Consider the following 56,325-nt stretch of genomic DNA (forward strand, 5'->3'; position numbering starts at 1 on the left):
GTACTCCGGGGATAACAGGCTGATACCGCCCAAGAGTTCATATCGACGGCGGTGTTTGGCACCTCGATGTCGGCTCATCACATCCTGGGGCTGAAGTCGGTCCCAAGGGTATGGCTGTTCGCCATTTAAAGTGGTACGCGAGCTGGGTTCAGAACGTCGTGAGACAGTTCGGTCCCTATCTGCCGTGGGCGTTGGATGATTGAAGGGAGTTGCTCCTAGTACGAGAGGACCGGAGTGAACGAACCTCTGGTGTTCGGGTTGTCACGCCAGTGGCACTGCCCGGTAGCTAAGTTCGGAATCGATAACCGCTGAAAGCATCTAAGCGGGAAGCGAGCCCTGAGATGAGTCATCCCTGACCCCTTGAGGGTCCTAAAGGGCCGTTGGAGACCACAACGTTGATAGGTGGGGTGTGTAAGCGTAGCGATACGTTGAGCTAACCCATACTAATTACCCGTGAGGCTTAACCATACAACACCCAAGAAGTGTTTCTGGCCTTGTAGCAAGTGCGAGACTACTTACCTAATTCAGTGATAGTGACAAGCCAAGTGCAACATCACTACTCACGTCAGCTTTCTGGATTAAGATTTTGCCTGGCGGCAATAGCGCAGTGGAACCACCTGACCCCATGCCGAACTCAGAAGTGAAACGCTGTAGCGCCGATGGTAGTGTGGCATTCGCCATGCGAGAGTAGGACACTGCCAGGCACCCAATTTTAGATTACGCATTGAGCGTGGTCTTTACCGGTTAGTGTGCTGATATGGCTCAGTCGGTAGAGCGCATCCTTGGTAAGGATGAGGTCCCCAGTTCGATTCTGGGTATCAGCACCATTAAATAAGAAAGCCTCCCAATCGGGAGGCTTTTTTGTGTCTGCCTTTCAGCCATCCATCGCAAATTGCAGTCCTGCAATGTCGCACCTTCTTGTTGCTGAGATATCTTCCCTTTCTATCCCGTATGCTTTCCGGGCGGCGCTTCTCTATTAAAGGGATCCGGGCTAAGTTGTGGATTGGCAAAGACAACTACGCTTTCGAAGGGGAAAGAACATGCTGATTAGGAATGTGCGTCTGGCGGGCAGGGAAGGGATGTGGCAAATCCTCTGTCAGGGAGGCGTGATCCGGGCCATTGAGCCCATGAGCACTCAGCTGCTCTCTGTCCGCGAGCTTGATGGTGAGCAAGGCCTTGTCATCCCCCCCTTTATCGAACCGCACATTCACCTCGATACCACCCAGACGGCTGGCGAGCCGAGTTGGAACTTCTCCGGTACCCTGTTCGAGGGGATCGAGCGTTGGGCCGAGCGCAAGGCGCTGCTGACCCATGAGGATGTGAAACAACGCGCCATCCAGACACTGAAATGGCAGATTGCCAACGGCATCCAGTTCGTGCGGACTCACGTGGATGTTTCCGACCCCAATCTGGTCGCCTTGAAGGCGATGCTGGAGGTGCGGGAGGAGATGAAGGAGTGGGTGGAGCTGCAGATCGTCGCTTTTCCGCAGGAGGGGATCCTCTCCTACCCCAACGGCAAGGCATTGCTGGAAGAGGCTCTCAAGCTGGGGGCCGACGTGATCGGTGCCATCCCCCATTTCGAGTTTACCCGGGAGTACGGGGTCGAAAGTCTGCACTACGTCTTCGATCTTGCGGAGAAGTATCAGGTTCTGGTGGATGTGCATTGCGACGAAATCGATGACGAACAGTCCCGTTTTATCGAGACGCTGGCAACCCTGGCCTACGAGCGCGGTATTGGCCATAGGGTGACCGCCAGCCACACCACCGCCATGCACTCCTACAACGGAGCCTATGCCTCGCGGCTGTTCCGGCTGCTCAGGATGGCGGACATCAACTTCGTGGCCAATCCGCTGGTGAACATTCACCTGCAGGGGCGCTTCGACAGCTATCCCAAGCGTCGTGGGATCACCCGGGTGAAGGAGATGCTGGAGGCGAACATCAACGTCTGCTTCGGCCACGACGACGTGTTCGATCCCTGGTATCCCATGGGCACGGCCAACATGTTGCAGGTGCTGCATATGGGGCTCCATGTCTGCCAGATCATGGGCTACGAGCAGATCAACGACAGCCTCAAGCTGATCGGCAGCCACAGCGCCCGCACCCTGAACGTGCAGGATCGCTACGGCATCGAGGTGGGCAAGCCCGCCAACCTGCTGATCCTTCCTGCAGAGAATGGTTTCGATGCGGTGCGCCGCCAAGTGCCGGTGCGTTATTCCATCCGCCATGGCAGAGTCATCGCCGATACTCGCCCGGCCGAGACGACCCTCCATCTTGTGAATGCAGAATCGGTAGACTTTCGCCGCTAGGGTCTAGCAGGGTCGATTAATTGCCCGGCTGTCCCCTGCTGCCGACATTTTGCATAATGCCAACCTGACAATCTTGGAGACTGCTTGATGCAAACCTGGTTATTTGTCGCTGCCGGAGGCGCCTTCGGTGCCTGCCTGCGTTTTGGCATCGCCGAGCTGATGGCCTGGCTGCTGGGACGCCACTTTCCCTATGGCACCCTGGTGGTCAACGTGGTGGGTTCCTTCATCATGGGGATTGCCTATGCCCTGATCAGCCATGGTCACGTGGTGGAGCACCCGATGAAGCCATTGCTGATGGTGGGTATCCTCGGCGCCTTGACCACCTTCTCCTCCTTTGCCCTCGATACGGTCGTGCTGGCCCAGCAAGGGGCCTATCTGAAGGCGCTGCTCAATATCGGTCTCAATCTGTTCCTCTGTCTGGCCATGGTCGTGCTGGGGATGCAGTTGGTCGCAAGCCGGGTTTGAGGTGTCCGCACGCCATCGGCTCTGGTAAACTGGCGGCCATTCTTTGCTCTATGGGTATTTGAGGGATGTCGGAACAGACTACTACTACGCATTTTGGCTATAAAACCGTGGCAGCGACCGAGAAGGAAACCCTGGTCGCCGGTGTCTTTCATTCGGTAGCGGCCAAGTATGATCTGATGAACGATCTGATGTCGTTCGGCATCCATCGCCTCTGGAAGCGCTTTACCATCGACTGCTCCGGTGTCCGCAAAGGACAGAAGGTGCTGGATCTGGCTGGCGGCACAGGGGATCTGACCGCCAAGTTCTCCCGCATCGTGGGTGAGACCGGCCAGGTGGTCCTGGCGGACATCAACGACTCCATGCTGAAAGTGGGCCGCGACAAACTGCGCAACCTGGGGGTGGCCAACAACGTCTCCTACGTGCAGGCCAACGCCGAGGCGCTCCCCTTCCCGGACAACCACTTCGATGTCATCACCATCGGCTTCGGCCTGCGCAACGTCACCGACAAGGACAAGGCGCTTGCCTCCATGTTCCGGGTGCTCAAGCCGGGTGGCCGCCTGCTGGTGCTGGAGTTCTCCAAGCCGGTGAGCGAAGTGATCGCCAAACTTTATGATCTCTACTCCTTCAAATTGCTGCCAAAAATGGGCGAAATCGTCGCGAACGACAGCGAAAGTTACAAATACCTGGCGGAATCCATCCGCATGCACCCGGATCAGCAGACCCTGGCAGGCATGATGGAGAATGTCGGTTTCGAACAGGTGGAGTTTTACAACCTGACCCAGGGCGTGGTTGCCCTGCACCGCGGTTACAAGTTTTAAGGTCGCCTATGCCGATGGATGCCATGGTCACCGCAGTGATCGAAACCAGCCTCAACCAGTTGCTGTCCCTGGACAAACAGAGCCCGGAGCGGCTGCGCAAGCTGACGGGCAAGGTACTCAAACTGGAGCTGCGCGAGCTCAAGCCGCTCTGGTTTGTCTTCTCGGAGCGCCGTCTGGATGTGCTGGCCAGGTTTGAAGGGGAGGCGGATGCGGTGCTGAGCCTCTCCCTGACCGCCCTCGGTCTGCTCAAGGAGCCTTCCGCCCTGACCCGCTACATCCGCGAGGAGAAGCTGGACCTGAGCGGTGACCCCCAGCTGGTGCAGGCATTCAGCGCCCTGCTTGGCGAGCTCGATATCGACTGGGAAGAGGAGCTGTCCCGCTACACCGGCGATGTGGTGGCCCACACCCTGTGCAGTGGTGCTCGTCAGGCTCGCCGTTTTGTGGGGCGAGAGTTGTGCCGTTCCCAGCGTCAAGTGGCCGAGTATCTGACCGAGGAGGCGAGGCTTGCCCCGGGTCCGCTGGAAGTGGCGAGCTTCAATGACGATGTCGAAGAGCTTGCCCAACAGATGAAGGCGATCGAGTTGCGGCTTGCCCGCCTCGAACAGCAGGTGAGCTGATGACCCCGAAGGAGTTCAAACGCCTCTATCGCATCGTCAGCATCCTGCTGGAACAGGGCATCGACGAGCTGGTGCCCGCCTGTTATCAGCCCTGGCCTGGCCGTCTGGCCCGTCGCAGTCTGTTCTGGCTCAAGAACAAGCAACAAGGCATGAGCCGTGGCGCCCGCATTCGCCTCGCCTTCGAGGCCCTGGGCCCCATCTTCATCAAGTTCGGCCAGATGCTCTCGACCCGGCGCGATCTGCTGCCCCCTGACATTGCCGAAGAGCTGGCCCTGCTGCAGGACAGGGTGCCTCCCTTCTGTGGTCAGGCCGCCCGTCGCCAGATAGAAGAGAGCCTGGGTTGCCCCGTCGAGACCCTGTTCGATGACTTCGACGAGACGCCGCTGGCATCCGCCTCCATCGCCCAGGTGCACACCGCCCGGTTGAAGGAGAACGGCCGCGAGATCGTCATCAAGGTGATCCGTCCCGATATCGAGCCGGTCATCGAGGCCGACCTGCGCCTGATGCGGGCGCTGGCCCGTCTGGTAGCGCGCTTTGTGCCCCAGAGTGCGCGACTGCGCCCCGTCGAGGTGGTGGAGGAGTATCGCAAGACCATACTCGACGAGCTCAACCTGATGCGCGAAGCGGCCAACGCCATCCAGCTGCGCCGCAACTTCACCGGTTCCGAGGCGCTCTATGTGCCCGAGGTGTTCACGGACCATTGCCGTGAGCAGGTGCTGGTGATGGAGCGCATCTACGGCATTCCGGTCTCCGACATTGCCGCGCTGGAAGCCAACGGCACCAACATGAAGCTGCTGGCCGAGCGCGGAGTGGAAGTGTTCTTCACCCAGGTGTTCCGCGACAGCTTCTTCCACGCCGACATGCACCCGGGCAACATCTTCGTCTCTTTCGAACACCCCGAGAATCCGCTCTGGATCGGCATCGACTGCGGCATCGTCGGCACCCTCAACCGGGAAGACAAGCGCTACCTGGCGGAGAACTTCCTCGCCTTCTTCAACCGCGACTACCGCCGGGTGGCCGAGCTGCACGTAGAGTCAGGCTGGGTGCCGCCCGATACCAAGGTGGACGAGTTCGAGTTCGCCATCCGCACCGTGCTGGAGCCCATCTTCGAGAAACCGCTCTCCGAGATCTCCTTCGGCCACGTGCTGCTCAATCTGTTCAACACCGCCCGTCGCTTCAACATGCAGGTGCAGCCGCAGCTGGTGCTGCTGCAAAAGACCCTGCTCTATGTAGAAGGGCTGGGTCGCCAGCTCTATCCCCAGCTGGATTTGTGGCAGACCGCCAAGCCCTATCTGGAGAACTGGATGCATGAGCAGGTCGGCCCCAAGGCGGTGTGGAATGCCATCAAGGAGAAGGCGCCGTTCTGGGCGGAGAAACTGCCGGAGCTGCCGGAGCTGGTCTATGAGACCCTGCGTCAGGCCCGCCATCAGCAGCACCACTTCGACCAGATGTTTGCCGATTTCCGTCGCCACAGTCGCCGTCAGGGGCAGGCCCGCTACCTCTTAGGGGTTGGTGCCAGCCTGCTGCTCGCGGGTGTATTCTTGCTGACCCAAAAACAATACATTGAGTGGGGACAAATCAGCCTCGCCGGCGCCGGGTTATGCTGGCTGCTGGGTTGGTTGCGAACCCGTTCCCATTAAATAACCTGCGCCATCGGGCGCCTATCCGGAGAGAAAGTCATGGGTGGTATCAGTATTTGGCAGTTGTTGATCATCGCAGTCATCGTCGTGCTGTTGTTTGGCACCAAGAAATTGCGCGGTATCGGTGGCGATCTGGGCGCGGCGGTCAAGGGATTCAAGAAGGCGCTCTCCGATGAGCCGGCCGACACCAAACCCGAGCAGAAAGATGCCGAGTTCCCGACCAAGCAGTTGAACGAGACGGCCAGCAACGCCGAAGCCGCCAAGCAGAAAGACAAAGATCAGGCCTAAGCCATGTTCGACATCGGTTTTTGGGAACTGGTCGTCATCGGCGTCGTCGCCCTGGTGGTGCTGGGTCCCGAGCGGTTGCCGGTCGCGATCCGCACCGCCAGCCACTGGATAAGGCTGATCCGCAGCACCGCCAACTCGGTCAAGGCCGAGCTGGAACAGGAGCTCAAGTTGCAGGATCTGCACAACGATCTGAAGAAGGCCGAACGGTTGCAGATGAACAACCTGAGCCCCGAGCTGCAGGAATCCATCGAGCAGTTGAAAGCGGCCGCCCAGTCGGTAAATCGTCCCTATCAGGGGGAGAACGAGATCCGCCCGCCTCGGGAGCCCGCCCGGGCTGAGCCAGCCACTCCGGTGGCGGCCTCGGTGCCCGCGACCCCAGAGGTGCCACCGGTCAACAGTCAGCGAGAGAGCGAGCCTGTGCCCGCCAGCGAGCCCGCAGCCAAGGGGGAGGTGAAGCCATGAGTCAGGCAGAACAACCCCTCATCAGCCATCTGGTGGAGCTGAGAACGCGCCTGCTGCGTTCCATCACCGCCATCCTGCTGGTGTTCATCGCGCTCATCTACTTCTCCAACAACATCTACGACTTCGTGGCCCAGCCGCTGCTCAGCCAGTTGCCGGCAGGCACCAGCATGATAGCGACGGATGTGGCGACACCCTTCATCACGCCCATCAAGCTGACCCTGGTGGTCTCCTTCTTCGTGGCGATCCCCTATCTGCTCTATCAGGCCTGGGCTTTCATCGCACCCGGTCTGTACCAGCACGAACGGCGGCTGATCCTGCCCCTGGTGGCCTCCAGCGCCGTGCTGTTCTATGCGGGGATGGCGTTCGCCTACTACGTGGTGTTCCCCCTGGTGTTCGGCTTCTTCACCAGTACCGCCCCCGCCGGGGTGACGGTGGCGACCGACATCGCCAGCTACCTGGACTTCGTGCTGACCCTGTTCTTCGCGTTCGGGGTGGCGTTCGAGATCCCGGTGGCCACCATACTGCTCTGCTGGACCGGGGTGACCACCCCCAGGAGCCTGAAGGAGAAGCGCCCCTACGTCATCGTCGGGGTCTTCGTGGTCGGTATGTTGCTGACGCCGCCCGATGTCTTCTCCCAGACCCTGCTCGCGATCCCCATGTGGGGCCTGTGGGAGATAGGTCTGTTCTTCGCCCGCTTCTATGTGAAGAAAGAGGACGAAGAGCAGCAACAAACGGAAGAGGGGAGCTGAGGCTCCCTTCCTCTTTTCATGCATCCGTTCGAGGCGTATGGTAAGGCCCCATCGAGTAGATGGTTTTCAAATGCCTGATATGCACCTCGTTTGTCCGGAACCCCTGACTCCATGATCGACATCGGTTTGAACCTGACCAGCAGCCAGTTCGCAGGCGAACAAGCCGACCTGGTGGAACGCGCGCGCGCCGCCGGGGTGGAAGCCCTGATCCTGACCGGCACCGATCTGGCCGGCAGCCGCGAAAGTGCCGCATTGGCCGCCCGCTGGCCCGGTTACTGCTTCTCCACCGCCGGGGTACATCCCCATGATGCCAAAAGCGTCGATGAGGCGACCCTGCCCGCCCTGCGGGAACTGGCGGCCCTGCCCCAGGTGGTGGCTATCGGCGAGTGCGGTCTCGACTACAACCGGGACTTCTCCCCCCGCCCGGTGCAGGATGCGGTGTTTGACGCCCAGCTGGCGCTCGCCGCCGAGCTCGGGATGCCGGTGTTTCTGCACTGCCGCGATGCCCATGACAAATTCGTCGAGATCCTGCGCCCCTGGTTGCCCCGCCTGCCGGGGGCCGTGCTGCACTGCTTCACCGGCTCCGACGCCGAGCTGGACGAGTGCCTGGCGCTGGGGCTGCATATCGGGGTGACCGGCTGGCTCTGTGACGAGCGCCGTGGCCAGCTGCTGCGCGAGCAGGTGGCCCGCATTCCGGCGGGTCGCTTGATGATAGAGACGGACGCCCCCTACCTGGTGCCGCGGGATCTAAAACCCAGACCCAAACGCAGCGAACCCGCTTTTTTGCCGCACATCGCCCAGGTGGTGGCGGCCTGCCGTGGTGAAGCGCCCGAGGCCTTGCTGGCCCATACCCGGGCCACCTCCGCCGCATTCTTCCAACTTCCGCTTTTGGAGTGATTCATGGCCACAACTCTTCCGGGGGCCTTCCCGGGCCGTCGCCTGCGCCGGGTGCGCAAACATGACTTCAGCCGCCGCCTGGTGCGCGAAAACGTACTGACCGTCGACGATCTCATCTATCCCGTGTTCGTGCTGGAGGGGGAGGGTCAGCGAGAGGCCGTTGCCTCCATGCCGGGGGTGGACAGACTCTCCATCGATCTGCTGCTCGAAGAGGCCGCCGAACTGGTGGCCCTGGGTGTGCCGGCGGTGGCCCTGTTCCCGGTGACGCCGCTGGAGAGAAAGAGTCTGATGGCGGAAGAGGCCTACAACCCGGATGCCCTGGCCCAGCGGGCGACCCGTGCCCTCAAGGCGCGCTTCCCGGAGCTCGGGGTCATCACCGATGTGGCGCTCGACCCCTTCACCACCCATGGTCAGGACGGCATCATCGATGACGAAGGCTATGTGCAGAACGACATCACCACCGAGATCCTGGTGAAGCAGGCGCTCTCCCATGCGGCCGCCGGGGCCGACATGGTTGCCCCGTCCGACATGATGGACGGCCGCATCGGTGCCATCCGCGCGGCGCTGGAGGAGAACGGCTTCGTCAACGTGCAGATCATGGCCTACTCCGCCAAGTACGCCTCCCACTACTACGGCCCGTTCCGCGATGCGGTGGGCTCCGCCGCCAACCTCGGCAAGAGCAACAAGGCCACCTACCAGATGGACCCGGCCAACGGCAACGAAGCCCTGCACGAGGTGGCCCTCGACATCGCCGAAGGGGCGGACAGCGTCATGGTCAAGCCGGGCATGCCCTACCTGGACATCATCCGCCGGGTGAAGGATCAGTTCGGCGTGCCGACCTTCGCCTATCAGGTGAGCGGCGAGTACGCCATGCACATGGCGGCGATCCAGAATGGCTGGCTCAAGGAGAAGGAGTGCGTGATGGAATCCCTGCTCTGCTTCAAGCGGGCCGGGGCCGATGGCATCCTCACCTACTTCGCCAAGCGGGTCGCCCAGTGGTTGAAAGAGGACGCCCGACGCTGAGGCGGGGAGTGTCCATGCCCTCACAATGCCGGCCCTCGGGCCGGCATTGTCGTCTCTGGCAGATGAAGTGCTGGTTTTATGAACAAAATGCCTGAAAAAGTGGGCAACAAGCCCGTCTCTTGGCGGCAAAGGCTTGATAAATGGGGTTTCTGCCTACATCTTAGATGGTCCAAGCAGGCTTCTGGACGGCAGGGGCTGCAGAGCATTTAGAGGTACCGCAGATGACTAACCCTTTGCTGACAATGGACTCGCTGCCTCCCTTCAGCCAGATCCAGCCCGATCAGGTGCAACCTGCCGTGACGCAGGCCATCGCCGATTGCAAACAGAAGATTGAGGATGTGCTGGCCCAGAAGGAGCCTCACACCTGGGACAGCCTGATCGCCCCGCTGGAAGAGGTCAACGACCGCCTCTCCCGGATCTGGTCCCCCATCAGCCACCTCAATGCCGTGCAGAACAGCGAGGCGCTGCGAGCGGCTCACGATGCCTGCCTGCCGCTGCTGTCCGAATTCCAGACCTATGTCGGTCAGCATGAAGGGCTCTATCAAGCCTATCTGGCCCTCTCCGAGAGCGATGACTTCCCCCGGCTGGATGATGCCCAGCGCAAGGAGATCCTGAACACCCTGCGCGATTTTCGCCTCTCCGGCATCGGTCTGCCTGCCGAGGCGCAGCAGCGCTACGGCGAGATCCAGGCCCGCCTCTCGGAGCTCGCCTCCCGTTTCAGCAACAACGTGCTGGACGCGACCCAGGGCTGGCACAAGCTGGTGACCGACGAGGCCGAGCTGGCCGGTCTGCCCGCGAGCGCCCAGGCTGCCGCGCGCCAGATGGCCGAACTCAAGGGCAAGGAGGGGTGGCTGTTCACCCTGGACATCCCCTCCTACCTGCCGGTGATGATGTACGCCGACAGCCGCGCCCTGCGTGCCGAGCTGTATGAGGCCTTCACCACCCGCGCCTCCGACCAGGGCCCCAACGCCGGCAAGTGGGACAACTCCGCCATCATGACCGAGTTGCTCACCCTGCGCCGGGAGCTGGCCCGACTGCTGGGCTTTGCCAACTATGCCGAGCTCTCCCTCGCGACCAAGATGGCGGACAAGCCGGAGCAGGTGGTGGACTTCCTCACCGACCTGGCGGCCAAGTCCCTGCCCCAAGGCAAGGCGGAGCTGGAGGAGATCCGCGCCTTTGCCGCCGAGCAGCACGGTCAGGACGAACTGGCGGCCTGGGATCTTGCCTATTACGCAGAAAAGCTCAAACAGCACAAGTTTTCGGTCTCTGATGAGCAGTTACGTCCTTATTTCCCCGCCGGTCGGGTCGTGAAGGGGCTGTTCGAGGTGGTCAAGCGGGTGTTCGGCATGAAGGTGCGCGAGCGTCTCGGCATCGACACCTGGCACCCGGATGTGCGCTTCTACGACATCTTTGACGCCGATGACGAGCTGCGCGGCAGCTTCTACCTGGATCTCTACGCCCGCGAGCACAAGCAGGGCGGCGCCTGGATGGATGTCTGCCTGGGTCGCCGCTACCGTCAGGACGGCTCCCTGCAAAAGCCGGTGGCCTACCTGACCTGCAATTTCAACGGCCCGGTGGACGGCAAGCCGGCCCTGTTCACCCACAACGAAGTGGTCACCCTGTTCCACGAGTTCGGCCACGGCATTCACCACATGCTGACCCGCATCGATGTGGCCGGCGTGGCCGGCATCAACGGCGTGGCCTGGGATGCGGTGGAGCTGCCGAGCCAGTTCCTCGAGAACTGGTGCTGGGAATCCGAGGCGCTGGCCTTCATCTCCGGCCATTACGAGACCGGGGAGCCGCTGCCCGCCGATCTGCTGGAGAAGATGCTGACCGCCCGCAACTTCCAGGCGGCGATGCAGATGCTGCGCCAGCTGGAGTTCGCCCTGTTCGACTTCCGTCTGCACCAGACCTTTGACCCGGCCAGAGCGGATCAGATCCCTGCGCTGCTGGCTGAGGTGCGCAGCCAGGTCGCCGTGATGACGCCTCCGGCGTTCAACCGCTTCCAGCACAGCTTCTCCCACATCTTCGCGGGCGGCTACGCGGCGGGCTACTACAGCTACAAGTGGGCCGAGGTACTCTCTGCCGACGCCTTCTCCCGCTTCGAGGAGGAGGGGATCTTCAACCCGGCCACGGGCCACTCCTTCCTGAAGAACATTCTGGAAAAGGGCGGCTCCAGGGAGCCGATGGAGCTGTTCCGTGCCTTCCGTGGCCGGGAGCCCCAGGTGGATGCGCTGCTGCGTCACAGTGGTATCGCCGCGTGAGGTCCCGCCGCAACAGTGAGCCTCGATTGGATGAGCTGCCGCGCCACTGCGGGAGCTTCAAGCAGGTACACATTTGCGGCATAGTGGGATCGAAACGTGATTTTTGATAGAAAAAGGGACCTTTTGGTCCCTTTTCCCAAGCCTTTTTAATATCTTGCGGAGTGCATGTTTGCACTGTCCCCGCCTCTTCAGTAGAGTCGGGTTCTACCTTCCAGGGAGAGAAAGAACCTTGCCATGAGGCGAGCACTCGAGTCTGTCTATCAAATCATCTCCAGCCTGTCTCATTCGAGTGGTCAGGGATATTTTGATGCCTTTGTGAGTGAAATCGCCAACGCGGTGGGGGCTGACTTCGTCCTGGTGTCCGGCAAGGATCAGGCGGGTCTGTTCTTTACCGTGCATGCCGCCTATCCCGCCTCCCTCGACATCAACGCCTACAGCTTCCCCCTCGCCGACACTCCGGGGGAGATCGCCATGCAACAGGGTGAAGCTTGGTTCAGTGATCGCACCCGCCAGCTGTTCCCCCACGCCGCCGTGCTGGAGCGCTGCGAGGTGAGAGCCTATGCCGGCGTCGCGCTCAAGAACGCCGAGGGAGAGACCATCGGCCTGTGCAGCGTCATGTTCAAGCGGGCCATGCCGAGAATGGAGAAGATAGTGGGCCTGCTGCGTCTGCTGGCCCCGCTCGCCGGTCGTGAACTGGCGCTGATGTATCAGCAGCGCCAGAGCCAGGAGCAGCCGGCGCAACCGGAACATCACCACTTCCTGGACACCATGATGTCCCATGCGCCCGTGGGCATCGGCAAGGTGGATCTGGGCGGCAAGATCCTCTGGGCGAACCCGGCCATCGAGAAGATGCTCGGCTACAGCCAGGAGGAGCTGCAACAGCTCACCGTCGCCGAAATCAACCATCCGGACGACTGGCAGACCAGCATTGCGCTCTACGACGCCCTCAAGCGGGGAGAGCGTCCCGCGTTTACCCAGGAGAAGCGTTATCTCCACCGGGATGGGACCGTCCTGTGGGGACGGGTGACGGTGACCCTGATCCGCAACGAGCAGATGCACCCCGACTATCTCATGGTGGTGCTGGAGAACATCGATCCCATCAGGCGCCATGCGGAGCAGCTCAAGCTCTCCCACCGGGTCTATGACAACCTCTCCGAAGCCATTCTGGTGTGCGATGCCGACAGTCGCATCATCTCGGTCAATCCGGCCTTCGAGAAGATCACCGGTTACAGCGAGGAGGAAGCGTGTGGCCAGCGGCCCAGCATGCTCAAGTCCGGACTGCACGATCAGACCTTCTACGCGGACATGTACCACGCCCTGGAGCGGGTGGGGATCTGGCGTGGGGAGGTGTGGAACAAGCGCAAGAACGGCAAGCTCTATCCCCAGCAGCTGATGATCAGCGCCGTGCGGGAAGGGGGCAAGATCAGTCAGTACATCGCCATCTTCAGCGATCTTTCCCAGACCAAGCTGGCGGAGCAGAAGATCGCCGCCCAGGCCAACTACGACAACCTCACCGGCCTGCCCAACCGCTGGCTGTTCGGTCGCTGTCTGGCCCGCTTCTGCGAACGGGGGGAGCGCTTCGCCCTCATGGTGCTCGACCTCAACAACTTCAAGGCGGTCAACAACAGCATGGATCACCATGTGGGCGACGCCCTGCTGCGGGAGGTATCGGATCGGCTGGTGAGCCGGGTGCGCACCGAGGATCTGGTGGCCCGCATCGGCGGCGACGAGTTTGCCTTCCTGGTGCCCGGCATCGTCAACCGCCGTCAGGCCGAGGTGTTTGCCAAGCAGGTGATCGGCGGCTTTGCCCGCCCCTTCATGCTGGCCAACCAGCACCTCTATGTGACCGCCACCCTGGGGATCACCCTCTGTCCCAATGACGGCGGCGACAGCGACGAGCTCTTGCGCAATGCCGAGCAGGCCCTGTTCGTCGCCAAGCGCCAGGGACGTCCCCTCGGCACCTACAACGCCTCCATGCGGGAAGAGGTGAGCCAGCGCCACCAGATGCAGCACGATCTGGCGGAGGCCATCAAGCTGGGCCAGCTGACCATGGCCTACCAGCCCATCTGGGACAACCGCAGCGGCCGGGTCGCCAAGCTGGAGGCCCTGGTGCGCTGGTATCACCCCCACTGGGGTCAGGTCTCACCGGCGGATTTCATCCCGCTGGCGGAAGAGGCGGGGCTCATCCAGGGGCTGGGTGCCCTGGTGCTGTGGCAGTCTTGCCGGGATCTGGCCAGATTGCAGCAGTCCGGCTTCCCGGATCTGCAGATGTCCATCAACCGCTCCACCCTGGAGTTCCAGACCATAGACCCGGAGGCCAACGAGTGGCTCAGGGTGATCCGCCACTTCGAGCTGGATCCGGCGGACATCATCATCGAGATCACCGAATCCCTGCTGATGGAGACCAGCGATCAGCACAGGGTGCGGATCGATGCCCTGCGCGAGGCGGGCTGCAAGCTGGCCATCGACGACTTCGGCACCGGCTACTCGGCACTGAACTACCTGCGTACCTTCCCGGTGGATCTGGTGAAGATCGATCGCTCCTTCGTGCGCCATATTCCCTTCAACGAGCAGGACCGCCTGCTGCTCGACGGCATCATCAACATCGTGCACAACCTCGGCATGCAGGTGGTGATCGAAGGGGTGGAGACCCGGGAGCAGCTCAACTTCCTCTGCCAGAAGGGGTGCGCCTTCACCCAGGGGTATCTGCTCAGCCGCCCGCTGCCCTTCGACGATCTGACCGAATACCTGAGTCTCAACCGTCAGGGAATGAACCTGGCGAATCTGACCACGGTGAGCTGACCCCCCGCTTCTGCTATCATGCCGGCTTCTGCGCCGTGATGAGTCCATGTTATGCCCCATATTCAGGTTTTCAGTGAAGTGCCCGCCCGCGATGGCGAGCTCGACGCCCTGCGCCAGCGCCTTGCCGACGTGGCGTTTCCCGCTCCCTTCGCCCTGGTGCTGACCGCATCGCGGTTGGAGCTGCGCAAACTGGACGAACCCAAGCTGGGGGCCGTTTATGTGGACTTCGTGGAAGGGGCGGTGGCCCATAGGCGCAAGTTCGGTGGCGGGCGCGGCCAGTCCATCGCCAAGGCGGTGGGATTGAAGTCGGGAGCCATGCCGACCGTGGTGGATGCCACCGCCGGGCTCGGGCGCGATGCCTTCGTGCTCGCCTCCCTCGGCTGCAAGGTGACCCTGATCGAACGCAGCCCCGTGGTGGCGGCCCTGCTCCAGGACGGTCTGACCCGGGCGGGGCAGGATCCCGAGATAGGCCCCTGGGTGCGCGAGCGGATGCAACTGCTGCAAGGCCCGGCGGTGGAGACCCTGCTGGCGCTGACCGAGCGGCCGGAGGTCATCTACCTGGATCCCATGTTCCCCCACAAGCAGAAGTCGGCGCTGGTGAAAAAAGAGATGCGGGTGTTCCAGTCCCTGGTGGGAGCGGATCTCGACGCGGATGCCCTGCTGCCGGCGGCGCTCAGGATGGCTGACAAGCGGGTGGTGGTGAAGCGGCCCGACTATGCGGGCTGGCTCAACGAGCACAAGCCCAGCATGGCCATCGAGACCAAGAGCAACCGCTTCGACGTCTATGTGATGGCGGCGCTGGCAAGTTGAGTGGCGACTGGCAGGGAGTCTGAGCGTCAAACGAAGAGGGCCAACCTGATCAGGTTGGCCCTCTTGCTATTCATTGGCTGCGGGGTGGGGCGAAGTGGATCCGTTTTTCTTCCCCTTGCCAGACGAGTTCCAGGGTCGCCAGGTCCGCCAGGCTGAGGCGCTCAGCGCGCTCCAGCAGCAGATACTCCACCCCGCCGCTGGCTTCTATGGTGCGGATCCTGTCCGTCCAGGTTCGTCCATCCCGGTCGGTGATCGTGACGGGCAGCTGCCAGCCGGCGGCGATCTCCAGCCAGTCGTACAGGTCACAGCTGACGGGTTGGTAATCGGCCATGGGGTGTGCGGCTCAGGCTTCCAGCAGCCGGGTGGACCAGCCCATCTTCTGCTGGCGCTCCACCTCGAGGCGGAGCTCGCTGGCGCGCAGGTAGTGCTCGTCCAGCCACCCCTTGGGCAGGGTCAGGGTCAGGGCATCTTCATCGGCTTGCAGCATGAACCTGGGCACAGTGCCCTGGGTTCGGCGCATGCAGAGGATGAGGGAGATGCGCAGGATACGGGCCAGCCGGATCGCCTGGCGACCGGTGACGGCGCCCTGTTTCTCCAGCGGCTCCAGCTTGAATTCATCCCGCTGGTTGAACAGCAGGGCCGACAGCAGCTTCTTCTGCGCGGGGGTGAAGCCAGGCATGTCGATGTTGTCGATGATGTAGGCGGCGTGCTGCGGCGCCTTCTTGTACTCGATGCACAGACCGATTTCGTGCAGCAGGGCCGCGTAGCGCAGGATCGGGCGACCGTAGCGCTTGGAGAGGCGCCAGGCCGGCTGCAACTGGGTGAACGCCTCGATGGCGGTGTCGCGGACCCGCTCGGCGTGCTCCTTGTCGAGCTGGTAGCGGCTGATCAGGCTGTCGGCGGTGCGATCCCGGGCATCACAGTCGTGATTGTTGCCGAGCAGGCCGTATATGAGTCCTTCACGCAGGGCACCGCCCGCCAGGGTCATGCTCTCGATGTCGAGGGTCTCGAAGATGGCGATCAGGATGGCGAGACCGGAGGGGAACACGGTCAGCCGTTCGGCCGCCAGCCCTTCGAGCTGCAACTGATCGAGTCTGCCGCAGGCGATGGCCTGACCCATCAGCTCTTGCAGCTTGGGCAGGGTGACCCGCTCGCTCTTGCCCTGGGCCAGCATGATTTCCTGCAGCGCCTGGACGGTGCCGGAGGCGCCGACGCAGGTGCGCCAGCCGAGGACACGGTAGTCCGCAGCCACTTTCTCCAGTACCGCCTTGGCGGCGGCAATGGCCTGGTTGAAGCGCGTCTCGGAGAGCTCGCCATCACCGAAGTGGTTGTTGAGCCAGGTGACGCAGCCCATGTGCAGGCTGTTGAGCAGCTTGGCTTCGCTCTGCTCGCCGATCACCAGCTCGGTGCTGGCGCCGCCGATGTCGATTACCAGCCGGTTGCCTTCCCCTGCCGACGTCCAGGAGACACCTTCATAGATGGTCTTGGCTTCTTCCTCGCCCGAGATGATCTCGATGCTGTGGTTGAGCACCCGTTCCGCTTCGCTGATGAATTCGTCGACGTTGGTGGCCAGGCGCAGGGTGGCGGTGCCCACTACCCGGATATTGTCGGACGGGATGTCCTGCAACTGCTCGGAGAAGAGGCGCAGACAGTCCCAGCCCCGCTCCATGGCGGCACGGTTGAGGCGAAAATCGGCATCGAGGCCGGCGGCGAGGCGTACCTTGCGCTTGACCTTGGTGACGGTGCGCAGGGCACCGGCGACCTCGCGCACCACCAGCATGTGAAAGCTGTTGGAGCCGAGGTCGATGGCGGCATAGAGAGGCGAGTTGTGCAACTTGGCCGATCCCTCAGTTCTTGCGGGGGGGGCGACGACGGTTGTTGCTGTTGCCACCGCCCTGGCGATCCCGCATGTTGCGGTTCACCGGCTGGCGGTTGCGGAACACCCGTTTCGGCGCGGTGACGTCATCCAGCAGCGCCTCGCGGTCATACTTGCTGACCGGGATGGGGTGGTGGATGTACTCCTCGATGGCCGGCAGGTTGAAGGCATAGTCTTCACAGGCCAGGCTGATGGAGTGACCGCTTCTGCCGGCGCGGCCGGTACGACCGATGCGGTGGACATAGTCTTCGGCATCATCGGGCAGGTCGTAGTTGAAGACGTGGGTCACGTCGGGGATGTGCAGACCACGGGCGGCCACGTCGGTGGCGACCAGGATATCCAGGGTGCCCTTGGTGAACTCTTCCAGGATCTTCATCCGCTTCTTCTGCGGCACGTCGCCGGTCAGCAGACCGACGCGGTGGCCGTCATTCTCCAGCCAGGCGTGAACGTCTTCACAGACGTGCTTGGTGTTGGCGAAGACGATGGCTTTCTCGGGCCACTCCTCTTCCATCAGGGAGAGCAGCAGCAACATCTTGTCTTCGTTGGAGGGGTAGAAGAGCTCCTCCTTGATCCGCACGCCGGTCATCTGTTCCGGTTCGACCTGCACATGTTCCGGGTGGTTCATGTGTTCATAGGCTAGCTCCTGCACCCGCAGGGAGAGGGTGGCGGAGAACAGCATGCTCAGACGCTCGGTGGCGGGGGGCATGCGGCGGAACAGGAAACGGATGTCCTTGATGAAGCCCAGATCGAACATGCGATCCGCTTCGTCCAGTACCACGACCTGGATGTTGCCGAGATCGATGACCTTGGACTTGAAGTAGTCGATGATACGACCCGTGGTGCCGATCAGGATGTCGACGCCCTGTTCCAGCACGGCCAGCTGTTTGTCGTAGCCTTCGCCACCATAGGCGAGACCGAGCTTGAGCCCGGTGGAGGCTGACATGCTCTCTGCATCGTTATAGATCTGGACGGCCAGCTCCCGGGTCGGGGCCATGATGATGGCGCGGGGCTGGTTGATGAGGCGCGGCCTGGTCAGCGGATGGGTCAGCAAATAGTTGAATGTAGCCGCCAGGAAAGCCAGGGTTTTGCCGGTCCCCGTCTGGGCCTGACCGGCGAGGTCATGACCTTCAACCAGCAGGGGCAGGGACAGTGCCTGGATGGGCGTACAATAGTGAAATCCCTTTGATTCCAGACCAGCCAGAACTTCGGGTTCGAGGCCCATTTGGGCGAATTTTTCGGTCGTTAGATGTGTTTTGCTCATGGCGGTAGGTTATCAGGTTAGGCTTGCAATAATAAACAGGATCATTTCAAATAGGGCAACTATTGCCTTTGTTGAACCATCAATAAAGCCTTAATTACTGACTGGAGTTGGAGATGAGTGACAAGATTGTTCAGCTGAGCGATGCCAGCTTCGAGGCCGATGTAATCAACGCCGACAGCCCTGTTCTGGTCGATTTCTGGGCCGAATGGTGTGGACCGTGCAAGATGATTGCCCCGATCCTGAACGAAGTTGCTCAGGAATATGAAGGTCGCGTGACCGTGGCGAAATTGAACATCGATCATAACGCCGACACTCCGCCCAAGTACGGCATTCGTGGTATCCCGACCCTGCTGCTGTTCAAGAATGGTGAAGTGGCAGCGACCAAGGTCGGCGCCCTGTCCAAGACCCAACTGAAAGAGTTCCTGGACGGCAACCTGTAATAATCAAGAAGGAGCGCATTGCAATAATGCGCTCCTTGTGTTTTATCACCTAGACGCTCACCCTGATTGGTGCTAGTTTATCGCTCGTTTGCTAACCTTTTTGCCTGACTCTTTGCTTAACTACCAGCCTGGCAAGTCAAATCCGATCAGCATCAATCCAGCAGACTGTCTCCTCATTTCAATCCTTGCTTACAGACTTTCACCACTATGAATCTGACTGAACTTAAGAACACTCCTGTGTCCGAGCTGGTCCAGCTTGGCGAATCCATGGGGTTGGAAAATCTGGCTCGGGCGCACAAGAAAGACATTATCTTTGCAATCCTCAAGGCGCACGCCAAGGGCGGCGAGGATATCTTTGGCGACGGTGTGCTGGAAATCCTGACCGACGGTTTCGGTTTCCTGCGCAGTGCAGACGGCTCTTATCTCGCTGGTCCGGATGACATCTATGTCTCCCCGAGCCAGATCCGCCGCTTCAACCTGCGTACCGGCGATACCATTTCCGGCAAGATCCGGCCGCCGAAAGAGGGCGAGCGCTATTTCGCCCTGCTCAAGGTCAACGACGTCAACTACGACCGTCCGGAAAACTCCCGCAACAAGATCCTGTTTGAAAACCTCACTCCCCTGCACGCCAACGAGCGTCTGCGCATGGAGCGTGGCAACGGTTCCACCGAAGACATCACCGCCCGTGTACTGGATCTGGCATCCCCGATCGGCAAGGGCCAGCGCGGTCTCATCGTTGCACCGCCCAAGGCCGGTAAGACCATGCTGCTGCAGAACATCGCCCAGAGCATCGCCTACAACCACCCGGATTGTGAGCTGATCGTGCTGCTGATTGACGAGCGTCCGGAAGAAGTGACCGAGATGCAGCGGATGGTGAAGGGCGAAGTCATCGCCTCCACCTTCGACGAGCCGGCCTCCCGTCACGTCCAGGTCGCCGAAATGGTGATCGAGAAGGCCAAGCGTCTGGTCGAGCACAAGAAGGACGTGGTGATCCTGCTGGACTCCATCACCCGTCTGGCCCGCGCCTACAACACCGTCATCCCGTCTTCCGGCAAGGTGCTGACCGGTGGTGTGGACGCCAACGCCCTGCACCGTCCGAAGCGTTTCTTCGGTGCGGCGCGCAACGTCGAAGAGGGCGGCAGCCTGACCATCATCGCCACCGCGCTGATCGATACCGGCTCCAAGATGGATGAAGTCATCTACGAAGAGTTCAAGGGTACCGGCAACATGGAACTGCACCTCTCGCGCAAGATTGCCGAGAAGCGCGTCTACCCGGCCATCGACATCACCCGTTCCGGCACCCGCAAGGAAGAGCTGCTGACCGCCCCGGACGAGCTGCAGAAGATGTGGATCCTGCGCAAGATCATTCACCCCATGGGCGAGATCGACAGCATCGAGTTCCTCATCGACAAGCTGGCTGCGACCAAGACCAACGACGAGTTCTTCGACTCCATGAAGCGTCAACAGAAGTAACAGCCTCTTCAATGACAAAACCGCGGCCCAGGTCGCGGTTTTTGTTTATCTATTTCACGGCTGGCTTAGTAGTATGAAGCCTCGATGTCACAAGGAAAGGGACGTCATGAAGCTGGTGTTGTTCATATGGATGGGTTGGTTGTGGCTGGCGGCCCCGGTGCATGCCGACTCCCCGCCGCAATTGCAGGCTCCCCTGGTGGCGGACGAGGGACTGGAGGGGCATCGGGCGTACCTGGACGGCCGCATGGCGCTCGGGCAGTTTGATGCCATGGACTCGTTGCTCGAGACCCTGTCGGTGGGGCAGCGGGAGTTCCTGTTGTTCCAGTTGCTGGGTGAGCTCAAGTCATCGGGCGCACCGAGCCCGGCGCTGCTGGCCTGGGTGCGGGCACAAGCGGCCAAGGCGCCACAATGGCTGGTGGAAGGGAAGGTGGACGGTTTCCTGGTGCAGCTACCCGCCTATGACTTCCCCGCCGAGGCCCGGCTGGTGCTGAGCCACTGGCAGCAGCTGGCCTGGCAGGACAACTATCGCCAGTTGCTGGAGCAGGATCGCTTCGACTTCAAGCAGGTCTACTACAGCCGCAATCCCGAGCTGGCACAGCAGCAGCAGGCCCTGCTGGCGGTGCTCGATCGGCAGCCGGTATCCGTGCTGCGCCGGGAGGCGCAGCGGCTTGCCGCCCTCAATCTCTTCCTGCCGGACAACCAGTTGCTGCTGCACTTCATCGAACAGACCGGGGAGACGGCACTCTACCTCAAGCTGTGGCGTCAGCCAGTGGATCACGATAGCCTGACTGCGCTACACACCATTTCCCGCTTTTATTCAGGTCAGGAGGCGAGCGATCTGCTGATCGCCGCCAGCCAGAACAGCCGCCTGATGGTCCCCGCCCTGCACCAGCTCAGCCGCCTCTCCCCCTTGCCGGACGGGGCCCAGCAGTTCCTCCTGGCCGAACTCGGCAAGCACCAGTATGGCGGGCTGGTGGCCGGCCTGTTGTTGCAGATGGACGAGCCCAGGCTCCTGGGTCAATTGGCAAACCGGTTGACGCTTCAGGAGCGGCGACACGCCTCGTCCGTCATGAGGTCCGATACGGGTACACCGGATACGCCGCCAGGGTTATAATGCGGGACCACCTGATCCCGCTGGGGTACTTGCATGAAATACAAGGACTTGCGTGATTTTATCGCGCAGTTGGAACAAAACGGACAGCTCAGGCGCATCAGTCGCGAGATAGACCCCTATCTGGAGATGACCGAGATCAGCGACCGTACCCTGCGTGCGGGGGGCCCGGCTCTGCTGTTTGAGAATCCCAAGGGCTACACCATGCCGGTGTTGACCAACCTGTTCGGCACGCCGGACCGGGTTGCCATGGGCATGGGCCAGCCCAACGTCAGCGCCCTGCGCCAGGTGGGGACCTGGCTCTCCTATCTGAAAGAGCCGGAGCCGCCTCGCGGGCTCAAGGAGCTGATGGAGAAGCTGCCCATCTTCAAGCAGGTGCTCAACATGCCGACCAAGCGGCTCTCTTCGGCCCCCTGTCAGCAGGTGGTGCTGGAAGGGGACGCGGTGGATCTGGATCAGATCCCCATCCAGCACTGCTGGCCCGGGGATGTGGCGCCCCTGGTCACCTGGGGTCTGACCATCACCCGCGGTCCCTACAAGAAGCGGCAGAACCTCGGCATCTATCGCCAGCAGAAAATCGGCAAGAACAAGCTGATCATGCGCTGGCTGGATCACCGGGGCGGCGCCATCGATTTTCGCGAGTGGCAGGAGGCCCACCCGGGCGAACGCTTCCCGGTGGCGGTGGCGCTGGGCGCCGATCCGGCGACCATCCTGGGCGCGGTGACGCCGGTCCCGGACAGCCTCTCCGAATACGCCTTTGCCGGTCTGCTGCGGGGCAGCCGTACCGAGGTGGTGAAGGCGCTGAGCTGCGATCTGGAAGTGCCCGCCAGCGCCGAGATCGTGCTGGAAGGCTATCTGGAGCCGGGGGAGATGGCCCCCGAAGGGCCTTACGGCGATCACACCGGCTACTACAACGAAGTGGACGAGTTCCCGGTCTTCACCATCACCCACATGACCATGCGCCGGGATGCCATCTACCACAGCACCTACACCGGCCGTCCGCCCGATGAGCCGGCGGTGCTCGGGGTGGCGCTCAACGAGGTGTTCGTGCCGCTGTTGCAGAAGCAGTTCCCCGAGATAGTGGACTTCTACCTGCCGCCGGAGGGGTGCTCCTACCGGATGGCGGTGGTGACCATCAAGAAGCGTTACCCTGGCCACGCCAAGCGGGTGATGCTGGGAGTCTGGTCCTTCCTGCGCCAGTTCATGTACACCAAGTTCGTGATCGTCTGCGATGACGACATCAACGCCCGCGACTGGAAGGACGTGATCTGGGCCATCACCACCCGGATGGACCCGGCTCGCGACACCACCCTGATCGAGCACACCCCCATCGACTACCTGGACTTCGCCTCTCCGGTCTCCGGGCTCGGCTCCAAAATGGGGCTGGATGCCACCAACAAGTGGCCGGGGGAGAGCAATCGGGAGTGGGGTCAGCCCATCGTTCAGGACGAGGCGGTAAAGCAGAAGATCGATGCCATCTGGGATGAGCTGAAGATCCTCGACTGAGGGATCCCCGATGGGGAGCGGCCATTGTGACGCAAAAGTGCGGTATTGCCGTGCCGAATTGGGTATGCTCGACGGACCTGACCACCAACTGGTCGCCATAAAAACAGTGAAACCATGAGCGAAGCGGGCCGGGCAGGCCCCTCACAAGGACAAGAATGCAACGTATCAAGTGCCGCGTAGAGGAACTGCGCGAATATGTCGACACCATCTGGCACGTGGCGCTGGCGCCGCAGCAGGAGGTGAGCTTCAAGCCGGGCCAGTATCTGCTGGTGGTGATGAGCGATTCGGACAAGCGCCCCTTCTCCATCGCCAACTCGCCGACCCGCTCCGGCGTGCTGGAGCTGCAGATCGGTGCCACTCCCGAGAATGCCTATGCCGGTCAGGTGCTGGCCCGCATGCGCGAGCAGGGAGAGATCGAGGTCGAGCTGGCCGCCGGCAAGGCGTTCCTGCGCGACGAATCCCCCCGACCGCTGATCCTGATGGCGGGAGGCACCGGCTTCTCCTATGCCCGCGCCATCCTGGAATACCTGATCGGCAGCGGCAGCAAGCGTCCGGTGTTCCTCTACTGGGGGGTACGCCAGGCGCACTGGCTCTACGAGCTGGAGCAGATGCAGCAGTGGGAGCGCGACTATGCGCCGCTGACCTTCATTCCCGTGGTGCAGGAGCCCGAGAGCGACTGGACCGGCAGGACCGGGCTGGTGCACAAGGCCATCATGGATGACTTCGTCAGCCTGCATGACTACGACATCTATGTGGCGGGCCGCTTCGAGATGGCCGGTGCCGCGCGGGAAGAGTTCAAGGTGCTGGGCGCCGAGCCCGAGCGCATCTTCGGCGATGCCTACGAGTTTATCTGACCACGGCCAACCGCAGAGCGTCGATCTGCCCCCTTATCGTCTTGCGAGAGAAGGGGGATGAGAAACTCGTTGTCCCCATAAAAACGACAAACCCCAGCCTGGCTGGGGTTTGTGCTATCTACGGCGGGTCACGCCGGATCATTCGCCCTTGGCAGCGAGCTGCTGCTCGAGCTGGGCCAGCTTGGCCTCGAGGGCGGTCAGCTTCTCCCGGGTGCGCAGCAGCACCTTGGTCTGCACGTCGAACTCCTCGCGGCTCACCAGATCCAGCTTGTTGAGCTGGGCCTGCAAGACCTGACGGGTCTTTTTCTCCACCTCTTCACCCATGCTGCGAATGCCGGGGGGTAGGGCGTTGTGTATCTGTTTGGCGATCTCTTCCAGTTTTTTCGGGTCGATCATGGGGGTCTCCTTAAGCAATGGCGCCATTCTACCGACAAATCGTCCCCTTTGCCGAGATCGGAGCGGCTTTTTGCGCCATGGATCCAGCCGGGCTCTGGTCGGGTCTGGTTGATGCACCCTTGCTGCTACCCTGTGACACCGGGAATCAATTCCAATTCCTTGATGGTGTACACAAAAAAATCAGATCAGATGACTGACCAGAGGCTTATTAATTGTTGCGTTGCTGTTAATATGATTCGGTCGGGTTTGAACCCTACCCCGTCAGGCTCATCATGGATAACAACATAAAAGAGATAAGGATATGAAGAAAAAGCTAATTTACGCGGCCGTCGTCAGTGCGCTGCTGAGCGGTTGTGGTGGCAGTGACGACAACACAGGCGATACCTCAAGCTATCTCGATTATCTGCTGAGCGGCTCCAATGCGGTCCGACCCAGCGCCCTGGCAGCCCGTGCGACCGACGGTACCCTGAAATTCTCCACGGAAACGGCGGATCTCTCCAACCCGGTGTCCGCCCTCTCCACCCTGGATGGCTGGTCGACTACCCAGGCGATCCAGATAGTGCCGGTGACGGCCTCCGGCATCCAGGTCAAGGCGCCGGCCGCTGCTGAATTCGCAGCCTCCGTGGCCCCCCTCTACCTGATGGAGCTGGAGTTTGACAGTGCGGCCCTGCGTCCGAGCGGCGTGAAAAAGGTGCTGACCTACGGGGTGGACTTCGTGGTGGCCGAGACGACCGGGAAGCTGAATCTGGTGCCGCTCAAGCCGCTCAACCCCTCTTCCTACTACATGATAGTGGCGACCGATACCCTCAAAGACAGCACGGGTGCCCCCCTGCGACCGGGTAGCGACTACAGCAACTACAAGACCAGCACCGGCAGCAACGCCCAGGAGCAGACCATCAGCGGCCTGATTGCGCTGCAGGAAGGGCTGTTCAAGGCTGCCACCGGCATCACTAGCGACCACGTGATCTTCTCCGACTGGTTCGGTACCCAGTCCGGCGCCGACGTGCTGGTGGCGGTGAAAGGGGCGGCCGCATCCGTGCTCAAGAGCCCGACCCTGGACGCTGCCGCCCTGTGGAAGCAGGACGCCTTGGGCAATACCAGCCTGCCTGGCACCTATACCCTGTCGGTGAGCGGCGGCAGCCCCTTCCTGACCCAGCTGGACGCCGAGAACTTCCTGCCCCAGGAGCAGAAGGATGCGATTGCCGCCGCTTTTGGTGACGGCACTCCACTCCACAATCTGGCCTTGGGTACCACCGTCTACAGCGGCACCGTCAAGCTGCCCTACTTCCTCTCCTCCCCGACCACCGCCGGCTCCTGGGACAAGGCGAAGACCCAGTCCTGGCACGGTGCCATCCCCAGCCTCTACGCCATCGCGAACGCCCTGAAGGCCCAGGATGCCGAAGTGATCGGCGGCCTGGTGGGGGCGGGTGTGGATCCGGCCCTGCTGGGCGAACTCATCGCCGATCCGAGCCGTCAGGCCGAGCTGCTGGCGGAGGCGAGCAAGTTGATCGGGGTGACCCTCACCTCCGGCGGCAAGGCGCTGGATCCCGAGATGAATATCGGGCGCTTCAACCCGCTGCCGGCATTGGAAGAGGTGCAGTCCGTCCCGATGCGGATCTTTGCCGCCGCACCGCTGGCGAACATCACCGACGTGATCATCTATCAGCACGGCGTCACCTCGGTGAAGGAGAACGCCTACGCCCTGGCCCTTGGCCAGATTGGTGCCGGTGCCCAGGCGAGCAAGAACGTGGCCGTGGTGGTGATCGATCATCCGTTGCACGGTGAACGCGGCTTCGCCCTGACCGGCAGCATGGACTCGGTGACCACCTCCGACAACCCGACCCCCTACCTGAACCTGAGCTACCTGACCGTGGCCCGCGACAACCTGAAACAGAGCGTGGCGGATCTGCTTGGCCTGCGTCTGGCGGTGGGGCTGGCCAATGCCAAGGGGGCTATCGGCACCGCTGGCAGCCTCAAGGTACACTTCCTGGGTCACTCTCTGGGTGCCATCGCGGGGGCCAACCTGCTGGCGGTGGCCAACCAGTCTGTTGGCAACCCGACGGCAGACGCCCTGTTCAAGTTCGACACTGGCGGCCTGGCCATGCCGGGTGGCGGCATAGCGCCGCTGTTGCTGAACTCGCCGACCTTCGGCCCGACCATCCAGATGAGCGTGCTGACCGCTGGCAGTGCGGCCCTGAAGGCAGCCTTCACCGCCTACGCCCCGAACTGCAAGACGGCGGTGCCGACCTGCTTCGTCAACGAGTTCCTGCCGAGCCAGGATGCGGCCACCCAGGCCACGGCGGCCAGCACCCTGCAGAGCTACAGCTTCGCGGCGCAGTCGGTGCTGGATTCGGCAGACCCCATCAACTTGGGGAGCGGCATCGCGGCGGACTTCCCGCTGTTTGCCACTGAAATCGTCGGCGACGGCGCCCTGAGCCTGTCGGATCGAGTGATCCCGAACAGCATCGCCACCGCCCCGCTGGGTGGCACCGAGCCGCTGTTCAAGGTCCTGGCCCTGCAACCGCTGACCGCCACCGGCGCCGCCAACCACAGAGCGGCCCGCTTTGTGGCCGGGGGGCACAGCTCGCTGCTGGCACCTGACGAGAACTTCGATCCGACCGGCGCCGTCACCACCGAGATGCAGACCCAGTTCGGCAGCTTCTTCGCAAGCGGCGGTACCGCGGTCAAGGTGACCGACGGCAGCCTGCTCAAGCAGTAAGCCGGCCGACCAATAAAAACGCCGCCCCTTGGGGCGGCGTTTTTTTATGGCAAATCGGCTCAGGCTGGCCTGTGGTGCCTGTCCAGCCAGCCTTGGGCAAGGCCGACCAGCAGACCCGCCAGGTGAGCCATGTTGGTGGTCGCTTTGGTTGCCGAGCCGTTGCCGGCAACCAGGCCTCACCCCGGCCTGTGGTGCCTGTCCAGCCAGCCCTGGGCAAGGCCGACCAGCAGGCCGACCAAATGGGCCATGTTGGCGGTGGGGGTGCCGAGCATGTCCAGGAAGCCGAGTACCAGCCAGACCAGCATGAAGCCCATCAGGGCTGGCGGCATGGCGAGGCCGCAATCCGGTTGCAGCCTGGTTCGCAGCCAGCTGTAGCCGAGCAGGGCATAGACCACCCCGGAGAGGCCGCCAAAGCGCGGGCCGCTGACAAAGAACTCGGCGATATTGGGCAGGGCAGCCCCGACGATGAGCAGGATGAACAGCTTGCCGCTGCCGAGGCGCTGCTCTATCTGGCCACCGAGATACCACCACCACAACAGGTTGAACACCAGGTGCAGCACCGAGAAGTGGATGAAGGCCGGGGTGACGTAGCGCCAGGCCTGCCAGTCGGTGAACTGGGCCAGGGTGGGGTGGAAGGCGAGCTCGTCGAAGATGGGCAGGCCGATGGCATCCAGAGCGTAGATGGCCAGGCAGGCGATGATGACCACCAGGGTCAGGGGGCCCGCCTGGTGGAGGAAATCGGTGACCGGATCCGTCATCCCCTTGCTGTAGTCGATCCGGGCATCGGCATGGCCGGATTGCCAGGAGGCCTCCATGTAGCGGGGGTGATTGGGTTCGCTCAGGAAGCGCTTGACCTCCTGCTGGGCCTGGGCGAGGCGCCGTTCGTCTGCCAGCCAGACCGAGACGCCAAGCTCTGACTGGGTCAGCTCGCACGGAATGCCCAGGGTAGCGAGATAATCCACCAGCGCCTGGGCCATGCGGGCGTCACCCAGCACCAGCAGTTGGATCATGCCGGTTGAGGAGGAGCGACCCGCCTCTGTCATGCGTCCCCCGCCTGGATGGGGAACTCCCTGCGCCAGGCCTCGAAACCGCCATCCAGGCTATAGACCTCGTCATAGCCTTGTTGCAGCAGGTACTGGGCCGCCCCCTGGCTGCTGTTGCCGTGATAGCACATCACGATGACAGGGGTATCGAAGTCCACCTCGTTCATAAAGCGAACCAGGGTGCCGTTGGTAAGGTGGAAGGCGCCGACTGCGTGGGCCGTCTCGAAGGATTGGGGATCGCGAATGTCCACGAGACGGGCTTCGCCTGCGCTCAGCTTCTGGTGGGCATCATGGGCGCTGATATGGGCAAACTGGTCCATTGAGATGTCCTGAAAATGGAAGGTTGAAGGGCAGTTTACCGCAAGCGGCGGTTTGCGCTAAGTGTGCAATGGAGGCGGCATCCAGGGGATCGCAATTTTCTTCAATATCGGGCCGCCCGGGCCGGGTAGGCTCGGGCTTCCCTCAATTGAATGAGCATCATCCATGGAATTCAGTCTGCTGTTATCCATGGCCGGGTTTGCCCTGGCCATGTCCATCTCCCCGGGGCCGGTGAATCTGGTCGCCCTTGGCACCGGCGCCCGGTACGGTTTCACGGCCAGCCTGCGCCACGTGGTGGGGGCCACCCTCGGCTTCATCCTGCTGCTCCTGCTGATGGGGCTGGGTCTTGGCGGCGCCCTGTCCCGCTGGCCTGTGGCGCTGGGGGCCATTCACTGGGGCGGCGTGCTCTTTCTCGGCTGGATGGCCTGGCAGTTGCTGGTGGACAGCGGCGAGGTGAAGGAAGTAGAGGGTGTGCCCCCCGCTTTCTGGTACGGGGCCTTGATGCAGTGGCTCAATCCCAAGGCCTGGCTCGCCGCCAGCATGGGGATGGGAGCCTATGGGATCGCGGGCGGCATGAGCCAGATCGCCCTCTTTACCGGCATCTATCTGGTGATCTGCCTCGGATCCATCGCCTGCTGGGCCTATGCGGGCAGCCGATTGCAGGGGTGGCTGGTCTCTCCTCGCCGATTGCGCTGGTTCAATCGGGCCATGGCGCTCTTGCTGCTGCTCAGCGCCGCCTATCTGGTGCGCTCGTCCTGAGGGACGAGCTGCGCTTTGTACTGGCCCGGGGTGGCGGCCACCCGGCGTTTGAACTGGCGCTGGAAGTGGGCCTGATCGGCAAAACCGCTGGCAAGGGCCACTTCCGCCAGGGGCTGCCCCTGGCGCAGCAGGGTGCGGGCGTGGCGAATGCGCTGATCGAGCAGGTAGGCGTGGGGCGTCATGCCGTAGTGGCGGCTGAAGGCGCGCACGAAGTGGGAAGGGGTAAGCCCGGCCACCGCACTCAGCTGTGCCAGGGTGAGGGCGCAGGCACTCTCGTCCTGCATCAGCTCGGCGGCTCGCTGCAGGTGCCGGGGAGGGCGGTCATCCCACTTGGCCGGGGTGAGCCTGGCCAGAAGCTGGCGGCTGAAGAGGTGGCAGGCCACTTCGCGAGCCAGGGGATCCGGCTCCTCCACCAGTTGCCGATGAAGCCGGCAGAGCCCCTGGTAGAGCAGGGGATCCCGGCTTGCGGTCATGTCGAAGGGGCGAAACGCGTTGCCGAGCCCGGCCTCCTCCTGCTGGCGCTGCAACCAGAGGTTGTCGATGTAGAACATCAGATAGGACCAGGGCTGGTCCGCGACGGGATTGCAGGCGTGCACCTCTTCCGGGTTCATCAACACCAGGCTGCCGCGGCCGACCTCTTGCAGGCTGCGCTGGTTGAGGTAGTGGCTGTGGCCGCCGGTGATGGCGCCGATGGAGAAGTGGGGGTGGCTGTGCTTGTCGTAGCAGACGCGCCGGCCATCCTGCACCGCCCGCGCCTCGATGAAGGGCAGGGCGGGATCGTGCCAGAAGTGGTGCTGATCCTGCGTCGCCCGCGCACGGCTCACGATGTGCTCCTCGGCGGGGGGCTGTTCCCCTGCCTGGCTCGGGGAGCGCGGCAGGGGAAGGGTGACGATGGTTGCTGCATCCTCAGCCGCCGAGATAGGCCTGGCGGACGGCGGGGTTGGCCAGCAGGGCCTCTCCCGTGTCTTGCAGCACCACCCGGCCGTTCTCCAGCACATAGCCGCGATCCGCCAGCTTGAGCGCCTGGTTCGCGTTCTGCTCCACCAGGAAGATGGTCATCCCCTTCTGGCGCAGTTGCTCTATGGTGTCGAAGATCTGCTGGATGACGATGGGCGCCAATCCGAGGGAGGGTTCATCAAGCAGCAGCAGGCGCGGCTTGCTCATCAGGGCGCGGCCGATGGCCAGCATCTGCTGCTCGCCGCCGGACATGGTGCCTGCCCGCTGCTCCAGCCGCTCCTGCAGGCGGGGGAACAAGGTAAATATCTGATCCAGCAGGCCGCGCTGCTCCGCCTTGTCGACGAAGAAGGCCCCCATCAGCAGGTTCTCCTCCACCGTGAGGCGGGCGAAGATGCGGCGCCCCTCCGGCACCACGGCGATGTCCTTGCGCATGATGCGGGCGGTGGTGAGAGAGTCTATCTGCTCCCCCTCGAACCAGATGGAACCGCTGCTGGGCTTGGGCTCGCCACACAGGGTCATCAGCAGAGTGGTCTTGCCGGCGCCGTTGGCGCCGATCAGGGTGACGATTTCCCCCTCTTTCACCTCGACGCTGACGTCGTGCAGCGCCTGAATTTTGCCGTAGTGGGTCGATACGTTGCGAAGTTCTAACATCTTTTTGTCCTTACGACTCGCCCAGATAGGCCTTGATCACCGCCGGATTGCTGCGGATTTCGTCCGGTTTGCCGTGGGCCAGCGGGGTGCCCTGGTTGACCACGAAGATGCGGTTGGAGATCTCCATCACCAGCTTCATGTCGTGCTCGATCAGCAGCACCGAGACCCCGAACTCGTCCCTCAGGTTGGAGATGAGCTCGTTGAGCTCGTCGGTCTCCTTGGGGTTGAGGCCTGCGGCCGGTTCATCCAGCATCAGCAGTTCGGGCCGGGTCGCCATGCAGCGGGCGATCTCGAGGCGGCGCTGCTGGCCGTAAGCCAGGTTGCCCGCGGCGCGGTTGGCGAGATCCTTGAGGCCCACCTTTTCCAGCCAGAAGGCGGACTGCTCCAACCCCTCTTTCTCGGCACGGCGGAAGGAGGGGGTCTTGAACAGGCCGGCGATGAAGCCGGTATTGAGATGCCTGTGCTGGGCCACCAGCAGGTTTTCCACCGCCGTCATCTCCTTGAACAGGCGCACGTGCTGGAAAGTCCGCACTATGCCCTTGCGGGCGATGAGGTGGCCGGGCAACCCCTGGATCTCCTCACCCTTGTAGCGAATGACACCGCCACTCGGGCGATAGAAGCCGGTCAGGCAGTTGAAGATGGTGGTCTTGCCCGCCCCGTTGGGGCCGATGATGGAGATCACCTCCCCCTTTTCCACATCCAGCTTGACGCCGTTGACCGCGAGCAGGCCGCCAAAGCGCATCGACAGATCTGAGACATCCAACAATGGTTGATTGTTGCTCATTTACGCAGCTCCATATGGGGTCGACTCATGGGCAGCAGTCCCTGCGGCCGCCAGATCATCATGAATACCATCAAGAGACCGAACATCAGCATGCGATATTCGTTGAACTCGCGGGCGAGCTCCGGCAGCACCGTCATCACGATGGCCGCCAGCACCACCCCGATCTGGGATCCCATGCCTCCCAGCACCACAATCGCAAGAACGATGGCCGACTCGATGAAGACGAAGGATTCCGGGCTGATGAAGCCCTGGCGCGAGGCGAAGAAGCTGCCGGCAAAGCCCGCGAAGCAGGCGCCTATGGTGAAGGCGGTCAGCTTGATGATGGTGGGGTTGAGCCCCAGGGACTTGCAGGCGATCTCGTCTTCCCGCAGCGCCTCCCAGGCACGGCCGAGCGGCATGCGCAGCAGGCGGTTGATGACGAACAGGGTCGCCACTACCAGCACCAGGGCCATCAGGTAGAGGAAGATCACCTTGTGGTTGGCGTTGTAGGCGATGCCGAAGAAGTCGTGGAAGGTGCCAAAGCCCCCATCCTTGACGGTGCGGTTGAACTCCAGGCCCCCCAGGGTCGGTTTCGGAATGCCGGAGATCCCGTTCGGACCGCCGGTCAGGGTGGTCATGTTGTTGAGCAGGATGCGGATGATCTCGCCAAAGCCCAGGGTGACGATGGCCAGGTAGTCCCCCCGCAGCCGCAGCACCGGGAACCCGAGCAGGAAGCCGAAGGTGGCCGCCAGCAGACCTGCGATGGGCAGACACTCCCAGAAGCTCAGACCGAAGTAGGTGTTGAGCAGGGCGTAGCTGTAGGCGCCGACCGCATAGAAGCCGACATAGCCGAGGTCGAGCAGACCGGCGAGGCCCACCACCACGTTCAGTCCCAGCCCCAGCATGATGTAAATCAGGGTGAGGGTGGCCAGATCGATGGCGCCGCGAGAGGCCATGAAGGGCCAGCTCACCGCAAACAGCAGCACCAGCACGGCGGTGAGGTTATAGAGCTTGGGGGCCTCTTCGGGGCTTGGCAGCACCAGCTTGGTGAAACCGACGGAGAAGCCGCTGATGGAGGCCTGGAACAGCCGGCTTATCTGGCCGCGCAGCATCTGGAACCAGAAGACGATGGTGGCGCCCCCCAGCAGCCAGGCCAGCGATACATCGAGGCGGCTCACCACCAGCAGGCGGGAGCCATCGGTCTCCAGCTTGAAGCCGAGCAGCCAGAAGGAGAGCACCAGCAGCACCAGGCTGGCGATGCAGGCATGGATAAATTGACGTTTCATCAGACTTTCTCCACTTCCGGACGGCCGAGAATGCCAGTGATGGTCATGAACAGCAGCACGAGGGCATGCATAGATTGTTTTTTCATACCTTCTCGACCTCCGGACGACCCAGGATGCCGGTGGGCATGAAGAGCAACACGAAGATGAGCAGGGCGAACGCCATCACATCCTTGTACTCGGTGCTGAGATAGCCCGCGGTGAGCGCTTCCACCACGCCGAGCAGCAGGCCGCCCAGTACGGCACCGGGAATGCTGCCGATGCCGCCCAATACCGCGGCGGTGAAGGCCTTCAAGCCCGCCATGAAGCCGAGATAGGGGTTGATGACACCGTAGTACATGCCGAGCAGCACCCCCGCGACGGCGGCCAGGGCGGCCCCCAGCACGAAGGTGATGGAGATGACCACGTGGGTGTCTATCCCTAACAGGTTGGCCATCTTGATGTCTTCGGAACAGGCTCGGCAGGCACGCCCCATGCGGGAGCGGCCGATGAACTGGGTCAACGCCAGCATGGTGACGAAGGTCACCACGAAGATGATGAGCTGCATGTAGGAGAGGCTGGCCTGGAAGCCATCCTCGCCGCCGAGGGTCCAGCCCCCGGAGATCAGAGTGGGCATGGCGATGTCACGCGAGCCCTGGGCCATCCGCATCATGTTCTGCAGGAAGATCGACATGCCGATGGCGGAGATGAGGGGGATCAGGCGGTTGCCGCCCCGCAGCGGACGATAAGCCACCCGCTCTATGGACCAGCCATAGCTGCCGGTGATGATGATGCTGACCAGGAAGGCTCCCCCCAGCAGCAGCACGGTGCTGTCGATGCCCATCATCATGAGCCCGGCCATCACCATGAAGGCGACATAGGAGCCGATCATGTAGACCTCGCCGTGGGCGAAGTTGATCATGCCGATGATGCCGTAGACCATGGTGTAGCCGATGGCGATCAACGCATAGGTGCTGCCTATGGTCAATCCGTTCAGCAACTGCTGAACCAGATAAAGAAGGTGTTCGGACATACCGCGTTCCCTGTGTACTTGCCCGCAAAGAAAGGAGGGGTGACTCACGTCACCCCGACCGGCAGATTATTTGAGTTGAGTGGAGGTACCGTCGGCGTGCCACTGGAACACACCGAATTCGAAGCCTTTCAGGTCACCGTTCGGCGCCCAGGTCAGGGGGCCCATCACGGTGTCGATCGGTGCGGCCTTGATGGCGGCAGCGACGGCAGCCGGATCATCCTCGCCCGCCTTGGCGATACCGGCCGCCAGGGCCTGCATGGCGGCATAGGTGGTCCAGACGAACGGACCGGAGGAGTCCTGACCCTTGGCCTTGAACGCTTCTACGATGGGGGCGTTGGCCGGCACCAGGTCATATTTGTTCGGCAGGGTCACCAGCAGGCCTTCGGAAGCCGGGCCGCCGATGGCGGAGATGTCCTTGTTGCCCACGCCTTCCGGACCCATGAACTTGGCCTTCAGACCCTTCTCGCCAGCCTGGCGCAGGATCAGACCCAGCTCCGGGTGGTAGCCGCCGTAGTAGACGAAGTCGACGTTCTCTTTTTGCAGCTTGGCGATCAGGGCGGAGAAGTCCTTGTCGCCGGCGGTGATGCCCTCATAGGCAACGACCTTGACGCCTGCCTTGTCCAGCGCGGCTTTCACGCTGGAGGCGATGCCTTCGCCGTACTGTTTCTTGTCGTGGATGACGGCCACGCGCTGGGGTTTGACCTGCTCGATGATGTACTTGGCGGCGGTCGGGCCCTGGTCGCTGTCCAGACCGATGGTACGCAGGGTCAGCTGGTAACCGCGCTCGGTGATCTTGGGGTTGGTGGAGGCGGGGGTGACCATCAGGACCCCTTCATCTTCATAGATGTCGGAGGCGGGCAGGGTGTTGTCGGAGCAGAGGTGGCCGACCACGAACTTGACGCCGTCGTTGATCACCTTGTTGGCGATGGCCACGGCCTGCTTGGGATCGCAGGCATCGTCATAGATGACGGCTTCGATCTGCTTGCCCTTGATGCCGCCCGCCTTGTTGATCTGCTCGACCGCCATCTTGCCGCCGGTGAACTGCATGTCACCGTACTGGGCGACCGGGCCGGTCAGGGGGCCGGCGATGCCGATCTTGATGGTGTCGGCCGCATTGGCCATGGAAACTGATCCAAACAGAGCCAAAGAAACCGCTGCTCTGACTGCCATTTTGCTGAAGTTATGCATTGATTCGTCCCTTAATCAGTGAATTGTTTCATTTTATGCACGTCATTCCGAGCCTGTGTCCCGCCAGCCCGGCGATAGATAAGGTTCTATCATTCCTCGCCGGGCAATAACAAGATGTTAAAGATACTAACCGGAGCAGGTGTGAGAGGGGTTTTGTGAAACTAACACGCAGTTTATTGCTGTTTACTGGAGTTTAATGTCGTCAAGGTGGTGCAACATACAGATAACAAATTGTCATGGTGACAATTTCCAGAGTAAAAAACTGACGATATTTCATTCTGCGTCCGCTCTCATTTTGACCAAAATCCGTTTGCGCAAAAAGAAATGACCGCATAGATTAGCCAGCATTGATAATTCACTGGCAGCGCCCGTTAAAACCAAGCCTTTATTCGGGAAATCTGCTACTGTTCCGCCTTTGTTATTCAGGAGACAGAGATGGCAACTATCAAGGATGTCGCCTCGCGCGCAGGCGTATCCATCTCCACCGTCTCACATGTACTCAATCACACCCGTCGGGTCAGCGAAGACGCAACCCAGAAAGTGCTTGAGGCGGTGGCAGAGCTGAACTACGCGCCCAACTCGGTGGCGCGCAGTCTCAAGATCAATTCGACCAAGACCATCGGCATGCTGGTGACCACCAGTGCCAACCCCTTCTTCGCGGAAGTGGTACAGGGGGTGGAAGCCTACTGCTTCGAGCAGGGTTACAGCCTGATCCTGTGCAACACCGAGAACCAGCCGCCACGCCAGCAGCACTATCTGCGCATGCTGATGGAGAAGCGGGTGGACGGTCTGCTGGTGCTGGGGACCGATATCGACACCCAGTTCAGGGACATGCTGCGTATCCACAAGAAGGTGCCGCAGGTGGTGCTGGACTGGGGCAACGAGTGCGATTTCGCCAACGTGATCAACGACAACGCCCGCATCGGCGCGCGTCTGGCGGTGCGCCATCTGCTGGAGCAGGGCCACACCAACATCGTCTGCATCACCGGCCATCTCGCCAAGCCGACTACCCAGCAACGGCTGGACGGGGTGCGCGATGCCCTGGCTGAACAGGGGATGACCCTGAAAGAAGAGCAGATCTTCGAAGGGGACTACGAGAGCCAGAGCGGCTTCGATGCCATGCAGCGCATCCTGGCCCTCACCCCTCGCCCGACCGCGGTCTTTGCCTTCGACGATCCCATGGCCATCGGTGCCATCTGCGCCGCCTGGGAGGCCGGGGTCAAGGTGCCGGACGATATCTCCATGATCGGTTATGACGACGTGGAGATGGCGCGCTTCTCCAGCCCGCCGCTCACCACCATCCGCCACCCCAAGGCCGAGCTCGGTCTGCTGGCGGTGCAGCAACTGGTGAGCCGGATCCGCAACAAGGAGCTGGAAGTGGAGTCCATGACGGTGCAGCCCGAGCTCATCGTCCGCCGCTCGGTCAAGTCCCTGCGCTGACGGCGCCACGGGTGCCATGAACACGAAACCCCCTCGCCAGCGAGGGGGTTTCTGTTTTTGGGCCCCTCTCGTGGGCGTCAGGCCTTGAGGCCGAGCCGTCTGGCGAGGCGGTGCAGGTTGCCGCCGTCCAGATCCAGCGTCCGGGCGGTGGCGGCCCAGTTGCCGTCATGGGCGGTCAGGGTCTGCTCGATGAGCTGGCGCTGGAACAGATCGGTGGCGGCGCGAAGGCCCAGGCCGGCAATGGCCGGGGAGGCGGGCTGGCTGACGGTGTCGGCGGGCAGGGATGAGCCCGTCGGCCCCAGGTTGAAGTGGTGGGGTTCCAGGGTCGGCGAGGGGCTGCCCTGTTCGGCCCGCGCCAGCACGGCGGCGCGGTGGATGGCGTGCTCCAGCTCCCGCACGTTGCCGGGCCAGTCGTGGCGCTCGAGCAGTTGCAGCACCTGTGACTGGATACGCAGCTGCTCCAGCCCCAGGCCGAGCCGGCAGCGCTCGCAAAAGTAACCGGCCAGCAGGGGAATGTCGCCTGGGCGCTCCCGCAGTGCAGGGGCGTGGATCGGGAACACGCTCAGCCGGTGGTAGAGGTCGGCCCGAAACTGCCCCTCGACCACCGCCTGTTTCAGATCCCGGTTAGTGGCCGCCAGGATGCGCACATTCACCTTGAGCGGGGTGTCGTCACCGATCCGCTGCAGATCGCCGTATTGCAGCACCCGCAGCAGCTTGGCCTGCAGCGCCAGGGAGAGCTCCCCTATCTCGTCGAGAAACAGGGTGCCCTTGTCCGCGAGCTCGAACTTGCCCGCCCGATTGTGGATGGCGCCGGTGAAGGCCCCCTTCACGTGGCCGAACAGCTCGCTCTCGGCCACGGATTCGGGCAGGGCGGCGCAGTTGAGGTAGACCAGGGGGGCATGGGCGCGGGGCGAGCCGCCATGCACCGCCTTGGCGATCAGCTCCTTGCCGACCCCGGTCTCCCCCAAAATCAGCACGTTCAGCTCGGAGCTTGCCACCACGTCTATCTCGTGGCGCAACCGGGCCATGGCGGGGGAGTGCCCTATCATCTCCGGCTGCTCGGGGCCGGGCCGGGTGCCGGCCAGGGGCTCGCTGCTTTGGCGGGCGAGCCGCTCCAGCAGCAGGGCGTTGTCGAGGGCGGCGGCGGCCAGGGCCCCCACCAGACGCAGTTCCTCGTCGCTGATGCCGTCGAACTGGGTCGGGTTCATGCCGTCTATGGTCAGGGCGCCGATCAGCGCCTGCTCCGAGAAGAGCGGCAGGCCGACACAGGCGTGCACCTTGAAGTCGTCGTGATCCGGCAGCAGGCCGTCATAGGGGTCGGGCAGGGCGCTGTCGGCAGGGAAGCGCACCACATCCCCGGCGCGGGCGATGGCCTCGAGGCGCGGGTGATCCTTGAGGGCGAAGCGGCGCCCCAGCACGTCCTGCATCAGGCCGTCGATGGCGAGCGGGATGAACTGGCCCCCCTCGTAGCGCAGCAGGGCCGAGGCATCCGATTTCAGCAGGCTGCGCACGCTCTGGATCAGGCGGTGGAAGCGGTCCTGATGAGAGATGCCGAGTTGCAGGTCGAGGGCGATGCGCGCCAGGCTGTCGGTCGAGATCACGATAATTGTCCAAATGACAGTATGTTTGTGATTTTGACTATAACGGTGTGGTGTCTTAATGACAACGAGTGATATGAGAAGCCATTAAAAACAATTGGTTACAAGTTGGCACGTCCGCTGCAATAGCTGGTTCAGTTGAACATCCACTATTGCATTCGAGGAACTGCCTGATGAGCATTCACGTCAAGAAAAACATCCACTGGGTCGGCCAACGGGACTGGGAGGTACGCGACTTCCACGGCACCGAGTACAAGACCCACAAGGGCACCAGCTACAACAGCTACCTCATCCGCGAAGGGAAAAACGTGCTGATCGACACCGTCGATCACAAGTTCAGCCGGGAGTTCGTGCAGAACCTGGCGGCCGAGATCGATCTCGCCGCCATCGACTACGTGGTGATCAACCACGCCGAGGAGGATCACGCCGGCGCCCTGACCGAGCTGATGGCCCGCATTCCCGGCACCCCCATCTACTGCACCCACAACGCCATCGATTCCATCACCGGCCATCATCACCACCCGGAGTGGAACTTCCACCCGGTCAAGACAGGTGACAGCCTGGACATCGGCAACGGCAAGCAGCTGGTATTCATCGAGACCCCCATGCTGCACTGGCCCGACAGCATGATGACCTACATGACCGAGGATGCGGTGCTCTTCTCCAACGACGCCTTCGGCCAGCACTACTGCGACGAGCACCTGTTCAACGACGAGGTGGATCAGAGCGAGCTGATGGAGCAGTGCCAGCGCTACTACGCCAACATCCTCACCCCCTTCAGCCCCCTGGTGACCGCCAAGATCAAGGAAGTGCTCGGCTTCAACCTGCCGGTGAGCATGGTGGCCACCTCCCACGGCATCGTCTGGCGCGAGGACCCCACCCAGATCATCCTGAAATACCTGGAGTGGGCCGACCACTATCAGGAAGACCGCATCACCCTCTTCTACGACTCCATGTCCAACAACACCCGCATGATGGCCGACGCCATCGCCCAGGGCATCCACGAGGTGGACCCCGGCGTGGCGGTGAAGATCTACAACGTGGCCCGCCACGACAAGAACGAGATCCTGACCCAGGTGTTCCGCTCCAAGGGGATACTGGTGGGCTCCTCCACCATGAACAACGTCATGATGCCCAAGGTGGCGGGCATGCTCGAAGAGATCACCGGCCTGCGTTTTCGCAACAAGCGCGCCTCGGCCTTCGGCAGTTACGGCTGGACCGGTGGCGCGGTGGACCGGATCCAGACCCGATTGATGGACGCAGGCTTTGACATCAGCATCTCTCTCAAGGCCAAGTGGCGGCCGGATGGCTCGGCGCTGGCCGAATGCCGCGAGCATGGTCGCCAGCTCGCCCGTCAGTGGGCGTTGCACCCGCTGGACGCACCCCGCCCGATCACCACAACCCAGACAACCGTGACGCCCGTCCCCGCGATGCCTGCTGTTGAGCCGCAAGCCGCAGCGGCCGCCGCCGAATGGGATGACGACCAGGCCATGCTCTGCACGGTCTGCCAGTGGGTCTATGACCCGGCCCAGGGCGAGCCGGATCAGCTGGTGGCGCCGGGCACCCCCTGGGCCCAGGTGCCGGACAGTTTCCTCTGCCCCGGCTGCGGCATCGGCAAGGAGGTATTTGAACCCTGCGCCGTGGAGGCCTGTGTATGAGCGCAGCAACGCAGAGTGACGCCGGCATCAGCCGGGAGATAGTGGTGATCGGCAGCGGCTTCGCTGCCCAGCAACTGGTCAAGAGCCTGCGCAAGCTTAACGCCGAGCAGCCCATCCGCCTCATCACCGCCGACAGCGGCGATGAGTACAACAAGCCCGACTTGAGCCACGTGGTGAGTCGGGGCTGCCCTGCCGCAGCCATGACCCGTCAGAGCGGCAGCGATTTTGCCGAGCAGCAGCGCCTCGCGCTGCTGCCCCACTGCCCGGTGCATGGCATCGACCCTGCCCGGCGGTTGGTGCTGACCGAGCAGGGGGAATTCCCCTACGGCAAGCTGGTGCTGGCCACCGGGGCGAGCGCGGTGCGCCCCGATCTGCCGGGCAGCGAACACCTGGTCACCCTCAACAGCCAGCAGGAGTACGCCGCCATCGAGGCGCAACTGCGCCAGGCCCGCCGCATCCTGGTGCTGGGGGCGGGGCTCATCGGCTGCGAGCTGGCGATGGACATGGCGAGCGCAGGAAAAGAGGTGATGCTGGTGGATCTGGCCGACAGCCCCTTAAGCGCCCTGCTGCCCGCCGCCCTGACCGAGCCGCTGCAACAGGCCCTGCGCAGCCAGGGGGTCAGCCTGCAGTTCGGGACGGGTCTCGCCAGGATAGATGCCCAGCCGGGGGATGGCTGGCGCGTCACCCTGACCGATGGGCGCATCAGCGAGCAGGATCTGGTGATCGCCGCGATCGGCCTGCGGCCGAATCTGGCCCTGGCCCGTGGGGCCGGGCTGGCAGTGGAGCGCGGCATCCTGGTCGATGATCGGCTGCAGACCAGCGATCCCCACATCTTCGCCCTGGGGGATTGCGTGCAGTGGCAAGGTCAGCTGCTCCCCTTCCTGCAACCCATAGTGCTGGGGGCCAATGCGCTGGCGCGCACCCTGCTCGGCACACCGACCCCGCTGGCCCTGCCCCCCATGCTGGTGAAGGTGAAGACGCCGCGCTACCCGCTGCAACTGGCGGGTCGTACCCGGGGTGAAGATCTCGCCTGGCAGTGCCGCTGGAACAGCCACGGCATGGTGGCCGAGGCGCACGGCGAAGATGGCAATCTGTGCGGCTTCGTGGTGGGGGGCGACCAGATGAGCGCCGCCTTCCCGCTGCTGCGTCAGCTGCCCCGTTGAACCATTAATAGCCGAAGGCCGGGCTGACCCGGCCACTCGAGGAGAACCGATATGGCCATGCAACTGATCCCGTCTCACTGGGTGGTACGCCGTTCCACCCCCTTTTTCACCCGCCAGAACGTGCCCCAGGCCCTGCTCACCCACCACAACACCGCGGCCGGGGTGTTCGGCCAGCTCTGCGTGATGGAGGGAACCGTCACCTATCACGGCTTTGCCGACGAACATGCCGAGGAGCCCGAGGTGAGCCTGGTGATCCGGGCCGGGGAGTTTGCCACCAGCCCGTCCCAGTACTGGCACAGGGTTGAGCTGTCGGAGGATGCCCGCTTCAACATCCACTTCTGGGCCGAGCAGGCCGAATCCGACCAGCCGCTGTTCCACAGCCGCAAATAACGGGGTTTAAGGCTGAGGGGGCGGAGCGGGCAAATGCCCCCTCTGCCCATGCAGATCAAAATCATCAACTCAGATGTTGGTTATCCTGCCCCCTCGATTCGGATGAGCACAGTGAGGGAAACATGAGCCTGTTGGAAGCCCTGACCATGACCTCGGGTCTGGTCTATCTGGTCCTGTTGTTGTGGCAGGGCCGCAGCGGTTGGGGCTGGACGCTCTCTCTGCTGTTGGCCGCCGCGCTCTGGCTGCTGGTGGCGGATTCGGTACTCTGGCTCGCACTGGGGCTGGTGGCCACGACCCTGGCGATCTGGCTGCGCTATCACCCCCTGCTCATGCTGGCTCATATAGACAGTCAACGTCTCAGAACGGCTACCAGGCAGCTATTGCTGCTATGTTGGGGGTTGGTGGCGGTTCAATATGTTGTTCATATCGGACAGTTGGGGCAGGGGATGAGCCCCTGGCTGGTGCGCCCTGACGTGGTGGACGGTTTCCTGCCCATCGCAGGTGGTCTCGGGCTGCGGGCCTGGCTCGGGCAGGGGCTGACGGACCCCCATCACCCGGCGGCCACCGTCACCGTGCTGGTGCTCTCCCTGTCGGCCCTGCTGCTGGGTCGGGCGTTTTGTGCCTGGTTCTGCCCGCTCGGGCTGGTGGGGGAGTGGCTGCACGGCCTGCGCTCGCGCCTGTTGCCGGGGGAGTGGACCCCGCCGCGCTGGCTCGATGCCGTGTTGCGCGGCCAGAAGTTTCTGGTGCTCGCCTTTCTGCTCTTCATCATCTTGCTGGCGGTACCCGCCGCCGCCCTGCCCGGCTACCTTGCCAGCCCCTACCATCAGGCGGCGGACATGAAGATGGGGGCCTTCTTCTTCAACCTGACCCTGATCTCGGGCCTGTGCCTTGGCTGGGTGCTGCTGCTCACCGCCACCTTCCGGCAAGGGTTCTGCCGCTACCTCTGCCCCTATGGCGCCTGGTTCGCCCTGCTCGGCCTGCTGACCCCATTGCGCATTCGCCGCGACCCGGACCGCTGCCTGCGAAGTGCGGGCCACGACTGCGACAAGTGCAGCCGGGTTTGCCCCTCGCGCATCCAGGTGCACCAGCTCATCGCGGTGCAGAGCCTCGAGTGCACCAGTTGCCAGAGCTGCGTGGCCGCCTGCCCCAAGCGGGCCGATGCCCTGCATCTTGGCACGCAAGGGCAGCGACTCGCCCCCCGCCAACTGCTGGGGCTGCTCTGTCTGTTGCTGCTGGTGTTGCCGCTGCTCGCTTACGGCTTGCTGGATCTCTGGGTCAGCCAGACACCGATCCCTGACCGCTACGAGTTGTTGCAGCGGCTGCCCTGGCTGAGCCACTGAGGGGGGAAAGGGCAAAAGGTGGATGATGGGGGGATCTTTCGGATTGGCGATAATAAGCTGTATAAAAATCCCCCGCCAAATTGTTAGCGCCATCCCACTTTGCTCATATTGCAATTGATCATATAGCGCTCCCCACCATAATGGGTGCTGTTATTTGGCGTTGTTAATATCAATTGGATGAGCAACAACATGAATATCAAGGTCAGCTATCCCAAGTGGTTTACCCTGGACCATAAGATCGCGTTCTTCTTCCCGCTGTAATTCCCCGCGGCGGCGCGGCATGCCTGCCATGCCACAAGCCCGCCTCTATTCCTGAACTGAAATAGCTGCACCTGTCTTCGCCTGTTTATTCTGGCGAGGCGATGTCGTGCACCTATTTCCCAATATTTCCCACCTGCCGGACATTCTATTTTCGGCGGGGGAAGAGACTCATTCTGAATATTTAAATCTGGGGTGTTTATATTATGGAAAACTTCAAGCATCTGCCCGAACCCTTCCGTATTCGTGTCATCGAGCCGGTCAAGCGCACCACCCGTGCCTATCGGGAAGAGGCCATTGTCCGGGCGGGCATGAACCCCTTCCTGCTGGACAGCGAAGACGTCTTCATCGACCTGCTGACCGACAGCGGCACCGGCGCCATCACCCAGGACATGCAGGCCGCCATGCTGCGCGGTGACGAGGCCTACAGCGGCAGCCGCAGCTACTATGCCCTGCAACAGGCGGTGCAGGAGATCTTCGGCTACTCCCTGACCATCCCCACTCACCAGGGGCGCGGCGCCGAGCAGATTTACATCCCCGTGCTCATCAAGAAGCGGGAGCAGGAGAAGGGGCTGGATCGCAAGAAGATGGTGGCCCTCTCCAACTACTTCTTCGACACCACCCAGGGCCACACCCAGATCAACTGCTGCGTGGCGAAGAACGTCTACACCAGGGAGGCGTTCGATACCTCGGTCACCGCCGACTTCAAGGGCAACTTCGATCTGGTGAAGCTGGAAGAGGCCATCCTGGAGGCGGGCCCCGCCAACGTGCCCTACATCGTCAGCACCATCACCTGCAACTCCGCCGGTGGCCAGCCGGTCTCCATTGCCAACCTGAAGGCGGTGTACGAGATCGCCAGAAAGTACGACATCCCGGTCATCATGGACTCCGCCCGCTTCGCCGAGAATGCCTACTTCATCCAGCAGCGGGAGCCCGGCTACGCGAACTGGACCATCGAGGAGATCACCAGGGAGTCCTACAAGTACGCCGACGGCCTCGCCATGTCGGCGAAGAAGGATGCCATGGTGCAGATGGGGGGGCTGCTGTGCTTCAAGGATGACAGCATGCTGGACGTCTACACCGAGTGCCGCACCCTGTGCGTGGTGCAGGAGGGCTTCCCGACCTATGGCGGCCTGGAAGGGGGCGCCATGGAGCGCCTGGCGGTGGGCCTGCGGGACGGCATGCGCCAGGACTGGCTGGCCTATCGCATCGGCCAGGTGCAGTACCTGGTGGACGGGCTGGAGGCCATCGGCGTGGTGTGCCAGCAGGCGGGGGGCCATGCGGCCTTCGTGGATGCGGGCAAGCTGCTGCCCCACATCCCGGCGGATCAGTTCCCGGCCCACGCCCTGGCCTGCGAGCTCTACAAGGTCGCCGGCATTCGCGCGGTGGAGATAGGTTCCCTGCTGCTGGGGCGCGACCCCGCCACCGGCAAGCAGCACCCCTGCCCGGCGGAGCTGCTGCGCCTGACCATTCCCCGTGCCACCTATACCCAGACCCACATGGACTTTGTCATCGAGGCCTTCGGCGAGGTGAAGAAGAACGCCCACCGGGTGAAGGGGCTCGACTTCATTTACGAGCCGGCCGTGCTGCGCCACTTCACCGCCAGACTGAAAGAGGTCGAGCATAACGACCCGTCAGCCGGCAAGACGCAGAAAAAATTGATAGAAGCATAACGAGTCAGGGGCACAGATTTTTCTGTGCCCTTTTTTTTCACTGCTCTGTGAAAGATTTGGAGTGACACACATGACATCAACACCGTCCGTCATCGGAGGGGCCTGCATCATTGCCAGCGTCTGTGTCGGTGCCGGCATGCTGGGGCTGCCGAGCGCGGGAGCCGGGGCCTGGACCAGCTGGTCAACCCTCGCCATCATTCTCACCATGGTCATCATGACGGTTTCAGGCTGGATGCTGCTGGAAGCCCTGAAACCCTACGCATTGACTGCCTCCTTCAACTCGGTGACCAAGGATCTGCTCGGTCACAGGATCAATCTCTTCAACAACCTCACCGTCTATTTCGTGGGCGGCATTTTGCTCTATGCCTATATCACCTCGTCGGGTCTCATCCTGGGCGGCCTGCTGGACATCAATAGCCAGCTGGCCTCGGTGCTGTTCGTGCTGGTGTTCTCTTGGTTTGTCTGGCATTCGACCCGGGCGGTGGACAGGATTTCGGTCGTCCTGATCGTCTTCATGGTGCTGAGCTTCGTGTTCGGGGTCTCCGGGCTTGCCAGCAAGGTCGACACCGCCAAGCTGTTCAACTCCTTTGCCGAAGAGCTGGGCCGCGCCCCCTATGCCCTGGCCATGTTGCCGGTGGCGCTCACCTCGTTTGGCTACCACCACTCGGTGGCATCGATGCGCGCCTATTACGGCGAGGAGCAGAAAGCCAGGCAGGCGATCCTGGGGGGGACCCTGATCGCCCTGGCGCTCTATCTGCTGTGGCTGCTCAGCATCTTCGGCAACCTGCCTCGTCCCGCCTTCGGCCCCGTCATCGCCAAGGGGGGTGACGTGGATGTGCTGCTGGGGGCGCTGGCCTCGGTGATCGAGTCCAGGCAGGTCTCCCAGGCCATCAACCTCTTCTCCATGGCGGCCATCCTCTCCTCCTTCATCGGGGTGGGGCTCGGGGTGTTCGACTATCTGGCGGATCTGTTCCGGTTCGACAACAGCCGCCGGGGGCGGGCCAAATCCTGGGCGGTGACCTTCCTGCCCCCCCTGGCGCTCTCCCTGATGTTCCCGTTCGGCTTCGTGGTGGCCATCGGCTATGCCGGGGCCGCGGCGACCGTCTGGGCCTGCATCATCCCGGCCCTGCTGGCGAAAAAGTCCCGGGAGCTGGCCCCGGACGAGGCTGGGTTCAAGGCCCCCGGCGGCCAGCCCATGGTGGTGGCCGTCATCGTCTTCGGGGTGCTTACCGCCATCTTCCACCTGATGGCCATGGCGGGTCTGCTGCCCGTCTACACCGGCTAACCCTGGTGTGCTGAACCTGGCCCCATCCCGAACATATTCCACGGATGGGGCGCAGGATCCGGCCCGTTTCCCCCCATTTCCCCTCCGGATTTGATACCCGAAGGCATGCAGGGTAAAGTCCCCCGGCGCCAGCAGTGGCGAACGCAGGAGAAGCACGGCGGTGTGCCGTGACCAGTCGACAATCCGTTTGGGGGAGTAATGGAACAGAAACCATCGTTGGTGGGCGGGGCATGCATCATTGCCGGCGTCTGTGTGGGGGCCGGCATGCTGGGGCTGCCGAGTGCGGGGGCGGGCGCCTGGACCCTCTGGTCCATGCTCGCGGTAGCACTGACCATGGTGGTGATGACGGTCTCCGGCTGGATGCTGCTGGAGTCCTATCGGGGCTATCCCCTGCGCGTCTCCTTCGATACCGTGACCCGGGATCTGCTGGGGGAGAAGGTCAACGCCCTCAACAATCTCAGCGTTTATTTCGTCGGCGGCATCCTGCTCTATGCCTACATCACCTCGGCCGGTCTCATCATCGACGGCATGACGGGGATGGGCAGCCAGTGGGCGTCCGTGCTCTTTACCCTGGCCTTCTCCCTGCTGGTGTGGCACTCCACCCGGGCGGTGGACCGCATCTCGGTGTTGCTGGTGATCCTGATGGGGCTGAGCTTTGCCTTCGGCATCTCGGGCCTGTCGATGAACGTGCGCCTCGATCTGCTGCTCGACCGGGTGGGCAGCGAAGTGAGCTACGCCCCCTATGCCCTGGTGATGCTGCCGGTGGCGCTCACCTCGTTCGGCTACCACCATTCGGTCTCCTCCATGCGCGCCTACTACGGTGAAGAGCGCCGTGCCAGCCGCGCCATTCTGGGGGGCACCCTGATCGCGCTCGCGTTTTACCTCATCTGGCTGGTGAGCGTCTTTGGCAACCTGCCCCGCAGCGAGTTCGGCCCGGTGATCGCGGAGGGGGGCAACGTGGATGCCCTGCTCAAGGCTCTCGGTTCGGTGATCGAGTCCAAGGCGGTGGCCAGCGCCCTCAACGCCTTCTCCATGGCGGCCATCCTCTCCTCCTTCATCGGGGTGGGGCTCGGGGTGTTCGACTACCTGGCGGATCTGTTCAAGTTCGACAACAGCCGGGGTGGCCGCGCCAAGTCCTGGGCGGTGACCTTCCTGCCGCCCCTGGTGCTCTCCTTGCTGTTCCCGTTCGGCTTCCTGGTGGCCATCGGCTATGCGGGCGCCGTGGCGACCCTGTGGACCTGCATCATCCCGCCCCTGCTGGCCTGGAAGGTGCGGGCGGCCCGGCGCGAAGAAGGTGGCGAGGGCTTCCGCGCCCCCGGCGGCCTCTTCATGATCGTCCTGGTGATCCTGTTCGGCGTGCTGACCGCCGCCTTCCACCTGCTCAACATGGTGGACCTGCTGCCCGCCTACAAGGGCTGAGCCGTTACCCGGGTCGCAGTGCCAGCACACAATGACAAAGAAGGAGCCTCATGGGCTCCTTCTTGCTTGTCACACAGGCAATATTGGCGTCGGTTACTGAATGCCGACCGACAGGGAGTGGGGGACCTTGGCGCCTTTACGGGCGGTGGCGCGCATCTGGTAGACCTGGATCAGGTACTTGCCCGACTTGGGCAGGGTGCCTTGCCATTTTGTGTCCACGTTGCCGCCGCCCAGTGCCTCGGCCTGACCCGGGATGGCGCCCGGCGCGAAGACGTTGAAGTTGGCATTGGTACTGCCGGTGATGGCGACCGTCATGGTCTGGCCTTCTTTGGCGCCCAGGGTGTAGTTGATGGTGTCATAACCGGAGAAGGTGCCATCAACCTTGGCGCTGTGCGCGCCTTTGGCGAAGTGCACCGGCACCGTGGTCACCTTGTCTGCCGCCTGAACCGAGGCCGCCATCATCATGGCCAGCAAGGCGGCCGTTACTGCTTTTTTCATTATGTATTGCTCCTGTGATCGGGCCCTGGCACGGGCCTCAAGGGGAAGATATGCCTGAACGATGACGCGACTCCATCGAAATGATGGGGCGGTCGGAGTGGGGGATGTTGCAAGATTTGGGGTATGTACAGACGGACATGGTGCCTTTTGGCCGCAAGCCAGATGAACACAAGGTCGCTGGGGTTTTATATGGTGAGTTCCCTGATACAGGGGGCGTTTTTGTCAACGTGGTGTTGACGAACAGGGTGCCCGCTGCGGCCATGACTCTGCGACAGAATTGATCGCCCCGGGTCTCCTGCATGGTCAGGGCGCGGGAAGGCGTGCGGAAAAAGAGGACGTTAAGGTTGGCTGGTGCCCTCAGCCGCCATGGCCTGCTGCTCATAGCGCGCCACCGTGCCGTCCTGCTTCATTTGCCGGATCACGCTGGCAAGGGGGGCCAGCAGATCCTGATGCCGTTCGTGCAGGTAGACGTAAGAATCGGCCAGCTCCATCACCCCGGCGGAGTAGATGCCGGCATAGCCCGGGTCCTGGCGCGTCAGGGCGGCCAGGGCCTGGCTGGCAATCAGGGTCTGCTCCACATAGAGGTCACTGCGCCCCTTGAGCAGCTTGCCCATCCCCTGCTCGGCGGTGGCGATGGCAAAGAGCCGGTCCGGTGCCACCACCTTGCCCAGCATCATCTCCGGCAGCTTGGCGCCACGGCGAAACTCGACCCGATAACCGGTGCCCTGCAGGCTGTGCCACCCCTGCAGCTGGATCCCGGGCTGGTGGGCATAGGCCTGATAGGAGACGGCGAAATGGGGCTCGGGCACGCGCTGGAGGGTGCGGGTCTGCTGCTGGTAGCTGGCGGCGCGGTGGATCTCGCCATCGACCTGTCCCTGCTCTGCCAGCAGGGGGGCCCGTCCCCCGGGGTAGCCCTGGTACTGGAATGCATAGCCCAGGCGGGCGAACGCATCCCGATAGATGAGATCGAGCCAGCGACCATAGGGGGACTCCCTGGTTTCCAGGGAGCTTACCAGTGTGATGTTGCCCCTGCCTTGCGCCCCCCATACCTGGAAGGCCAGCAGCAAGAGCAGTGAAAGAGCGAAGAAGCGGTATCCTGAAACCTGCGCCATGGTGTCCCTGTCAGAGCGGTGGTTGCAAAGGGTGACAGTCCTATCCTAGCCCAGGGGGTTGCCCGGTCCAGCGCTTTCTGCCGTCCGCCCGTGGATATCCTCCAGGCCGCCTCCCGTCCCGCCTTGCCCGAATGAACGCCAACCAAGGGAGATGGCCAGCGCCGCTCACAGGCTGGCGAAATCCACCTCGGGCAGGGTTTCGAAGCCGGGGCGGGCAAACAGATAGCCCTGCATCAGGCTGACGCCCATCTCCCGCAGGCAGGCCATCTCTTCGCGGGTTTCGATCCCCTCTGCCAGCGGGGTGATCTGCAACTCCGTAAACAGCGCCAGACAGTGGCGAACGATGGCCTGACGGATCGGGTCCTGGTCGATGCCGCGCAGCAGGTGCATGTCGAGTTTGATGATGTCGGGGCGAAAATCGGCCAGCAGACTCAGGCCCGAGTAACCGGCGCCAAAGTCGTCGATCGCCCTCTTGAAGCCCAGGGCCTGATAGTGATCGACGATGCCGCGAATATGGCGGTTGTCCTGCACCTGTTCCACCTCGGTGAACTCGAACATGATCTGCTCGATGGGAAAGAGATGCTCGCGGGCCGCCTGCAACGTGGTGCGGATGCAGCGCTCCGGGCGATAGACCGCATTGGGCAGAAAATTGATGCTCAGCATCCCCTTCATCCCGAGCCGTGCCGCCAGCGCGATGGCCTTGATCCGGCACAGCTGATCGAAGCGGTAGCGGTTGTCGTCGTTGACCCGGTCAATCACGCTCTGCGCCGACTCGTTGTTGAGCCCCCGCACCAGGGCCTCATAGCCGAAGAGGGTGCGCTGGCTGCAATCGACGATGGGCTGGAAGGCCATGGTGAAATCGAAGCCGAGATCCACCTGCTCATGACACTGCTGGCAGAGGGTGGAGGACGGGGCGGCAGGTATATCCATGACTTTCCTCTTGGGCGTGGCGGCGCTGGGCACTGTCTCAAATGATAACAGCTCATTACCCCCCTGTAGGTTCGATTAGCGCAGCGTAATCGGACGAACGAGAGGTTTTGATTGTGGTTGTTGCCGTGCAACAGGAGCTGTCAGCCGGAGGGAGAAATGCGGCTGGCCGTTATGGCGGGAGAGTCTATTTACGCGAACGTCCGATTACGCCTGACGGCTAAGGAAGGTGCGAATAAGCGGGGAAATTCTTCTCGGCTGACTCAGTCATTTCATTTTTTCAGTTTGAGCCGATCTTTTCTCCCGTAAATGCCTTGAATCAGCCTATTTAGACCGTTTCTTCGCCATTTAAGGCGTTATTCCCAGTTTTTAGTGAGATCTCTCCCACTGACGTATCATTTGGTCCGCCCGAAACAGGTTGGCCAGCGTGAATAACATCGCCAGTTGGTTATCGTTTTTCAGCAACCCCTTGTATCTGGCTTTCACGAAGCCGAACTGTCGCTTGATGATGCGAAACGGGTGCTCCACCTTGGCCCGGATGCTGGCTTTCATGTATTCGATGTTGATGGCCGTTTTGTTCTTGCGTGGATGCTGTTTCAAGGTTCTTACCTTGCCGGGGCGCTCGGCGATCAGCCAGTCCACATCCACCTCGGCCAGCTCCTCGCGCTGTGGCGCCCCTTGGTAGCCGGCATCGGCTGAGACAAATTGCTCCTCTCCATGCAGCAGATTACCCAGCTGATTGAGGTCATGCTCGTTGGCCGCGGTGGTGACTAGGCTGTGGGTCAGGCCACTCTTGGCATCGACACCAATGTGGGCCTTCATGCCAAAGTGCCACTGATTGCCTTTCTTGGTCTGATGCATCTGCGGATCGCGTTGCTGCTCTTTGTTCTTGGTCGAGCTGGGTGCCTCAATGATGGTGGCATCGACCAAGGTGCCTTGAGTCATCATGACGCCTGCTTCGGCCAGCCAGCGATTGATGGTCTTGAACAATTGGCGGGCCAGTTGATGCTGCTCCAGCAGGTGGCGGAAATTCATGATGGTGGTGCGGTCCGGCAAGGCGCTATCCAGGGATAACCGGGCAAACAGACGCATGGAGGCGATTTCGTACAGAGCATCTTCCATCGCGCCATCGCTCAGGTTGTACCAATGCTGCATGCAGTGAATGCGTAGCATGGTTTCCAGCGGATAAGGTCGCCGGCCATTACCAGCCTTGGGATAAAACGGCTCGATGACTTCCACCATGTTTTGCCATGGCAGAATCTGCTCCATGCGGGACAAGAAAATCTCTTTTCTGGTCTGACGGCGCTTACTGCTGAATTCACTGTCGGCGAAGGTGAGCTGATGACTCATGATGAACCCTTTTTCATGGCTCCAGATGACAAACATGATCTCATATCAGGGACTTGTTCGCACCTTCCCTAGAACTATTTCATCCTGACTTCTTTTCCATTGCGGTAGTTGGGCTGAGACTGGCTGCACAATGTGATCCCAGTAAAGGCAGAAAAATCTTAATTGATGAGGTCTTATTTGAACACTAGGTATATAGGCTCCATCATCATTTATTTCAAAGTGTGGGCAAAATATCACGCCTCTCTTTTTCATAACTAATCCTTGTGTTTTTATATAAAAACGGCGCCTTACGGCGCCGTTTTTTATATCACTCACCCAACCAAGCTCACTGCAGCAGGGAGATATCCGCGACTTGCAGGAACAGGTTGCGCAGGTTGTTCAGCAGCGCCAGACGGTTGGCCTTGAGGGCTTCGTCATCGGCCATCACCATCACTTCGTTGAAGAAGGTGTCGACCGGCTCGCGCAGGGCGGCCAGACGGGTGAGGGCGGCCTGATAGTCACCGGCGGCGAACAGCGGGGCCAGTTCGGCTTGCAGTTCGGCAACCTGGGTGGCCAGCGCCTTCTCGGCGGCATCGACCAGCAGTTCCGGTTTGACGGTAGTGGGCAGTGGAACCTCGACCTTGGCCAGAATGTTGCTCACACGCTTGTTGGCGGCAGCCAGTGCCAGGGCGGCATCCAGCGTGCGGAAGTGGCTGACGGCCTTGACGCGACGATCAAAGTCGAGCGGACGGGTCGGGCGGCGGGCCAGTACGGCCAGCACCACGTCGGCACCGATGCCTTCGTCCTGATAGGCGGCGCGGAAGCGGCCCAGCATAAAGTCGACCACATCGGTGACGACGGTTTTGTTGGTCAGCTTGTCGCCGTAGACGCGTACCGCTTCTTCAACCAGTTCAACCAGATCCAGATCCAGCTGCTTCTCGGTCATGATGCGCAGGGCACCGATGGCGGCGCGACGCAGGGCGAACGGGTCCTTGTCACCTTTCGGCAGCATGCCGATGCCGAAGATACCGGCCAGGGTGTCGAACTTGTCGGCCAGCGCGACGGCGCAGGCCACCAGACCGGACGGCAGGGCATCGCCGGCAAAACGCGGCATGTACTGCTCGTTGAGGGCCACGGCCACCGCTTCGTCTTCGCCATCGTGACGGGCGTAGTGCATCCCCATGACACCCTGGGTGTCGGTGAACTCGCCGACCATGTTGGTCATCAGATCACACTTGGAGAGCAGACCGGCACGCTTGGCCTGAGTGACATCAGCGCCGATGCGCTCGGCGATAAAGCCGGCGACGGTCTCGATGCGCTCGACCTTGGCCTTGACGGTGCCCAGCTGTTGCTGGAACAGCACGGTTTCAAGGCGCGGCAGGCGGGAGGCCAGGGTCTGCTTGAGGTCGGTCTTGAAGAAGAACTCGGCGTCTGAGAGACGGGGGCGAACTACCTTCTCGTTGCCGCTGATGATCTGGCTCGGGTCTTTGGACTCGATGTTGGTGACGAAGATGAACTTCGGCAGCAGCTTGCCGTTCTTGTCGTAGACCGGGAAGTACTTCTGGTCACCCTTCATGGTGTGTACCAGCGCTTCAGCCGGAACGGCCAGGAACTTCTCTTCGAAGTTGGCGGTCAGCACCACAGGCCACTCGACCAGTGCGGTCACTTCTTCCAGCAGGGCGTCGTCCAGATCGGCTACGCCACCGAAGGCGGCAGCGGCCGCTTCGACGTCAGCCTTGATCTTGGCCTTGCGCGCCATGAAGTCGGCAATCACCATGCCGCGCTCCTGCAGGATCTGCGGGTACTGGCTGGCGTTGTCGATGGTGAACTCGCTCTCGCCCATAAAGCGGTGACCGCGAAGGGTGCGGGCAGAGTCGATACCCAGAATGTGGGCGGGGACCAGATCCCCATCCAGCAGCAGGGTCACGGTGAAGACCGGACGCACGAACTGGATGGTCTTGTCGCCCCAGCGCATCATCTTCGGGATCGGCAGCTTGGCCAGTGCGGAGGCAACCAGTTCGCCCAGCAGATCGACGGCCGGACGGCCTTCGACCTTGGCGGTGTGAACCAGCCACTCGCCCTTGTCGGTGACCAGACGCTCGGCCTGCTCAACGGTGATGCCGTTGCCACGGGCCCAGCCTTCGGCAGCCTTGGTCGGCTTGCCTTCGGCATCGAACGCCTGGGAGACGGCCGGGCCGCGCTTCTCGACGCTCTTGCTAGGCTGTTCGCCAGCCAGCTCGCTTACCTTCAGCGCCAGACGGCGCGGTGAAGCAAACCACTCGACGTTGCCGAAGGCCAGATCGGCCTTGGTCAGTTCGGCTTTGAAGTTGTCGGCAAAGGCTTCGGCCAGGGAGCGCAGGGCTTTGGGCGGCAGCTCAGCAGTACCGATCTCTACCAGAAATGTATGTTGTGCCATGTCCGTTCCTTAACCTTGCTTGTTCTCTGTGCGCTGACACATGGGGAAACCCAGCGCTTCGCGGGAGGCGTAGTATGCCTCGGCCACGGCCTTGGTCAGGGTGCGAATGCGCAGGATGTAGCGCTGACGCTCGGTGACCGAGATGGCCTTGCGGGCATCCAGCAGGTTGAAGGAGTGAGCGGCTTTGAGGATGCGCTCGTAGGCAGGCAGCGGCAGCGGTTTTTCCAGTGCCAGCAGATTCTGGGCTTCCTTCTCGTACTGCTCGAAGCAGTGGAACAGGAACTCCACGTCGGCGTGTTCGAAGTTGTAGGTGGATTGCTCCACTTCGTTCTGGTGGAACACGTCGCCGTAGGTGGTCTTGCCCAGGGGGCCGTCAGACCAGACCAGATCGTAGACGCTGTCGACGCCCTGGATGTACATGGCCAGACGCTCGAGACCGTAGGTGATCTCGCCGGTCACCGGCTTGCACTCGAGGCCGCCAACTTGCTGGAAGTAGGTGAACTGGGTCACTTCCATGCCGTTCAGCCACACTTCCCAACCCAGACCCCAGGCGCCCAGCGTCGGGTTTTCCCAGTTGTCTTCCACGAAGCGGATGTCGTGGATCTCGGGATCCATTCCCAGTTCTTTCAGGGAGCCCAGATAGAGTTCCTGAATGTTGTCGGGGGAAGGCTTGATGATCACCTGGAACTGGTAGTAGTGCTGCAGGCGGTTCGGGTTCTCACCGTAGCGGCCGTCAGTCGGACGGCGGGACGGTTGTACGTAGGCGCAGGCGATGGGCTCCGGGCCCAGGGCGCGCAGGCAGGTCATGGGGTGGGAGGTACCGGCACCCACTTCCATATCCAGCGGCTGAATGATGGTACAGCCCTGGCGGGACCAATAGTCCTGCAACTGCAGGATCAGGCCCTGAAAGGTTTTGACATCGAATTTTTGCATAGTGTTTTTCGCGCGAAATGAAATCAGAGCAAGATTTGCTGAATGTGAACCGAGGGAGTATACCGTCTGGCATGGTCGGATAATAGGCGAAATTACAGGGGATTAGTGGGGCTATGTTGCCGCTTGCCCTATGATGTCGCCGACGCAAGCGGCCTGCCGATGGCCGATGAAAAACAGGGGAGAGGAAATGGAACTGCGTTGCGCCTGGGTGACCAGAGACCCGGAATACATCGAATACCATGACAAGCAGTGGGGCAGGCCGGTGTATGACGCCCGCGAGTTGTTTGCCAAGCTCTGCCTCGATGGCCAACAGGCGGGGCTGTCGTGGATCACCATCCTCAAGCGCACCGAAAGCTACCATCGCGCCTATGCGGATTTTGATCCGGTGCGCATCGTGCAGTTCGACGACCAGGACGTGGCGCGGCTGATGCAGGATACCGGCATCATCCGCAACCGGCTCAAGGTTCAATCGATCATCAAAAATGCCCGCGCCTATCTGGCGCTGGAGGCGGAAGGCATCGACTTCGTCGATTATCTGTGGGGCTTCGTGGGCGGCGCCTCCATCGTCAACCAGCGTCAGGGCAACGGCGACATTCCGGCGACCTCGCCGGAGTCGGATGCCATGTCCAAGGCCCTCAAGAAGCGCGGCTTCACCTTCGTCGGCAGCACCATCTGCTATGCCTTCATGCAGGCGATGGGCATGGTGAACGATCATCTGGTGACCTGCCCCTGCCACGCCGAGTGCCAGCAAGCAGCGGCGACGTGAAGGGGAATGAACGAAGAAGGGAGGCTCAAGCCTCCCTTCTTTTTTGCTCAGAATCAGCAGGGCTCAAGGGGGCGGCCGAGCGCCTCGCACACCTCGTCGCTGCTCATCAGCCGCACGAAGGGGCCAGCCAGGGTGGCATTGTGATGGGCGATGATCTGGGGGGCGGTCAGTTGCGGCGTGTCCATGCAGGTATGGGCATCGCTCACCAGCACTACGGTGTAGCCGAGATCTGCCGCCGCCCGGCAGGTGGTGTCGATGCAGTACTGGGTCTTCATGCCGGTGATGATCAGGGTCTGCACGCCGTCCTCTTTCAGCCAGCCATCGAGACCGGTGCCATGGAAGGCGCTGGGGCGCTGCTTGTCGAACACCCGATCGGCCTCGCCGACGACCAGCTCAGGCGCAAGCTGCCAGAACGGACTGCCAGCGGCGATGGGGCTGCCGGCCGGGCCCGTGTGGCGCACCGCCAGCACGGGGAGAGCGGCACTGCGGGCCGCCTGGCTCAGGCGATTGATGTTGGCCAGGGTCTCGGCCCCGGCATGGGGGGCTTCCGGGCCGTGAAGGAGGCCCACCTGGATGTCGATGATGAGCAGCGCGGGGCGGGAAAGGGACGACATGGTCATGGCTCCGTGATAAATGTCACCCACTCTGGGGCCATGGGCTCTAATGAGACAACCCGCATCTGGGGGGCAACCACTCCAGACCCCGGGAGCATGTTCCGTTGCGCCGGGCCGGGAGCCTTTTCGCCCCTTGGTACAGCCGGGATACAGTCACACGGGTTCATCATCGGGAGCGCCATCACGAGGGAGTCCCGTGTCACTGAGCGCCGTTCGCCCTCTCTTCCCCGGCCTGATCGGCTGCACCCTGGGGATGACGTCGCTCGTCAGGGCAAACACGAGGGGAAGCCGGCCCTGTGCAAGGAGGTCCGAGGCTGCACAAGCGACGCCCCCGAGGGCCGAGTTTGCGCTACCGGGATCTTGCCCCTCCCCTATCATTGAAAGACGCCGGACCGGTTCAGGTTGTCTGGCGAAGGAGCCATCATGAAGAAGTCTGTATTGGCGCTGCTTGCCGCCACCGCCTTGCTGGCCGCCCTGCCTGCACAGGCCACCAAGCAGGCCCAGGAACGCCGTGACGCCCGCGATGTGCGTCAGGATACCCGTCAGGAGTCCCGTGACGCGAAACAGGAGTGTCGTGAGGGGGTGGTGGGCAATGCCGACTGCCGCCAGGAGCATCGTGACAACAAGCAGGAGGGGCGAGATAAGGCCCGGGATATCAAATATTGATGCGGGCCCGTCCGAAGAGGGGCCTGCACCGGGTAAGTCGCTAGGGGCAGGGGGGCATGTTGCCCCCCTGCCCATCTTCGCAATGCGCG

At 62.3% G+C, this 56,325-nt stretch carries 51 protein-coding genes, 1 tRNA gene and 2 rRNA genes (1 of these 54 cut by a window edge); 34 read left to right on the forward strand and 20 right to left on the reverse strand.

Annotation, left to right across the window (positions count from 1 at the left end; translation table 11 throughout):
* The 16 genes from C2U37_RS07710 to C2U37_RS07785 all read left to right on the forward strand — a co-directional run.
* Positions 1-468 (forward strand): 23S ribosomal RNA (locus tag C2U37_RS07710); it begins 2,421 nt to the left of the window's first position.
* A 121-nt stretch (positions 469-589) separates the two neighbouring features.
* Positions 590-704: ribosomal RNA gene (gene rrf / locus C2U37_RS07715) — 5S ribosomal RNA — on the forward strand.
* A gap of 47 nt (positions 705-751) precedes the next feature.
* A tRNA-Thr gene (locus tag C2U37_RS07720) sits at positions 752-827 on the forward strand.
* Between the two features lie 213 nt (positions 828-1,040).
* The gene (locus tag C2U37_RS07725; RefSeq protein ID WP_103858686.1) at positions 1,041-2,306 is read left to right on the forward strand and encodes a cytosine deaminase; all 1,266 of its coding nucleotides are present in this window, start codon (positions 1,041-1,043) and stop codon (positions 2,304-2,306) included.
* A gap of 87 nt (positions 2,307-2,393) precedes the next feature.
* Positions 2,394-2,771: a fluoride efflux transporter CrcB gene (crcB, locus tag C2U37_RS07730; protein ID WP_010672354.1), complete on the forward strand. Its 378-nt coding sequence runs from the start codon at positions 2,394-2,396 to the stop codon at positions 2,769-2,771.
* A 65-nt stretch (positions 2,772-2,836) separates the two neighbouring features.
* Positions 2,837-3,589, forward strand: a complete 753-nt coding sequence (gene ubiE / locus C2U37_RS07735; RefSeq protein ID WP_039041078.1) for a bifunctional demethylmenaquinone methyltransferase/2-methoxy-6-polyprenyl-1,4-benzoquinol methylase UbiE — start codon at positions 2,837-2,839, stop codon at positions 3,587-3,589.
* An 8-nt stretch (positions 3,590-3,597) separates the two neighbouring features.
* Positions 3,598-4,206: a ubiquinone biosynthesis accessory factor UbiJ gene (locus C2U37_RS07740; protein ID WP_048209347.1), complete on the forward strand. Its 609-nt coding sequence runs from the start codon at positions 3,598-3,600 to the stop codon at positions 4,204-4,206.
* The gene (gene ubiB, locus C2U37_RS07745; RefSeq protein ID WP_103858685.1) at positions 4,206-5,846 is read left to right on the forward strand and encodes a ubiquinone biosynthesis regulatory protein kinase UbiB; all 1,641 of its coding nucleotides are present in this window, start codon (positions 4,206-4,208) and stop codon (positions 5,844-5,846) included. Before C2U37_RS07740 ends, ubiB begins: the two co-directional genes overlap by 1 nt.
* A 39-nt stretch (positions 5,847-5,885) precedes the next feature.
* Positions 5,886-6,134: a Sec-independent protein translocase subunit TatA gene (tatA, locus tag C2U37_RS07750; RefSeq protein ID WP_010672358.1), complete on the forward strand. Its 249-nt coding sequence runs from the start codon at positions 5,886-5,888 to the stop codon at positions 6,132-6,134.
* A gap of 3 nt (positions 6,135-6,137) precedes the next feature.
* On the forward strand, positions 6,138-6,596 hold the full coding sequence (tatB, locus tag C2U37_RS07755; RefSeq protein WP_069652893.1) for a Sec-independent protein translocase protein TatB: 459 nt from the start codon (positions 6,138-6,140) through the stop codon (positions 6,594-6,596).
* Positions 6,593-7,345, forward strand: a complete 753-nt coding sequence (gene tatC, locus C2U37_RS07760; RefSeq protein ID WP_042017421.1) for a twin-arginine translocase subunit TatC — start codon at positions 6,593-6,595, stop codon at positions 7,343-7,345. The genes tatB and tatC overlap by 4 nt, the downstream gene beginning before the upstream one ends.
* Positions 7,346-7,456: 111 nt before the next feature.
* Positions 7,457-8,242, forward strand: a complete 786-nt coding sequence (locus C2U37_RS07765) for a TatD family hydrolase (protein ID WP_104452076.1) — start codon at positions 7,457-7,459, stop codon at positions 8,240-8,242.
* A gap of 3 nt (positions 8,243-8,245) precedes the next feature.
* Positions 8,246-9,265, forward strand: coding sequence for a porphobilinogen synthase (gene hemB / locus C2U37_RS07770; RefSeq protein ID WP_039041081.1), 1,020 nt, complete (start codon positions 8,246-8,248; stop codon positions 9,263-9,265).
* 221 nt (positions 9,266-9,486) lie between these two features.
* Complete coding sequence (gene prlC, locus C2U37_RS07775; protein ID WP_042879059.1) at positions 9,487-11,529, forward strand: oligopeptidase A; 2,043 nt, start codon at positions 9,487-9,489, stop codon at positions 11,527-11,529.
* Positions 11,530-11,763: 234 nt separating this feature from the next.
* A complete protein-coding gene (locus C2U37_RS07780) occupies positions 11,764-14,331 on the forward strand; it encodes a putative bifunctional diguanylate cyclase/phosphodiesterase (RefSeq protein WP_039041083.1) in 2,568 nt (855 codons plus the stop codon).
* Between the two features lie 51 nt (positions 14,332-14,382).
* Positions 14,383-15,141 (forward strand): class I SAM-dependent methyltransferase, encoded by a 759-nt coding sequence (locus C2U37_RS07785; protein WP_233463111.1) that lies wholly within the window; start codon positions 14,383-14,385, stop codon positions 15,139-15,141.
* Positions 15,142-15,211: 70 nt separating this feature from the next.
* On the opposite strand, the gene C2U37_RS07790 is transcribed toward C2U37_RS07785, so the two are convergent.
* Genes C2U37_RS07790 through rhlB form a run of 3 tightly spaced genes read right to left on the reverse strand, consistent with a single transcriptional unit; the run spans position 15,212 to position 18,278 of the window.
* Positions 15,212-15,472 carry a Rho-binding antiterminator gene (locus C2U37_RS07790; RefSeq protein ID WP_104452077.1) on the reverse strand — a complete coding sequence of 87 codons (261 nt, stop codon included), beginning with the start codon at positions 15,470-15,472 and terminating at the stop codon, positions 15,212-15,214.
* 12 nt (positions 15,473-15,484) lie between these two features.
* Positions 15,485-16,975 carry a guanosine-5'-triphosphate,3'-diphosphate diphosphatase gene (gppA, locus tag C2U37_RS07795; protein WP_041212042.1) on the reverse strand — a complete coding sequence of 497 codons (1,491 nt, stop codon included), beginning with the start codon at positions 16,973-16,975 and terminating at the stop codon, positions 15,485-15,487.
* A gap of 13 nt (positions 16,976-16,988) precedes the next feature.
* Positions 16,989-18,278: an ATP-dependent RNA helicase RhlB gene (gene rhlB / locus C2U37_RS07800; protein WP_049636361.1), complete on the reverse strand. Its 1,290-nt coding sequence runs from the start codon at positions 18,276-18,278 to the stop codon at positions 16,989-16,991.
* A gap of 113 nt (positions 18,279-18,391) precedes the next feature.
* Here rhlB and trxA point away from each other — a divergent pair, with 113 nt between their 5' ends.
* The 5 genes from trxA to fre all read left to right on the forward strand — a co-directional run bounded on the left by trxA (position 18,392) and on the right by fre (position 23,662).
* Positions 18,392-18,718, forward strand: a complete 327-nt coding sequence (gene trxA / locus C2U37_RS07805; RefSeq protein WP_010672369.1) for a thioredoxin TrxA — start codon at positions 18,392-18,394, stop codon at positions 18,716-18,718.
* Between the two features lie 207 nt (positions 18,719-18,925).
* Entirely contained in the window at positions 18,926-20,191 is a 1,266-nt protein-coding gene (gene rho / locus C2U37_RS07810; RefSeq protein ID WP_010672370.1) for a transcription termination factor Rho, read from the forward strand.
* 106 nt (positions 20,192-20,297) lie between these two features.
* Positions 20,298-21,305: a hypothetical protein gene (locus C2U37_RS07815; RefSeq protein WP_010672371.1), complete on the forward strand. Its 1,008-nt coding sequence runs from the start codon at positions 20,298-20,300 to the stop codon at positions 21,303-21,305.
* A 33-nt stretch (positions 21,306-21,338) separates the two neighbouring features.
* A complete protein-coding gene (ubiD, locus tag C2U37_RS07820) occupies positions 21,339-22,808 on the forward strand; it encodes a 4-hydroxy-3-polyprenylbenzoate decarboxylase (protein WP_010672372.1) in 1,470 nt (489 codons plus the stop codon).
* 155 nt (positions 22,809-22,963) lie between these two features.
* Positions 22,964-23,662 carry an NAD(P)H-flavin reductase gene (fre, locus tag C2U37_RS07825; protein WP_010672373.1) on the forward strand — a complete coding sequence of 233 codons (699 nt, stop codon included), beginning with the start codon at positions 22,964-22,966 and terminating at the stop codon, positions 23,660-23,662.
* A gap of 138 nt (positions 23,663-23,800) precedes the next feature.
* Here fre and ubiK read toward each other — a convergent pair whose 3' ends face one another.
* Positions 23,801-24,058, reverse strand: a complete 258-nt coding sequence (ubiK, locus tag C2U37_RS07830) for a ubiquinone biosynthesis accessory factor UbiK (protein ID WP_010672374.1) — start codon at positions 24,056-24,058, stop codon at positions 23,801-23,803.
* A gap of 301 nt (positions 24,059-24,359) precedes the next feature.
* Here ubiK and C2U37_RS07835 point away from each other — a divergent pair, with 301 nt between their 5' ends.
* Entirely contained in the window at positions 24,360-26,777 is a 2,418-nt protein-coding gene (locus tag C2U37_RS07835; protein ID WP_053288913.1) for a VolA/Pla-1 family phospholipase, read from the forward strand.
* A gap of 176 nt (positions 26,778-26,953) precedes the next feature.
* On the opposite strand, the gene glpG is transcribed toward C2U37_RS07835, so the two are convergent.
* Both glpG and glpE read right to left on the reverse strand, forming a co-directional pair.
* The gene (glpG, locus tag C2U37_RS07840) at positions 26,954-27,787 is read right to left on the reverse strand and encodes a rhomboid family intramembrane serine protease GlpG (protein ID WP_029313427.1); all 834 of its coding nucleotides are present in this window, start codon (positions 27,785-27,787) and stop codon (positions 26,954-26,956) included.
* 29 nt (positions 27,788-27,816) lie between these two features.
* Complete coding sequence (gene glpE / locus C2U37_RS07845) at positions 27,817-28,140, reverse strand: thiosulfate sulfurtransferase GlpE (RefSeq protein ID WP_005307320.1); 324 nt, start codon at positions 28,138-28,140, stop codon at positions 27,817-27,819.
* 163 nt (positions 28,141-28,303) lie between these two features.
* On the opposite strand from glpE, the gene C2U37_RS07850 reads away from it, so the two are divergent.
* On the forward strand, positions 28,304-28,897 hold the full coding sequence (locus tag C2U37_RS07850) for a LysE family translocator (RefSeq protein WP_053288912.1): 594 nt from the start codon (positions 28,304-28,306) through the stop codon (positions 28,895-28,897).
* Here C2U37_RS07850 and C2U37_RS07855 read toward each other — a convergent pair.
* The 6 genes from C2U37_RS07855 to C2U37_RS07880 all read right to left on the reverse strand — a co-directional run bounded on the left by C2U37_RS07855 (position 28,876) and on the right by C2U37_RS07880 (position 34,751).
* On the reverse strand, positions 28,876-29,721 hold the full coding sequence (locus tag C2U37_RS07855) for a helix-turn-helix transcriptional regulator (protein WP_104452078.1): 846 nt from the start codon (positions 29,719-29,721) through the stop codon (positions 28,876-28,878). The two genes, C2U37_RS07850 and C2U37_RS07855, sit on opposite strands and share 22 nt — an antisense overlap.
* An 82-nt stretch (positions 29,722-29,803) precedes the next feature.
* Positions 29,804-30,505, reverse strand: coding sequence for an ABC transporter ATP-binding protein (locus C2U37_RS07860; protein ID WP_053288910.1), 702 nt, complete (start codon positions 30,503-30,505; stop codon positions 29,804-29,806).
* 10 nt (positions 30,506-30,515) lie between these two features.
* Positions 30,516-31,289 (reverse strand): high-affinity branched-chain amino acid ABC transporter ATP-binding protein LivG, encoded by a 774-nt coding sequence (gene livG, locus C2U37_RS07865; protein WP_010672381.1) that lies wholly within the window; start codon positions 31,287-31,289, stop codon positions 30,516-30,518.
* Positions 31,286-32,554 (reverse strand): high-affinity branched-chain amino acid ABC transporter permease LivM, encoded by a 1,269-nt coding sequence (locus C2U37_RS07870; protein ID WP_039041002.1) that lies wholly within the window; start codon positions 32,552-32,554, stop codon positions 31,286-31,288. The genes livG and C2U37_RS07870 overlap by 4 nt, the downstream gene beginning before the upstream one ends.
* Positions 32,555-32,636: 82 nt before the next feature.
* The gene (gene livH / locus C2U37_RS07875) at positions 32,637-33,563 is read right to left on the reverse strand and encodes a high-affinity branched-chain amino acid ABC transporter permease LivH (RefSeq protein WP_010672383.1); all 927 of its coding nucleotides are present in this window, start codon (positions 33,561-33,563) and stop codon (positions 32,637-32,639) included.
* A 66-nt stretch (positions 33,564-33,629) separates the two neighbouring features.
* On the reverse strand, positions 33,630-34,751 hold the full coding sequence (locus tag C2U37_RS07880) for a branched-chain amino acid ABC transporter substrate-binding protein (RefSeq protein ID WP_039041003.1): 1,122 nt from the start codon (positions 34,749-34,751) through the stop codon (positions 33,630-33,632).
* Positions 34,752-35,186: 435 nt separating this feature from the next.
* On the opposite strand from C2U37_RS07880, the gene C2U37_RS07885 reads away from it, so the two are divergent.
* On the forward strand, positions 35,187-36,191 hold the full coding sequence (locus tag C2U37_RS07885) for a substrate-binding domain-containing protein (RefSeq protein WP_042017407.1): 1,005 nt from the start codon (positions 35,187-35,189) through the stop codon (positions 36,189-36,191).
* Between the two features lie 77 nt (positions 36,192-36,268).
* Here C2U37_RS07885 and norR read toward each other — a convergent pair whose 3' ends face one another.
* Positions 36,269-37,792 (reverse strand): nitric oxide reductase transcriptional regulator NorR, encoded by a 1,524-nt coding sequence (gene norR / locus C2U37_RS07890; RefSeq protein WP_104452079.1) that lies wholly within the window; start codon positions 37,790-37,792, stop codon positions 36,269-36,271.
* Positions 37,793-37,962: 170 nt separating this feature from the next.
* Here norR and norV point away from each other — a divergent pair, with 170 nt between their 5' ends.
* The 8 genes from norV (at position 37,963) to C2U37_RS07930 (ending at position 46,975) form a co-directional block, all read left to right on the forward strand.
* On the forward strand, positions 37,963-39,447 hold the full coding sequence (norV, locus tag C2U37_RS07895) for an anaerobic nitric oxide reductase flavorubredoxin (protein WP_104452080.1): 1,485 nt from the start codon (positions 37,963-37,965) through the stop codon (positions 39,445-39,447).
* The gene (gene norW, locus C2U37_RS07900; protein ID WP_104452081.1) at positions 39,444-40,610 is read left to right on the forward strand and encodes an NADH:flavorubredoxin reductase NorW; all 1,167 of its coding nucleotides are present in this window, start codon (positions 39,444-39,446) and stop codon (positions 40,608-40,610) included. The genes norV and norW overlap by 4 nt, the downstream gene beginning before the upstream one ends.
* Positions 40,611-40,661: 51 nt before the next feature.
* On the forward strand, positions 40,662-41,000 hold the full coding sequence (locus C2U37_RS07905) for a DUF1971 domain-containing protein (protein WP_104452082.1): 339 nt from the start codon (positions 40,662-40,664) through the stop codon (positions 40,998-41,000).
* Between the two features lie 122 nt (positions 41,001-41,122).
* Complete coding sequence (locus tag C2U37_RS07910; RefSeq protein WP_104452083.1) at positions 41,123-42,340, forward strand: 4Fe-4S binding protein; 1,218 nt, start codon at positions 41,123-41,125, stop codon at positions 42,338-42,340.
* A 189-nt stretch (positions 42,341-42,529) separates the two neighbouring features.
* Complete coding sequence (gene tnaC / locus C2U37_RS25350; protein WP_223302601.1) at positions 42,530-42,601, forward strand: tryptophanase leader peptide; 72 nt, start codon at positions 42,530-42,532, stop codon at positions 42,599-42,601.
* 203 nt (positions 42,602-42,804) lie between these two features.
* The gene (tnaA, locus tag C2U37_RS07920) at positions 42,805-44,271 is read left to right on the forward strand and encodes a tryptophanase (protein WP_010672391.1); all 1,467 of its coding nucleotides are present in this window, start codon (positions 42,805-42,807) and stop codon (positions 44,269-44,271) included.
* A gap of 70 nt (positions 44,272-44,341) precedes the next feature.
* Positions 44,342-45,556: an aromatic amino acid transporter gene (locus C2U37_RS07925; RefSeq protein ID WP_104452084.1), complete on the forward strand. Its 1,215-nt coding sequence runs from the start codon at positions 44,342-44,344 to the stop codon at positions 45,554-45,556.
* 198 nt (positions 45,557-45,754) lie between these two features.
* Complete coding sequence (locus C2U37_RS07930) at positions 45,755-46,975, forward strand: aromatic amino acid transporter (RefSeq protein ID WP_041214146.1); 1,221 nt, start codon at positions 45,755-45,757, stop codon at positions 46,973-46,975.
* A 93-nt stretch (positions 46,976-47,068) separates the two neighbouring features.
* Here C2U37_RS07930 and C2U37_RS07935 read toward each other — a convergent pair whose 3' ends face one another.
* From C2U37_RS07935 to glyQ, 6 genes are all read right to left on the reverse strand, one after another.
* Positions 47,069-47,473: a hypothetical protein gene (locus C2U37_RS07935; protein WP_010672394.1), complete on the reverse strand. Its 405-nt coding sequence runs from the start codon at positions 47,471-47,473 to the stop codon at positions 47,069-47,071.
* A 338-nt stretch (positions 47,474-47,811) separates the two neighbouring features.
* Positions 47,812-48,585: a hypothetical protein gene (locus C2U37_RS07945; protein WP_041212025.1), complete on the reverse strand. Its 774-nt coding sequence runs from the start codon at positions 48,583-48,585 to the stop codon at positions 47,812-47,814.
* A gap of 165 nt (positions 48,586-48,750) precedes the next feature.
* Positions 48,751-49,515, reverse strand: coding sequence for an EAL domain-containing protein (locus C2U37_RS07950; RefSeq protein ID WP_104452086.1), 765 nt, complete (start codon positions 49,513-49,515; stop codon positions 48,751-48,753).
* A 366-nt stretch (positions 49,516-49,881) separates the two neighbouring features.
* Positions 49,882-50,862, reverse strand: coding sequence for an IS5-like element IS5 family transposase (locus tag C2U37_RS07955; protein WP_026141915.1), 981 nt, complete (start codon positions 50,860-50,862; stop codon positions 49,882-49,884).
* A 325-nt stretch (positions 50,863-51,187) separates the two neighbouring features.
* Positions 51,188-53,257 carry a glycine--tRNA ligase subunit beta gene (gene glyS / locus C2U37_RS07960; protein WP_104452087.1) on the reverse strand — a complete coding sequence of 690 codons (2,070 nt, stop codon included), beginning with the start codon at positions 53,255-53,257 and terminating at the stop codon, positions 51,188-51,190.
* Positions 53,258-53,266: 9 nt separating this feature from the next.
* On the reverse strand, positions 53,267-54,190 hold the full coding sequence (gene glyQ, locus C2U37_RS07965) for a glycine--tRNA ligase subunit alpha (protein WP_041212022.1): 924 nt from the start codon (positions 54,188-54,190) through the stop codon (positions 53,267-53,269).
* Between the two features lie 187 nt (positions 54,191-54,377).
* Between glyQ and C2U37_RS07970 the strand changes: the two genes are divergently transcribed.
* Positions 54,378-54,956: a DNA-3-methyladenine glycosylase I gene (locus C2U37_RS07970; RefSeq protein WP_104452088.1), complete on the forward strand. Its 579-nt coding sequence runs from the start codon at positions 54,378-54,380 to the stop codon at positions 54,954-54,956.
* 53 nt (positions 54,957-55,009) lie between these two features.
* Here the strand turns inward: C2U37_RS07970 and C2U37_RS07975 are convergent, their stop codons facing one another.
* Positions 55,010-55,570: a cysteine hydrolase family protein gene (locus C2U37_RS07975; protein ID WP_104452089.1), complete on the reverse strand. Its 561-nt coding sequence runs from the start codon at positions 55,568-55,570 to the stop codon at positions 55,010-55,012.
* Positions 55,571-55,993: 423 nt separating this feature from the next.
* Between C2U37_RS07975 and C2U37_RS07980 the strand changes: the two genes are divergently transcribed.
* Positions 55,994-56,236: a hypothetical protein gene (locus tag C2U37_RS07980; RefSeq protein ID WP_039041018.1), complete on the forward strand. Its 243-nt coding sequence runs from the start codon at positions 55,994-55,996 to the stop codon at positions 56,234-56,236.
* The last annotated feature ends 89 nt before the right edge of the window (positions 56,237-56,325 follow it).

The organism is Aeromonas sp. ASNIH1 (assembly GCF_002934285.1).
In the GTDB taxonomy this organism is placed as follows: Bacteria; Pseudomonadota; Gammaproteobacteria; order Enterobacterales; family Aeromonadaceae; genus Aeromonas; species Aeromonas caviae.

Excerpts from the sequence above, each read along its gene's own strand:
- C2U37_RS07725 (WP_103858686.1), top strand. The coding sequence starts at position 1,041 with ATGCTGATTAGGAATGTGCGTCTGGCGGGCAGGGAAGGGATGTGGCAA.
- crcB (WP_010672354.1), top strand. The coding sequence starts at position 2,394 with ATGCAAACCTGGTTATTTGTCGCTGCCGGAGGCGCCTTCGGTGCCTGC.
- ubiE (WP_039041078.1), top strand. The coding sequence starts at position 2,837 with ATGTCGGAACAGACTACTACTACGCATTTTGGCTATAAAACCGTGGCA.
- C2U37_RS07740 (WP_048209347.1), top strand. The coding sequence starts at position 3,598 with ATGCCGATGGATGCCATGGTCACCGCAGTGATCGAAACCAGCCTCAAC.
- ubiB (WP_103858685.1), top strand. The coding sequence starts at position 4,206 with ATGACCCCGAAGGAGTTCAAACGCCTCTATCGCATCGTCAGCATCCTG.
- tatA (WP_010672358.1), top strand. The coding sequence starts at position 5,886 with ATGGGTGGTATCAGTATTTGGCAGTTGTTGATCATCGCAGTCATCGTC.
- tatB (WP_069652893.1), top strand. The coding sequence starts at position 6,138 with ATGTTCGACATCGGTTTTTGGGAACTGGTCGTCATCGGCGTCGTCGCC.
- tatC (WP_042017421.1), top strand. The coding sequence starts at position 6,593 with ATGAGTCAGGCAGAACAACCCCTCATCAGCCATCTGGTGGAGCTGAGA.
- C2U37_RS07765 (WP_104452076.1), top strand. The coding sequence starts at position 7,457 with ATGATCGACATCGGTTTGAACCTGACCAGCAGCCAGTTCGCAGGCGAA.
- hemB (WP_039041081.1), top strand. The coding sequence starts at position 8,246 with ATGGCCACAACTCTTCCGGGGGCCTTCCCGGGCCGTCGCCTGCGCCGG.
- prlC (WP_042879059.1), top strand. The coding sequence starts at position 9,487 with ATGACTAACCCTTTGCTGACAATGGACTCGCTGCCTCCCTTCAGCCAG.
- C2U37_RS07780 (WP_039041083.1), top strand. The coding sequence starts at position 11,764 with ATGAGGCGAGCACTCGAGTCTGTCTATCAAATCATCTCCAGCCTGTCT.
- C2U37_RS07785 (WP_233463111.1), top strand. The coding sequence starts at position 14,383 with ATGCCCCATATTCAGGTTTTCAGTGAAGTGCCCGCCCGCGATGGCGAG.
- C2U37_RS07790 (WP_104452077.1), bottom strand. The coding sequence starts at position 15,472 with ATGGCCGATTACCAACCCGTCAGCTGTGACCTGTACGACTGGCTGGAG.
- rhlB (WP_049636361.1), bottom strand. The coding sequence starts at position 18,278 with ATGAGCAAAACACATCTAACGACCGAAAAATTCGCCCAAATGGGCCTC.
- trxA (WP_010672369.1), top strand. The coding sequence starts at position 18,392 with ATGAGTGACAAGATTGTTCAGCTGAGCGATGCCAGCTTCGAGGCCGAT.
- rho (WP_010672370.1), top strand. The coding sequence starts at position 18,926 with ATGAATCTGACTGAACTTAAGAACACTCCTGTGTCCGAGCTGGTCCAG.
- C2U37_RS07815 (WP_010672371.1), top strand. The coding sequence starts at position 20,298 with ATGAAGCTGGTGTTGTTCATATGGATGGGTTGGTTGTGGCTGGCGGCC.
- ubiD (WP_010672372.1), top strand. The coding sequence starts at position 21,339 with ATGAAATACAAGGACTTGCGTGATTTTATCGCGCAGTTGGAACAAAAC.
- fre (WP_010672373.1), top strand. The coding sequence starts at position 22,964 with ATGCAACGTATCAAGTGCCGCGTAGAGGAACTGCGCGAATATGTCGAC.
- ubiK (WP_010672374.1), bottom strand. The coding sequence starts at position 24,058 with ATGATCGACCCGAAAAAACTGGAAGAGATCGCCAAACAGATACACAAC.
- C2U37_RS07835 (WP_053288913.1), top strand. The coding sequence starts at position 24,360 with ATGAAGAAAAAGCTAATTTACGCGGCCGTCGTCAGTGCGCTGCTGAGC.
- glpG (WP_029313427.1), bottom strand. The coding sequence starts at position 27,787 with ATGATCCAACTGCTGGTGCTGGGTGACGCCCGCATGGCCCAGGCGCTG.
- glpE (WP_005307320.1), bottom strand. The coding sequence starts at position 28,140 with ATGGACCAGTTTGCCCATATCAGCGCCCATGATGCCCACCAGAAGCTG.
- C2U37_RS07850 (WP_053288912.1), top strand. The coding sequence starts at position 28,304 with ATGGAATTCAGTCTGCTGTTATCCATGGCCGGGTTTGCCCTGGCCATG.
- C2U37_RS07860 (WP_053288910.1), bottom strand. The coding sequence starts at position 30,505 with ATGTTAGAACTTCGCAACGTATCGACCCACTACGGCAAAATTCAGGCG.
- livG (WP_010672381.1), bottom strand. The coding sequence starts at position 31,289 with ATGAGCAACAATCAACCATTGTTGGATGTCTCAGATCTGTCGATGCGC.
- C2U37_RS07870 (WP_039041002.1), bottom strand. The coding sequence starts at position 32,554 with ATGAAACGTCAATTTATCCATGCCTGCATCGCCAGCCTGGTGCTGCTG.
- livH (WP_010672383.1), bottom strand. The coding sequence starts at position 33,563 with ATGTCCGAACACCTTCTTTATCTGGTTCAGCAGTTGCTGAACGGATTG.
- C2U37_RS07880 (WP_039041003.1), bottom strand. The coding sequence starts at position 34,751 with ATGCATAACTTCAGCAAAATGGCAGTCAGAGCAGCGGTTTCTTTGGCT.
- C2U37_RS07885 (WP_042017407.1), top strand. The coding sequence starts at position 35,187 with ATGGCAACTATCAAGGATGTCGCCTCGCGCGCAGGCGTATCCATCTCC.
- norV (WP_104452080.1), top strand. The coding sequence starts at position 37,963 with ATGAGCATTCACGTCAAGAAAAACATCCACTGGGTCGGCCAACGGGAC.
- norW (WP_104452081.1), top strand. The coding sequence starts at position 39,444 with ATGAGCGCAGCAACGCAGAGTGACGCCGGCATCAGCCGGGAGATAGTG.
- C2U37_RS07905 (WP_104452082.1), top strand. The coding sequence starts at position 40,662 with ATGGCCATGCAACTGATCCCGTCTCACTGGGTGGTACGCCGTTCCACC.
- C2U37_RS07910 (WP_104452083.1), top strand. The coding sequence starts at position 41,123 with ATGAGCCTGTTGGAAGCCCTGACCATGACCTCGGGTCTGGTCTATCTG.
- tnaA (WP_010672391.1), top strand. The coding sequence starts at position 42,805 with ATGGAAAACTTCAAGCATCTGCCCGAACCCTTCCGTATTCGTGTCATC.
- C2U37_RS07925 (WP_104452084.1), top strand. The coding sequence starts at position 44,342 with ATGACATCAACACCGTCCGTCATCGGAGGGGCCTGCATCATTGCCAGC.
- C2U37_RS07930 (WP_041214146.1), top strand. The coding sequence starts at position 45,755 with ATGGAACAGAAACCATCGTTGGTGGGCGGGGCATGCATCATTGCCGGC.
- C2U37_RS07935 (WP_010672394.1), bottom strand. The coding sequence starts at position 47,473 with ATGAAAAAAGCAGTAACGGCCGCCTTGCTGGCCATGATGATGGCGGCC.
- C2U37_RS07945 (WP_041212025.1), bottom strand. The coding sequence starts at position 48,585 with ATGGCGCAGGTTTCAGGATACCGCTTCTTCGCTCTTTCACTGCTCTTG.
- C2U37_RS07950 (WP_104452086.1), bottom strand. The coding sequence starts at position 49,515 with ATGGATATACCTGCCGCCCCGTCCTCCACCCTCTGCCAGCAGTGTCAT.
- C2U37_RS07955 (WP_026141915.1), bottom strand. The coding sequence starts at position 50,862 with ATGAGTCATCAGCTCACCTTCGCCGACAGTGAATTCAGCAGTAAGCGC.
- glyS (WP_104452087.1), bottom strand. The coding sequence starts at position 53,257 with ATGGCACAACATACATTTCTGGTAGAGATCGGTACTGCTGAGCTGCCG.
- glyQ (WP_041212022.1), bottom strand. The coding sequence starts at position 54,190 with ATGCAAAAATTCGATGTCAAAACCTTTCAGGGCCTGATCCTGCAGTTG.
- C2U37_RS07970 (WP_104452088.1), top strand. The coding sequence starts at position 54,378 with ATGGAACTGCGTTGCGCCTGGGTGACCAGAGACCCGGAATACATCGAA.
- C2U37_RS07975 (WP_104452089.1), bottom strand. The coding sequence starts at position 55,570 with ATGTCGTCCCTTTCCCGCCCCGCGCTGCTCATCATCGACATCCAGGTG.
- C2U37_RS07980 (WP_039041018.1), top strand. The coding sequence starts at position 55,994 with ATGAAGAAGTCTGTATTGGCGCTGCTTGCCGCCACCGCCTTGCTGGCC.